Origin of the sequence: Methanosphaera sp. WGK6, from assembly GCF_001729965.1 — an archaeon.
In the GTDB taxonomy this organism is placed as follows: domain Archaea; phylum Methanobacteriota; class Methanobacteria; order Methanobacteriales; family Methanobacteriaceae; genus Methanosphaera.
Genome location: NZ_JRWK01000001.1, coordinates 1 through 57,671, shown reverse-complemented (window position 1 = coordinate 57,671; position 57,671 = coordinate 1). Strand labels below are relative to the sequence as shown.

59 protein-coding genes and 3 tRNA genes (1 of these 62 running past the window's edge) are annotated in these 57,671 nt (G+C 27.4%); 41 read left to right on the top strand and 21 right to left on the bottom strand.

What is annotated here, in order from left to right; genetic code table 11:
* Window positions 1-134: the 3' portion of a UPF0147 family protein gene (locus NL43_RS00315; protein ID WP_084790298.1), read on the top strand. It extends 133 nt beyond the left edge of the window; only the last 134 of its 267 coding nucleotides appear in the window; the start codon falls outside the window, past its left edge; the stop codon is at window positions 132-134.
* On the opposite strand, the gene NL43_RS00310 is transcribed toward NL43_RS00315, so the two are convergent.
* Together NL43_RS00310 and NL43_RS00305 are read right to left on the bottom strand one after the other, a co-directional pair.
* Entirely contained in the window at window positions 124-702 is a 579-nt protein-coding gene (locus tag NL43_RS00310) for a class II aldolase/adducin family protein (RefSeq protein WP_069591981.1), read from the bottom strand. The genes NL43_RS00315 and NL43_RS00310 overlap by 11 nt on opposite strands.
* 12 nt (window positions 703-714) lie before the next feature.
* Entirely contained in the window at window positions 715-2,181 is a 1,467-nt protein-coding gene (locus NL43_RS00305; protein WP_069591980.1) for a DNA-directed DNA polymerase II small subunit, read from the bottom strand.
* Window positions 2,182-2,355: 174 nt separating this feature from the next.
* On the opposite strand from NL43_RS00305, the gene NL43_RS00300 reads away from it, so the two are divergent.
* Complete coding sequence (locus tag NL43_RS00300) at window positions 2,356-2,970, top strand: hypothetical protein (RefSeq protein ID WP_069591979.1); 615 nt, start codon at window positions 2,356-2,358, stop codon at window positions 2,968-2,970.
* Between the two features lie 218 nt (window positions 2,971-3,188).
* Entirely contained in the window at window positions 3,189-4,292 is a 1,104-nt protein-coding gene (gene cobJ, locus NL43_RS00295; RefSeq protein WP_069591978.1) for a precorrin-3B C(17)-methyltransferase, read from the top strand.
* A 62-nt stretch (window positions 4,293-4,354) separates the two neighbouring features.
* Here cobJ and NL43_RS00290 read toward each other — a convergent pair whose 3' ends face one another.
* From NL43_RS00290 to NL43_RS00275, 4 genes are all read right to left on the bottom strand, one after another.
* Window positions 4,355-5,200 carry a 4Fe-4S binding protein gene (locus NL43_RS00290; protein ID WP_069591977.1) on the bottom strand — a complete coding sequence of 282 codons (846 nt, stop codon included), beginning with the start codon at window positions 5,198-5,200 and terminating at the stop codon, window positions 4,355-4,357.
* Between the two features lie 57 nt (window positions 5,201-5,257).
* A complete protein-coding gene (gene dapF / locus NL43_RS00285) occupies window positions 5,258-6,136 on the bottom strand; it encodes a diaminopimelate epimerase (RefSeq protein WP_069591976.1) in 879 nt (292 codons plus the stop codon).
* Entirely contained in the window at window positions 6,133-7,422 is a 1,290-nt protein-coding gene (gene lysA / locus NL43_RS00280; RefSeq protein WP_069591975.1) for a diaminopimelate decarboxylase, read from the bottom strand. Before lysA ends, dapF begins: the two co-directional genes overlap by 4 nt.
* Window positions 7,423-7,607: 185 nt before the next feature.
* A tRNA-Arg gene (locus tag NL43_RS00275) sits at window positions 7,608-7,683 on the bottom strand.
* A gap of 235 nt (window positions 7,684-7,918) precedes the next feature.
* Here NL43_RS00275 and ilvD point away from each other — a divergent pair.
* From ilvD to NL43_RS00220, 10 genes are all read left to right on the top strand, one after another.
* On the top strand, window positions 7,919-9,568 hold the full coding sequence (ilvD, locus tag NL43_RS00270; protein ID WP_069591974.1) for a dihydroxy-acid dehydratase: 1,650 nt from the start codon (window positions 7,919-7,921) through the stop codon (window positions 9,566-9,568).
* A gap of 123 nt (window positions 9,569-9,691) precedes the next feature.
* Window positions 9,692-10,111 carry a signal peptidase I gene (locus NL43_RS00265; RefSeq protein ID WP_069592119.1) on the top strand — a complete coding sequence of 140 codons (420 nt, stop codon included), beginning with the start codon at window positions 9,692-9,694 and terminating at the stop codon, window positions 10,109-10,111.
* Window positions 10,112-10,145: 34 nt separating this feature from the next.
* Window positions 10,146-11,828 carry an arginine--tRNA ligase gene (gene argS, locus NL43_RS00260; RefSeq protein ID WP_069591973.1) on the top strand — a complete coding sequence of 561 codons (1,683 nt, stop codon included), beginning with the start codon at window positions 10,146-10,148 and terminating at the stop codon, window positions 11,826-11,828.
* A gap of 19 nt (window positions 11,829-11,847) precedes the next feature.
* A complete protein-coding gene (locus NL43_RS00255; protein WP_069591972.1) occupies window positions 11,848-12,168 on the top strand; it encodes a multidrug efflux SMR transporter in 321 nt (106 codons plus the stop codon).
* A 294-nt stretch (window positions 12,169-12,462) separates the two neighbouring features.
* A complete protein-coding gene (locus NL43_RS00250; protein WP_069591971.1) occupies window positions 12,463-12,642 on the top strand; it encodes a hypothetical protein in 180 nt (59 codons plus the stop codon).
* Window positions 12,639-13,226: a hypothetical protein gene (locus NL43_RS00245; protein ID WP_069591970.1), complete on the top strand. Its 588-nt coding sequence runs from the start codon at window positions 12,639-12,641 to the stop codon at window positions 13,224-13,226. Before NL43_RS00250 ends, NL43_RS00245 begins: the two co-directional genes overlap by 4 nt.
* A 319-nt stretch (window positions 13,227-13,545) precedes the next feature.
* Window positions 13,546-13,965 (top strand): hypothetical protein, encoded by a 420-nt coding sequence (locus NL43_RS00235; RefSeq protein WP_143741298.1) that lies wholly within the window; start codon window positions 13,546-13,548, stop codon window positions 13,963-13,965.
* Between the two features lie 189 nt (window positions 13,966-14,154).
* Window positions 14,155-15,996 (top strand): threonine--tRNA ligase, encoded by a 1,842-nt coding sequence (locus NL43_RS00230; protein WP_069591967.1) that lies wholly within the window; start codon window positions 14,155-14,157, stop codon window positions 15,994-15,996.
* A 201-nt stretch (window positions 15,997-16,197) separates the two neighbouring features.
* A complete protein-coding gene (locus NL43_RS00225) occupies window positions 16,198-16,971 on the top strand; it encodes a ParA family protein (protein WP_069591966.1) in 774 nt (257 codons plus the stop codon).
* Window positions 16,972-16,973: 2 nt separating this feature from the next.
* The gene (locus NL43_RS00220; RefSeq protein WP_069591965.1) at window positions 16,974-17,312 is read left to right on the top strand and encodes a hypothetical protein; all 339 of its coding nucleotides are present in this window, start codon (window positions 16,974-16,976) and stop codon (window positions 17,310-17,312) included.
* A gap of 90 nt (window positions 17,313-17,402) precedes the next feature.
* Here NL43_RS00220 and NL43_RS00215 read toward each other — a convergent pair whose 3' ends face one another.
* Entirely contained in the window at window positions 17,403-18,530 is a 1,128-nt protein-coding gene (locus NL43_RS00215; protein WP_069591964.1) for a radical SAM protein, read from the bottom strand.
* A gap of 111 nt (window positions 18,531-18,641) precedes the next feature.
* On the opposite strand from NL43_RS00215, the gene NL43_RS00210 reads away from it, so the two are divergent.
* From NL43_RS00210 to NL43_RS00200, 3 genes are all read left to right on the top strand, one after another.
* Window positions 18,642-19,196 carry a LemA family protein gene (locus tag NL43_RS00210; protein ID WP_069591963.1) on the top strand — a complete coding sequence of 185 codons (555 nt, stop codon included), beginning with the start codon at window positions 18,642-18,644 and terminating at the stop codon, window positions 19,194-19,196.
* 137 nt (window positions 19,197-19,333) lie between these two features.
* Entirely contained in the window at window positions 19,334-21,154 is a 1,821-nt protein-coding gene (locus tag NL43_RS00205; protein WP_069591962.1) for a DUF2207 domain-containing protein, read from the top strand.
* A 161-nt stretch (window positions 21,155-21,315) separates the two neighbouring features.
* Window positions 21,316-23,040, top strand: coding sequence for a DUF2207 domain-containing protein (locus NL43_RS00200; RefSeq protein ID WP_069591961.1), 1,725 nt, complete (start codon window positions 21,316-21,318; stop codon window positions 23,038-23,040).
* A 32-nt stretch (window positions 23,041-23,072) separates the two neighbouring features.
* On the opposite strand, the gene amrS is transcribed toward NL43_RS00200, so the two are convergent.
* The 5 genes from amrS to cfbA (NL43_RS08400) form a co-directional block, all read right to left on the bottom strand.
* Window positions 23,073-24,023, bottom strand: a complete 951-nt coding sequence (gene amrS / locus NL43_RS00195; RefSeq protein WP_069591960.1) for an AmmeMemoRadiSam system radical SAM enzyme — start codon at window positions 24,021-24,023, stop codon at window positions 23,073-23,075.
* Between the two features lies 1 nt (window position 24,024).
* A complete protein-coding gene (gene thiL / locus NL43_RS00190; RefSeq protein WP_084790296.1) occupies window positions 24,025-25,023 on the bottom strand; it encodes a thiamine-phosphate kinase in 999 nt (332 codons plus the stop codon).
* Between the two features lie 69 nt (window positions 25,024-25,092).
* On the bottom strand, window positions 25,093-25,599 hold the full coding sequence (gene cfbA / locus NL43_RS00185) for a sirohydrochlorin nickelochelatase (RefSeq protein WP_069591958.1): 507 nt from the start codon (window positions 25,597-25,599) through the stop codon (window positions 25,093-25,095).
* Window positions 25,571-25,969: a Zn-ribbon domain-containing OB-fold protein gene (locus NL43_RS00180; RefSeq protein ID WP_069591957.1), complete on the bottom strand. Its 399-nt coding sequence runs from the start codon at window positions 25,967-25,969 to the stop codon at window positions 25,571-25,573. The genes cfbA (NL43_RS00185) and NL43_RS00180 overlap by 29 nt, the downstream gene beginning before the upstream one ends.
* A 128-nt stretch (window positions 25,970-26,097) precedes the next feature.
* The gene (cfbA, locus tag NL43_RS08400; protein ID WP_069591956.1) at window positions 26,098-26,994 is read right to left on the bottom strand and encodes a sirohydrochlorin nickelochelatase; all 897 of its coding nucleotides are present in this window, start codon (window positions 26,992-26,994) and stop codon (window positions 26,098-26,100) included.
* 322 nt (window positions 26,995-27,316) lie between these two features.
* Here cfbA (NL43_RS08400) and NL43_RS00170 point away from each other — a divergent pair, with 322 nt between their 5' ends.
* From NL43_RS00170 to NL43_RS00135, 8 genes are all read left to right on the top strand, one after another.
* On the top strand, window positions 27,317-27,637 hold the full coding sequence (locus NL43_RS00170) for a hypothetical protein (RefSeq protein ID WP_069591955.1): 321 nt from the start codon (window positions 27,317-27,319) through the stop codon (window positions 27,635-27,637).
* Window positions 27,638-27,771: 134 nt separating this feature from the next.
* Window positions 27,772-28,710 (top strand): hypothetical protein, encoded by a 939-nt coding sequence (locus tag NL43_RS00165; RefSeq protein WP_069591954.1) that lies wholly within the window; start codon window positions 27,772-27,774, stop codon window positions 28,708-28,710.
* Window positions 28,707-29,558 carry a hypothetical protein gene (locus tag NL43_RS00160; RefSeq protein ID WP_069591953.1) on the top strand — a complete coding sequence of 284 codons (852 nt, stop codon included), beginning with the start codon at window positions 28,707-28,709 and terminating at the stop codon, window positions 29,556-29,558. Before NL43_RS00165 ends, NL43_RS00160 begins: the two co-directional genes overlap by 4 nt.
* A 29-nt stretch (window positions 29,559-29,587) precedes the next feature.
* Window positions 29,588-30,262 (top strand): trans-aconitate 2-methyltransferase, encoded by a 675-nt coding sequence (locus tag NL43_RS00155; RefSeq protein WP_069591952.1) that lies wholly within the window; start codon window positions 29,588-29,590, stop codon window positions 30,260-30,262.
* A 76-nt stretch (window positions 30,263-30,338) separates the two neighbouring features.
* Window positions 30,339-31,031: a YitT family protein gene (locus NL43_RS00150; RefSeq protein ID WP_256365386.1), complete on the top strand. Its 693-nt coding sequence runs from the start codon at window positions 30,339-30,341 to the stop codon at window positions 31,029-31,031.
* Between the two features lie 282 nt (window positions 31,032-31,313).
* On the top strand, window positions 31,314-31,763 hold the full coding sequence (locus tag NL43_RS00145) for an Lrp/AsnC family transcriptional regulator (RefSeq protein ID WP_069591950.1): 450 nt from the start codon (window positions 31,314-31,316) through the stop codon (window positions 31,761-31,763).
* Window positions 31,764-31,816: 53 nt separating this feature from the next.
* Window positions 31,817-33,043: a magnesium transporter MgtE N-terminal domain-containing protein gene (locus NL43_RS00140; RefSeq protein WP_069591949.1), complete on the top strand. Its 1,227-nt coding sequence runs from the start codon at window positions 31,817-31,819 to the stop codon at window positions 33,041-33,043.
* A gap of 10 nt (window positions 33,044-33,053) precedes the next feature.
* Entirely contained in the window at window positions 33,054-34,313 is a 1,260-nt protein-coding gene (locus NL43_RS00135; protein WP_084790295.1) for an Nramp family divalent metal transporter, read from the top strand.
* Window positions 34,314-34,334: 21 nt separating this feature from the next.
* Here the strand turns inward: NL43_RS00135 and NL43_RS00130 are convergent, their stop codons facing one another.
* The 5 genes from NL43_RS00130 to NL43_RS00110 all read right to left on the bottom strand — a co-directional run bounded on the left by NL43_RS00130 (window position 34,335) and on the right by NL43_RS00110 (window position 38,148).
* Complete coding sequence (locus NL43_RS00130; RefSeq protein ID WP_069591948.1) at window positions 34,335-34,925, bottom strand: HemK2/MTQ2 family protein methyltransferase; 591 nt, start codon at window positions 34,923-34,925, stop codon at window positions 34,335-34,337.
* The gene (gene rsmA / locus NL43_RS00125; protein WP_069591947.1) at window positions 34,922-35,737 is read right to left on the bottom strand and encodes a 16S rRNA (adenine(1518)-N(6)/adenine(1519)-N(6))-dimethyltransferase RsmA; all 816 of its coding nucleotides are present in this window, start codon (window positions 35,735-35,737) and stop codon (window positions 34,922-34,924) included. The genes NL43_RS00130 and rsmA overlap by 4 nt, the downstream gene beginning before the upstream one ends.
* Before the next feature lie 91 nt (window positions 35,738-35,828).
* Entirely contained in the window at window positions 35,829-36,191 is a 363-nt protein-coding gene (locus NL43_RS00120; RefSeq protein ID WP_241776189.1) for an RNA polymerase Rpb4 family protein, read from the bottom strand.
* 2 nt (window positions 36,192-36,193) lie between these two features.
* A complete protein-coding gene (locus tag NL43_RS00115) occupies window positions 36,194-36,484 on the bottom strand; it encodes a 50S ribosomal protein L21e (RefSeq protein WP_069591946.1) in 291 nt (96 codons plus the stop codon).
* 437 nt (window positions 36,485-36,921) lie between these two features.
* Window positions 36,922-38,148, bottom strand: coding sequence for a tRNA pseudouridine(54/55) synthase Pus10 (locus NL43_RS00110; RefSeq protein WP_069591945.1), 1,227 nt, complete (start codon window positions 38,146-38,148; stop codon window positions 36,922-36,924).
* A gap of 133 nt (window positions 38,149-38,281) precedes the next feature.
* On the opposite strand from NL43_RS00110, the gene NL43_RS00105 reads away from it, so the two are divergent.
* Complete coding sequence (locus tag NL43_RS00105) at window positions 38,282-42,676, top strand: glycosyltransferase (protein ID WP_069591944.1); 4,395 nt, start codon at window positions 38,282-38,284, stop codon at window positions 42,674-42,676.
* Window positions 42,677-42,703: 27 nt separating this feature from the next.
* Here the strand turns inward: NL43_RS00105 and NL43_RS00100 are convergent, their stop codons facing one another.
* Window positions 42,704-44,038 carry a signal recognition particle protein Srp54 gene (locus NL43_RS00100; protein ID WP_069591943.1) on the bottom strand — a complete coding sequence of 445 codons (1,335 nt, stop codon included), beginning with the start codon at window positions 44,036-44,038 and terminating at the stop codon, window positions 42,704-42,706.
* Window positions 44,039-44,283: 245 nt separating this feature from the next.
* On the opposite strand from NL43_RS00100, the gene hpt reads away from it, so the two are divergent.
* From hpt to NL43_RS00020, 16 genes are all read left to right on the top strand, one after another.
* Entirely contained in the window at window positions 44,284-44,847 is a 564-nt protein-coding gene (hpt, locus tag NL43_RS00095) for a hypoxanthine/guanine phosphoribosyltransferase (protein WP_069591942.1), read from the top strand.
* Between the two features lie 14 nt (window positions 44,848-44,861).
* Complete coding sequence (dph2, locus tag NL43_RS00090) at window positions 44,862-45,875, top strand: diphthamide biosynthesis enzyme Dph2 (RefSeq protein ID WP_069591941.1); 1,014 nt, start codon at window positions 44,862-44,864, stop codon at window positions 45,873-45,875.
* 100 nt (window positions 45,876-45,975) lie between these two features.
* Entirely contained in the window at window positions 45,976-46,542 is a 567-nt protein-coding gene (locus NL43_RS00085; RefSeq protein WP_069591940.1) for an exosome complex RNA-binding protein Csl4, read from the top strand.
* Window positions 46,543-46,809: a DNA-directed RNA polymerase subunit L gene (locus NL43_RS00080; protein WP_069591939.1), complete on the top strand. Its 267-nt coding sequence runs from the start codon at window positions 46,543-46,545 to the stop codon at window positions 46,807-46,809.
* Between the two features lie 221 nt (window positions 46,810-47,030).
* The gene (locus NL43_RS00075; RefSeq protein WP_069591938.1) at window positions 47,031-47,435 is read left to right on the top strand and encodes an NUDIX hydrolase; all 405 of its coding nucleotides are present in this window, start codon (window positions 47,031-47,033) and stop codon (window positions 47,433-47,435) included.
* Window positions 47,436-47,525: 90 nt separating this feature from the next.
* Window positions 47,526-47,843 (top strand): transcription factor S, encoded by a 318-nt coding sequence (locus NL43_RS00070; protein WP_069591937.1) that lies wholly within the window; start codon window positions 47,526-47,528, stop codon window positions 47,841-47,843.
* 336 nt (window positions 47,844-48,179) lie between these two features.
* Window positions 48,180-49,049 (top strand): hypothetical protein, encoded by an 870-nt coding sequence (locus NL43_RS00065; protein WP_143741297.1) that lies wholly within the window; start codon window positions 48,180-48,182, stop codon window positions 49,047-49,049.
* A 192-nt stretch (window positions 49,050-49,241) separates the two neighbouring features.
* Window positions 49,242-49,973, top strand: a complete 732-nt coding sequence (pcn, locus tag NL43_RS00060) for a proliferating cell nuclear antigen (pcna) (RefSeq protein ID WP_069591935.1) — start codon at window positions 49,242-49,244, stop codon at window positions 49,971-49,973.
* 85 nt (window positions 49,974-50,058) lie between these two features.
* Window positions 50,059-51,042, top strand: a complete 984-nt coding sequence (locus NL43_RS00055; RefSeq protein ID WP_069591934.1) for a hypothetical protein — start codon at window positions 50,059-50,061, stop codon at window positions 51,040-51,042.
* 468 nt (window positions 51,043-51,510) lie between these two features.
* Window positions 51,511-51,795 carry a 50S ribosomal protein L44e gene (locus NL43_RS00050; protein WP_069591933.1) on the top strand — a complete coding sequence of 95 codons (285 nt, stop codon included), beginning with the start codon at window positions 51,511-51,513 and terminating at the stop codon, window positions 51,793-51,795.
* 111 nt (window positions 51,796-51,906) lie between these two features.
* Window positions 51,907-52,086 (top strand): 30S ribosomal protein S27e, encoded by a 180-nt coding sequence (locus tag NL43_RS00045; RefSeq protein ID WP_069591932.1) that lies wholly within the window; start codon window positions 51,907-51,909, stop codon window positions 52,084-52,086.
* Between the two features lie 36 nt (window positions 52,087-52,122).
* On the top strand, window positions 52,123-52,905 hold the full coding sequence (locus NL43_RS00040) for a translation initiation factor IF-2 subunit alpha (protein ID WP_069591931.1): 783 nt from the start codon (window positions 52,123-52,125) through the stop codon (window positions 52,903-52,905).
* A gap of 140 nt (window positions 52,906-53,045) precedes the next feature.
* Window positions 53,046-54,026, top strand: coding sequence for an alpha/beta fold hydrolase (locus NL43_RS00035; RefSeq protein ID WP_069591930.1), 981 nt, complete (start codon window positions 53,046-53,048; stop codon window positions 54,024-54,026).
* Window positions 54,027-54,132: 106 nt separating this feature from the next.
* Window positions 54,133-54,300 (top strand): RNA-protein complex protein Nop10, encoded by a 168-nt coding sequence (locus tag NL43_RS00030; RefSeq protein WP_069591929.1) that lies wholly within the window; start codon window positions 54,133-54,135, stop codon window positions 54,298-54,300.
* Between the two features lie 28 nt (window positions 54,301-54,328).
* On the top strand, window positions 54,329-55,105 hold the full coding sequence (locus NL43_RS00025; protein WP_069591928.1) for a proteasome assembly chaperone family protein: 777 nt from the start codon (window positions 54,329-54,331) through the stop codon (window positions 55,103-55,105).
* Between the two features lie 42 nt (window positions 55,106-55,147).
* Window positions 55,148-56,305 carry a TIGR00375 family protein gene (locus NL43_RS00020; RefSeq protein WP_069592116.1) on the top strand — a complete coding sequence of 386 codons (1,158 nt, stop codon included), beginning with the start codon at window positions 55,148-55,150 and terminating at the stop codon, window positions 56,303-56,305.
* 351 nt (window positions 56,306-56,656) lie between these two features.
* Here NL43_RS00020 and NL43_RS00015 read toward each other — a convergent pair.
* The 3 genes from NL43_RS00015 to NL43_RS08245 all read right to left on the bottom strand — a co-directional run.
* A tRNA-Arg gene (locus NL43_RS00015) sits at window positions 56,657-56,731 on the bottom strand.
* 86 nt (window positions 56,732-56,817) lie between these two features.
* Window positions 56,818-56,892, bottom strand: a tRNA-Arg gene (locus NL43_RS00010).
* A 219-nt stretch (window positions 56,893-57,111) separates the two neighbouring features.
* The coding region (locus tag NL43_RS08245; RefSeq protein WP_198923170.1) for a hypothetical protein at window positions 57,112-57,671 on the bottom strand (560 nt) is incomplete at its 5' end.

Below are 57,671 nucleotides of genomic sequence, written 5' to 3'. Positions count from 1 at the left end.
ATGAAGAACCAACCATAAAAGCAAGTACTGTTATATCTATTTTAGATGATATAAGTAATGATCCAAACATACCAATTCATGCTAGAATTCTTGTTTGGAACATTTTAAGTGAACTTGAATCAGTTAAAGATTAAGTACATGGGTAATATATTGAGTTTTAGCTATACCTTCTACATATTCACATAGAAGAGTAGCTTCATCAATATCTTTTCCAACTCCAATTAAACCATGATTTTTTAGTAGAATACAATCATCTTCTATAAGAGCATCACTAGCATGTTCAGCTAATTTTTTACTACCTGGTGGATAATAATCAACTTCTGTAATATATTCTCCAGTAATTTCACCAAAGCCTTCTTGTTGACGTAATTTTCTTTTACTAAATGCAAATGCAGTAGCATATGGTGAATGAATATGGACTACACTTTTAACATCTAATCTTTTTTTATATACACCTGTATGTAAACTAGTTTCCATTGAAGGAACTCTATTTTCACTTGAAACATATGTTAAATCATTTATATTAACTTTAATAACATCTTCATACTTTAAACTTTTAAAATCAGTACCTGATGCTGTAATATAAATATAGTTTTTACTTTCATCAATAATACTAATGTTTCCTGCTTTACCTATAATCATATTTTTATTATAAATATGATGAGCAGTATTAACTATTTTTTCTATAATTTTATTATCCATCTTTTCACGTCCTTATTCATTGAAATTTAACATTTGGAATGTACCCTGATTTAACACTGGAACTTGTCCACATGTTGGTACAATATTATATATTTTCTGGAATTCTGTTTGTTTCTGGAATGTTCCTGAATTAAGCATATGAACACCTTTATATTTTACATGTGAATTAATATGAACGTGTCCTGTATGAAGTACATCTGGAACTTCATCAATTACAAGATAATCCTCAAATTCACTTGCAAGAGGTGTTCTTTCACCATAAATAGGTGCAAGATGTCTTTTTTCAAGTAATAATCTCATTATTTTATCTGTATCAGCATGAGTATAATTATTTAATGCCATTACAATATCATCAAAACTTCTACCATGATACACTTGAACTTTAATATTATCTAAGTTAACAACTGATGGATTACTTACCATTTCAATATTTTTCTGGTTACATAAATCTTTAGCATATTTTTCCGTTAATGCAGGTTGAGGTTCTGCAAGTCTAGTTGCATCGTGGTTACCTGGTGATAAGATTATAGGAATGTCAGTAATATCTCCTAGTAATCTTCCTGCTTCTTCATATTGTTGATATATATCTTTAATTTTCAATTCTTTTTCTTGATTTGGATATATTCCAATACCATCAACTAGATCTCCACCAATAACTAAGTATTTAACATCATTTGCTAAATCTTGTTGTTTTTCATTTCCATAATTACCATTAAGCCATTTAATGAATTTATTGAATGCTTGTTCATCAAATTGTTTACTTCCAATATGAACATCTGAAATAAATACTATTGAAAAATCCATTTCTTTATCAATAGGTCTTCTTTGAATTCCTGGATGAACAATTTCATCTGCTCTTATGAGATTTCCATTAGTACTTCCACTAACACCAATAACTTCATCTTTAACTATTGTTTGACTACTATTTATTAAATCTTCATTATCTTTTAGAACAATTACACTTCCTGTTCCTGTGGGATCCTCTATTTCAATTATTTTATGTCCATTCTTTGTATTATTTATACTGTTAACAATACCAATAGTATGAAGATTATCTATATTTGTTTTCGTTGTTTTAAGTTCATTGATTTTTTTAAATTCGGGATTTTCTTGTATGATTTTTTTTAGTTTTTCATATCTGCTGTTAAAATATTTATTCAAATCCTGAATATCTCCATCTGTATATGATTTATTAGTTACATCCATTACAATTTCATATGGTGTTTCTTGATTTGCTCTTATTTCTCTTGTTTTAGGATTTTCTATAATAGCTTCATGAATACGTGCTCTTTCTTGTTCTTGATAATTTCTTATAGTTTGAGTAGTTATGATGTACTGATCATTTTCATTTTCTTCTAAATATTCTATTAATTCATTTATTAAATAATCATAATCATCATGACCTTTTATTTCAGCATATGCATTATTATTTAATAAAATTTCTGCTTTTTGAAATTTCTTAATTATATTCTTTGACATTAGATCAGCTACTGTTTAAAAATTAATTTTTTTTCTTCAATTTATATTATTTATTTATGTTTTTCAGATTAATAATAATATATAATATATATGATAATTAACTTAAACTAATAATAGAATACTACGAAAAGGAAAAATAATATTTTAATTATATTCTATGGGAAAGGTGAATCAATGTCAAGATTTTTGAAAATAATTCTTTTCATATTAGGAATATTCATATTTTTTGAAATAGGTTTATTTGCATCATATAGTGTAATTTCTTCAAGTCCTGTTGATCCAGTAGAATTAGTATCTGTTCAAATAGATGGGGTGTCTGATTTTATTGATTCATTTACAGGTGAAGAAAATTTAAATGATCAAGATACTTTGAATATAACTAATGATGAAGATGTTGCTTTAATTTTAAATAATTTAACTAATTTGAGTGTTAATTTAAATTCAGTCACGACAAAGATTGCAAGTGATGATACTGGAAATCAAACAGTAACTATAACTGCTATTGCAACAAAAGATACTCAAATAACATCTGGTGGTGCAATACAAATAGTACCTGAACAGACATATAGTATTACAGCAACAGCTATAGGTGAAGTTTATTCAAGTGGAAAAGTTAAAATTAATATAACTTCTATTTCACTTAAAGAGCGAATTGTATTGTATAATCAAAATAATTCTTCTAGCAATTCTTCAATAGAAAATTTAATACAATATAGTCAAAATAATACAACTTCAACTAATAATACAACAGCTATAACAAGTAATGGGTCTAGTAGAGCAAGAGCTTAGAACTTTATTCCCTTTCTTTTTTATTTTTTAACTATTTTTTTCATAATTAAACTTTTTAATAACATAAATCTATATAATTGGATAAGTTAATCCTTTAATAATAAATATAATAAAATATACATAATTATTAAGATAATATAAACTAATATTTCAAATTATATTTAAACATTATAAGATATTATTAGTATAGTATTTATTTAATAAATGGGGAAAATACAATGATTAGTTTAATAGGTATAGGTTCTAAAAGAGAGCATATTACTCTTAAAGCAGTAGATAGAATAAAAGAAGCAGATGTAGTTATAGCATATAATCCATATCTTACCCATATTGAGGATTTACTTGAAGGTAAAGAAGTTCATAGACGTGGAATGGGTGATGAAATGGAACGTGTGGAACTTGCAATTGAAAAAGAAAAAGAAGGTAAAAAAGTTGCAATTATAAGTTCTGGAGATCCGGGTATTTATGGAATGGCAAATGTATACTTCCAAATTATAGATAAATATAGTGATTTAGAATTTGAAGTAATTCCTGGAGTAACTGCAGCAACATATTCTGCAAGTGCATTAGGGGCACCATTACATGATTTAGCAATAATAAGTCTCAGTGATTTATTAACTCCTCTTGAAGAAATTCAACGTAAAATAAAACATGCTGCACAAGCAGACTTGGTAATTGCATTCTACAATCCTAAAAGTATGAGAAGAACAAAACCTTTCCACACAGCATGTGATATCTTACTTGAAAATAGAAATCCTGATACACCTGTTGGTATAGTAACAACTAAAGATGGTACAGAAACATTAACTAATATTTGTAAACTTAAAGATTTAAGAAAACAATACATTGACATGTCTACAACTATTATTATAGGAAATTCTATGACTTATGTTAAAAAAGGTAAAATGATAACTCCTAGAGGATATAAAATGACTGCAGAATTACCTGAATTAACAGAACAATTCTATGAAAAATTTTTCAATGGAGATATACAATTAGGTCATAATAATACTTGTGAATATTATCCATGTCATAATGAAGAAGAAACTTGTACATTCTGTTATTGTCCATTATATCCGTGTGCTGATGGATCCACTGGTGGTAAATGGATAGCTGATAAAAATGTGTGGAATTGTACTGATTGTAATTGGATACATAAATATGCAGTTGTAGATGAACTTCTTGATTATGTAAAAGAAAATATTAAATCAATGGATGATTTTGATAAACATAAAAAAGAACTTTTAAAATTAAGACGATCTACTATTTATAAAACAAGATTCCTTGATTTTAATCGTAATTTTGATTTAGATGATAAATAAATAATCTTTTTCTTCTTTTTAATTCTTTTTTTACACTTGCAATATATGACTTTTTTTATATCTTAATTTTCAATATTAACTAAACTATCTATTTTACTAAATACACTATCTACATTAATATTTTCATAATTTAATTGTAATGCATCTACTGGACAAGTATTACTACAATGGCCACAACCAATACATGTGTCTTCTATTAGTTCTATTTTTTCATTTTTTATAGAAATTGTATGAGTAAAACATACATCAATACATTTTTTACAACCAATACATTTATAATCATCATAATAAATAGAAATTCCAGGTAATTTAAAGAAGTTTTCCTGAATACTATCACTTAAATTAGGGAGAACTCTCCATAAACAACAACATGGACAACAATTACAAACTGTTAATAATTCTTCACCAGGATGAACATTCATCCAAGTAACATCCATCTTATTTCTACCCATAATATGAATTAATCCAGCCTCATCACACTTATCAATATGATTTATTGCTTCTTCAACAGTAACTTCTCTACAATACTTTCTAGATATTTGTTTGGTTGCTTTACCCATGAAAATACAACCTAAATCAATAGGATAATCTTCACATTCGGCAGAAGTTCTACATAAACATTTATTCATAATAACAATATAATTTGCTTTTTTAATAAATTCTTTAATAATATCACTTGGAAATACCATTTCATCTGCTTGTGGTATAGTTTGATTCATATTAATAGTAGTTGTAGTTACACTATTATTACTAGGTATAAAATATGTTCCATCTTTATCAAACAGTAATTTTGTTATGATTTTATTCATGATTCTTGATTTCCTGGTTAATGAAGCTACTTTAAATCGTAAATGAAATACACGTTTTACAAGAAATGTACTTAAATCTTCAAAAACTATAGGTTTCATATAAATTTCCTTCACTAAATAATTTTATAAAAAAAATAATAAAAAAAATAAGGGTGATTATAATTCAACAGTCATTTTTCCATAATAAACGGTAACAGCTTTTCCTTTCATTTCAGCAGTCAAGTATTCTGTGTGATCAGTAATTGTTATGTTTAAATCTCCACCAGATAAATGAGCAAGTACCTTTTCATTTAATAATCCCATTTTATATCCTAATAATACACAACTAGTGGTACCAGTTCCACAAGCATATGTAAATCCAGCACCTCGTTCCCATGTTAATATATTAATTTCTTCAGGAGATACAATGTTAACAAAATGTACATTAATTTTTTCTGGGAATAATTCATGTGTTTCTATACGTGGACCATAGAAGTCTAAATCAATATCATCAATATTTATATCAGTAAAACATACTGCATGTGGATTACCTACACTTACAGCACTCATTATTATTTTTTCACCTTCAACATTAACTTCTTCTTTTATAAATTCATCAACATTTCCACTAGGTGCTATAGCAGGAATTTCTTCTGGTTTAAAGAATCCTTTTCCCATATCAATTTCAATACTTTCTACAACATCATTTTCAACTGTAAGTCTTGCTTCTTTAATATCTTCCATGGTTTCAATATTCATTATTTCTTTTTTAACAATATTCATGTCATAAACATATTTTGCTAAACAACGAATACCATTTCCACACATTTCAGCTTCACTACCGTCACTGTTAAATATACGGAATCTTACATCTGCTTTTTCAGATTTACATGCAAATATAACTCCATCTGCACCAACACTAAAGTTTCTTGTACAAATTTCATCACTTATTTTGTTTTTATATTCTTCTGGAATAATTTCAGTTTCTGTTTCATTAATAACTATATAGTCATTACCTAATGCATGCATTTTTGTGAATTCTATTTCTTTAATCATTTTAATAACCTTACTGGGATTGTTTGACCATTAAATAAGTCACTGAATTCTTCTCTTCTTCTGATAACATCTACTTGTTTTTTATTTACAAGTACTTCTGCAGGTCTTGGTCTTGAGTTGTATTGGGATGCCATACTAAAAGCATATGCTCCTGCATTTAATATTGCAAGTAAATCTCCTTCTTCTAATTTAGGCATTGGTCTATCTCTTGCAAATAAATCTCCTGATTCACAAAGGTTTCCTGCAATATCTATTTCTTCTTCGTCTTCAGCATCCATTTTATTTGCAACTACAATATGATGATATGATCCATACATTGTTGGTCTTAGTAATGTCCCAAATCCACAATCTACTCCTGCAAATTTACGGTAACTTTCTTTTATAGTATTTACTCTAGTTAATAATACTTCTGCATTACCTACAAGGAATCTTCCTGGTTCTATGTACATATCAGGATTTCCCATGTTATATTCATCTAATTTTGTTTTGAATAATTTAATAATATCTGTTGTGAATGTTTCAAGATCTAATTCTTCTTCTGTTGGTTCGTAAGGAATTCCAAATCCTCCACCAAAGTCTAAGAATTTAAAATCTACTCCAACTTCTTGGTGTACTTTTCCTGCAATATCCATCATTGTTTCTACTGCTAACATGAATGGTTCAGATTCAAGTATTTCAGAACCAATATGTGAATGCATACCTATAGGTTTAAATCCTAAATCTATTGCTTTTTGATATACGTCTACTGCTTCATCTTCTCTTATTCCAAATTTACTTTTTGGTCCACCAGTAATACAGTGTTCATGATGTCCTGCTTCAACCATAGGATTTACTCTTATGGATATTTCTTTTCCTTCTGTACCTTCAATAGAACTTAATCTTTCAAGTGCTGAGATACTATCTAAATTTATAGTAACCCCAGTTTTATGAGCATATTCTAATTCTTCTGTTGTTACATTATTTCCAGTAAATACAATTCTTTCTGGGGTAAATCCTGCAAGTAATGCTGTGTATATTTCTCCGGGGGATACTGCATCAATGTAACTTCCTTCATCTTCTAATATTTTCATTATTGCAAGACTTGTATTTGCTTTTGCAGCATAGCACATATGAAGGTTTTCATATTTACTACTGAATGCTGTGTATAATTTGTTATAATTTGATCTTACTTTTTCTTCATCAATTACATATAATGGTGTTTTAAATTCTTCTGCTAAATCGTTAGCATCAACATCTCCGATAATAAGATGATTATTTTCTGTTTTTAAATTAAAATCATATGGCATAATATTGATTCCTTTTAGTTAATTTGTATTTCATAAAAAAAATTATATATTATATATACTCAAAAAAAAGTTCTTTTTTTAAAGTATGATTTTTATTATTTATAAAGTTATCTTTCTTTTTATAAAAAGTAATTATTTAAAATAAGGATATTATAAATTTTTTAAAACTAGAAATCTATTTCAAACGAGCCCGGGGGGATTTGAACCCCCGACCTTGGGATCCGAAGTCCCACGTCATAATCCTGGCTAGACTACGAGCCCATTATTACATAGATAAAATATATTTTTATAACTTGGTTAAGTTCTATAATAGAATATTTATTTTTTTATTATTTAATACTTTACTTATGATTTTTTCAGGTCATATAAAAAAAATTATTATAGAATTATAATATATATAATATATAGTGTATAAAAATATTTTAATAATTTTTTTATTTATTTTAATCATAATTTTAGCTCAGTAAAACATATAATTAAGTTAGGTGATGATTTAATGAGAAGTGACGATATAAAAAAAGGAATTAATAGAACATCCCATCGATCTCTTTTAAGAGCTTGTGGATTAGATGATGATGATATGAAAAAACCATTCATTGGAATAGCAAACAGTTATACTGATATAGTACCTGGACATATTCATTTAAAAGATTTAGTTCAAGAAGTTAAAGATACTGTAAGAGCACAAGGTGGTGTTCCTTTTGAATTTAGTACAATGGCTGTATGTGATGGTATAGCAATGAATCATTCAGGAATGTATTATTCATTACCTTCTAGGGAAATTATAGCAAATACTGTTGAAAGTATGGCTATGGCACATAAATTTGATGCATTAATCCTAATGCCATCATGTGATAAAGTAGTTCCAGGTATGTTAATGGCAGCAGCAAGATTAAACATACCAACTATTGTAATAACAGGTGGACCTATGATGCCTGGTAAATTCCATGGTGAAACAGTAGATTTTATTAATGTAACTGAAGCTGTTGGAGCAACACAATCTGGAAAAATGTCTGAAGAAGATTTATATGAATTAGAAAAATGTGCTTGTCCTGGAGCAGGATCATGTGCTGGATTATTCACAGCAAATACAATGGCATGTTTAACAGAAACTCTTGGAATGAGTTTACCTGGTTGTGCAACAGCACATGCAATAAGTGATAAAAAAGTAGAAATCGCAAAAGAATCTGCTAAAAAAATATTCACATTAATAGAAAAAGATATTAAACCATCTGATGTATTAACCCAAGAAGCATTTGAAAATGCAATAATTGTTGATTTAGCACTAGGTGGATCAACTAACACAACATTACACATACCTGCAATAGCTAGTGAAGTAGATGGTGTAGATGTAACAATAGACTTATTTGATAAATTAAGTCATGATGTACCATATATTTGTAGTATAAGACCTGGTGGAAATAATAGAATGATTGATGTGGAAAATGCTGGGGGAATACCTGCAGTAATGAAAAATCTTGAATCATTACTCAATAATAATTGTATCACATGTACATCAAAATCTGTTAAAGAAAACCTTGAAAATATTACTGATATTGATTATAATGTAATACATACTTTAGAAAATCCAGTAAGAACAGAAGGTGGAATTGCTGTATTGTATGGTAATGTAGCACCTAATGGTTGTGTAATTAAACAAGGAGCAGTAAATGAAGACATGTTAATCCATTCTGGACCATGTAAAGTATTTAATTCAGAAGAAGAATGTGTAAAAGCAATTGAATCTGATAAAATAGTTGATGGGGACGTTGTTGTAATAAGGTATGAAGGTCCAAAAGGAGGACCAGGTATGCGTGAAATGCTTAATCCAACAGCAGCAATAATGGGTCGTGAATTGTTCCACGTGGCTTTAATTACTGATGGACGATTCTCTGGAGGAAGTAGAGGACCTTGTATTGGACACATATCTCCAGAAGCAGCTGAAGGTGGACCAATTGGAGCAATTAGGGATGGTGATATAGTATCAATCAATGTTAAAGAAAGAACCATCACATTAGAACTTACTGATGATGAAATCAAAGAAAGATTATCTAAAGTAGAACATGTTGAAAGAAATCTTAAAGGATGGTTAAAACAATATCAACAATTAGCAACATCTGCTGATAAAGGAGCTATCTTAAAATAGAATTCAAACCATCTTCTAATTTATAAGGAGATGACTTTTTTGTCTAAACGAAAAAATCATAAAAAACGGAATTCTAAAAAGAATTCAAAAAATAAAAAACAAGATACAACAAGTGGAAAATATATTATAAAGGAAATAACAAGTTATGCTATTATATTAATAGTAGCATTACTTTTATCAGCACATTTAAGTGTAGTAGTATCTGGAAGTATGGAACCTTCCTTTTATAGGGGAGATATCGTAGTAACAGAAAATATAGACACATATGGGATACAAGAATTTAATCCAGAAACAGATGTAGAAGTAGGTGATGTAGTAGTATATCATGCTACATGGTATCCAGAACCAGTAATACATAGAGTAATTGATATACAATACGAAAATGGATCTAAATATTATATTATCAAAGGTGATAATAATGAAGTACGAGACCCATATCCTGTTTCATCAGAACAAATATATGCAAAAGTGTTAACAGTAGGGGATAATCTTGTTATAATACCAAAAATAGGTTATATAACGTTATGGTTTAGAGGTTTATGATTAAATAAATTAAAATAAAGGAGATATGGAATTAATGTATTCAAAACTAAAAAAAGAGATAACAGATAGTATTGAAGAAGTTTTAACAAAATTACGAGTAACACTAGATGAAGAATTAACATTAGAAGAACCACCTAGTCCTGAAATGGGGGATATATCAAGTAATGTTGCTTTCTCTTTGGCAAGTAAATTAAAAAAATCACCTGTAGAAATAGCTGAAGAAATAAAAGAAAAAATAGTCTTACCCTTATACTTTGAAAAAGTAGAAACAAAAGGACCTTATCTTAATTTCTTTATCAACTATACACTTTTTACTAGTAAAGTAGCTAATTATATCGATAAACAATATGGGGAATTACCAGAGAAAGAAGAAAGAATTCTATTGGAACATACCTCTGCAAACCCTAATGGACCATTACATGTAGGACATTTAAGAAATGCAATACTTGGAGATTCCTTAAAAAGAGTGCTTGAACATGCAGGATACAAAGTAGAATCACAATATTATGTAAATGATATGGGAAGACAAATTGCAATTATCGTATGGGGAATGGATAAATTTGGATTTAAACTTGATGATGATAAAAAAATGGATCATGCTATAGGTGAAGTTTATTTCCAATGTAACCAAAAATTAGAAGAAAATCCAGAATATAATAAAGACATTGATGACATATTGCAAAGATATGAGGAAGGTGGGGATGCTCGCCTAGCAGATGCATTTGAAACAGTAGTGGAATATTGTATTGATGGAATTAAAGAAACACTTAAAAATTTAAATATTAAAATGAATTTATTTAAATGGGAAAGTGGATTTTTAAGAAAAGGTGATGTGGACAATGTATTAGAAAAACTACAACCATTCACCATACAAAAAGACATACTATATTTACCACTTGAAAGATATGGTGTTGATAAAGAATTAGTATTAAGAAGATCTAATGGTACAAGTTTATATGCAACAAGAGACTTAGCGTATCATCAATATAAAACAAAAAACAGTGATATATCATTAGATATACTTGGAGCAGACCATAAATTAGCAGCAAAACAATTAAGTATAGCACTAGAACTCTCAGAAAACAGAGCTCCTGAAGTAGTATTCTATGAATTTATTGATTTACCTGAAGGTTCAATGTCCACCAGGAGAGGAGTATTTGTATCAGTAGATGAACTTATCGAAGAATCAGTAAAACATGCTAAAGATGAACTTATTAATCGTGGATTAGATTTAACAGAAAAACAACTAGATGAAGTTTCTAAAATAATTGGTGTAGGTTCAATAAGATTCTATATTAACCAAATATCTCCAGAAAAACCAATTACATTCAAATGGGAAGATGCATTAAGCTTTGAAAGAGGCTGTGCTTCAATACAATATGCACATGCTAGAGCCTGTAAATTACTTGCTAAATCAGAATATGATGAATACAATGAAGTAAGATGTGACTATGAATTAGAAGACGAAGAAAAAGAACTTGTTAAAGAATTATCAAGATTCACAGAAATAATTCGTCAATCTGCAGATGAAAGAAGAGTACATCACTTAGCAGAATACACATTAAGTCTTTCAAAAGCATTTAACAAATTCTATAAATCACAACAAGTTATTGGTTCAGATCATGAAGATTTAAGATTAAAATTAGTTGATGCATCAAGAATCACACTTAAAAACTCTTTAAAATTATTAGGAATAAAAGCACCTGAATTCATGTAAATTTAATTAGAGGTTTCTTATGAATTCATGGCTATATTTAGTAATGGCAGGTATTTGTGAAGTTTTATGGGCAGTTCCCTTAAAATTTTCAGAAGGTTTTACAAAAATAATACCTTCAGTACTTACTATTTTATTTTTAATATTAAGCATGCTTCTTTTAGAACATTCTCTTAAAGGAATACCTCTTGGAACAGCATATGCTTGTTGGACTGCAATAGGTGCAGTAGGAACCGTTGTTGTGGGAATGATTTTTCTAAATGAATCAACATCACTTATTAGAATCTTTTTTATATTCTTGGTTATTGCTGGAATTCTTGGACTTAAGTTGACAACAGCTTAAGATTAGTCTTTTTTTCATAGAATAGTTGATTAAGTTTTAAAAATCAAGAACTCTATAAATAATATAAATCTATTTTTTTTTAAATCTATTTATTTAGACTTACTGTAATTTTTTTTAACTGTGTCTACACCAAAGCTATTTATTATAAAAAATAATAATTTCATAATTGTTTAATATTCTAATTTAACTCGGTCTTATTCAATGATATTTCACTATTTGAAGTTGACGCTGAACAAACAGAAGCAGAACGACTATGTGGAAATGTAATAATGATGGTTGGATCAACAGCATTCTGTGTGCCTGGACTACAACTGGGGGGGTATTGGTTTAATTACAACAGGATTTGTAATTTCAGCAGATGCAAATGGTTTATTTAGTGGAGGATGGAATATGACTCGAATGGCTAACTCTGCAATTGATGTTGTAACCTCTGCAGTCCCATATGGAAAAATATTTGGTAAAATTGAAAAATGAAATTAATAGGACCATACTTTACTAAATTAACCAATAGTATAACTTCAGCTACAAAAGGTATATTGTCGGGATATGCTGCTGTTGAAGGAGCTATATGTGCAGTTACAACATTTGTAGGTGAAACACTCACATTAAATGATAGAGAAGGTGGTTTGATTGGGGTAATGTATGATACAGTTACTTCTTTTATTCCTAATAATATGTTTACAAACACATTTATTGAATTTCCATATTTAGTGGGAAAAGGGATAAAATCTATAGCTAATGAACAAGTTAAATATAGTCAAAAAGTATTTAAAGCACTTCATGATTATGATACAGCAGAACTAATATTCAAAGATTTGTTACCTAAAAGCACAATTAAATTAGATTTCATGACATTTAATACATTTGACATTATTATAAATCAATTAGTAAAATATTTCTTTGATTCAATATTTAAACAGAATTTAATGGTTTATGAAGTTACTCTTGTAACTGAAAAAAGAGATAATACAAATATTACATTATCATGGGATATGGCTTTTGAATATCTTGCTACAAATAGAAATATGACTTGTAATGAAAGTTATGTTCACATATAACTTTCTCATTATTTTTTTTTGATTAGGATGGTGATTTTTTATGGAATGGTATTATTATAGTTTAATTGTAGTTGTTATTTATTTTTTATATAATTTTCGAGACAAGAATTTTTAGATTTGTTGGTATTCAGAAAAATATTGTGTATAATGGTGTTAAGAATGATACTTTGACTGGAACTGCCCAAGGGGTACGTTTTGTAATAGTTGGGTTGTTGTTTTTTTTAATTGGTTTGCCTATTGTTTTTGAGTATTTTAAAATGAATAATTTGGGTTATTTGTATCTTCTTTCTATTATTTGGTCGCCTGGCGGGGTTTGTTTATGGTGGGGTTTGTGATTTTATTGCGGCCTCATGTTTATGGTGAAGAATCTCGTTATGATGTTCCTTGTGAAGATTATTCTAAGGAAGCTTGTTTAAATGAAGTTATTCCTCTTAGTTATACAGAACTGGCTAATAAGTGTGTTTCACAATTTCTTTTTGGCACCGTGATTGTATTCCTATTTTTAACGGGTACTAGTGTTTTTAAGAGCATGTTTGCTTTTTGTTTAAGAATAATTGTGTTTTCTATATTTATGATTATGGTGTTATTATTTAGTTTTATGGATAAGATTAATGATAGACTTCAATCTTTGGATTTTAGAGATCCTTTTTCAGGTTATGGTGAGTTTATACTTTGTACATATCTATTTACTATAGTATCATTTATTATTAGTTTAAGTATGGGATATATATTATCTTAATTAGATTACATTTTGTATGATGTCATGAGGACACGGTAAAAATCATGTTATATACTGAACTTAATATAATAGAACAAATATAAATATAAATTACTAAAAAAATTATTGAATAATCTTTATTCAAATGATAATTATTAACTAAATTAATATTATTAATTTAATCGTAAAATAATGGAGGAATAATTAAAAATGCGAACGTTGATGATACATTCAGACTATTTACGTTATAAAACTAGAAGTAAAACCAAAATAGCTGAAGATATAGAAGATGAAAAAAGATCAGCTGGTGTGGATAATGCATTAGTTGTATTTATAGCTGTAGAACAAGAAGATGAAGAAAATCCTGAGTTAATCATTACAAAAGCAGTAAAAGAAATACTCAATGTGCAAAATAAGGTAAATGCTGAAAATATTGTAGTATATCCTTATGCACATTTAAGTTCTTCATTATCTGATGCTAATGTGGCTCAAAAGATATTAAAAGGAATTGAAGCAGAACTTGTTGATAATAATGAGGCTGTTTTAAGAGTACCATTCGGATGGTATAAATCCTTTGAATTATCATGTAAAGGACATCCTTTATCTGAATTATCAAGAACTATTACAACTGAAGTTGAAGAAGTTGAAGAAGTAGAAGAAAAAGAAGAATCTGAACCATCAAAATTACTTATCTTAGAAGAAGATGGCTCAATTTATGATGCTAATGATTATAACTACAAAGCTAAAACTTTAAAACAATTAGTTAATCATGAACAAGGAAAAACACATGATTCTGGTAAACAACCCCCTCATGTAAGATTAATGAAAGAAAAAGAATTAGCAAGTAATGAACCATCAGCTGATGTTGGACATATTAGATGGTATCCAAAAGGAAAACTTGTTAAAGATTTACTTTCTGATTATGTATATCAACTTGTAACAGAAAGAGGAGCAATGCCTGTAGAAACACCTGTAATGTATGATTTAGCAGATCCTGCAATAAGAGAACATGCAGCTAAATTTGGTGAAAGACAATACAGATTAAAAACAAAACACAGAGAATTAATGTTAAGATTCGCATGTTGTTTTGGAGCTTTTAGAATACTTGCAGATTCTTTCTTAACTTGGAAAAATATGCCTGTTGGAATTTATGAATTATCAACATTCAGTTTCAGATTTGAAAGACAAGGAGAAGTTGTAGGACTTAAAAGATTAAGAGCTTTCACAATGCCTGATTTCCACAGTGTATGTTTAAATGATGATCATGCAAGAGAAGTATTTGCAAAACAAGTAGATATGTGTGCTCAAACAGAAACAGATTTAGATGTACATTATGAAGTAGCATTCCGTGTAACTCAAGATTTCTTTGATGAAAATGAAGACTGGGTTAAAGAAGTAGTTAGAGAAAATATTAAAAAACCAGTACTTTTAGAAGTTATTCCACAAATGAAACATTACTGGAATGCAAAAGTTGACTTTGCAGCTATTGATGATTTAGGAAGACCAATTGAAAATCCTACTGTACAAATGGATATTCAAAGTGCAAAAAGATTTGGTATAACTTATCTTGATGAAAATGAAGAACAACAATATCCAACAATATTACACTGCAGTCCAACAGGAAGTATTGAAAGAGTTATTTGTAGTTTATTAGAAAAAACATCTACTGATAAAGGTAATAAACCATCACTACCATTATGGTTAACACCTACTCAAGTAAGAATTATTCCAGTAACTGACAATCATGAAGAATATGCAGAAACTGTATATCAACAACTCAAAGATGCTAACATCCGAGTAGATATTGATGAAAGTGCAGAAAGAGTAGGTAAGAAAATTAGAAATGCAGGTAAAGAATGGATACCTTACACTATTGTTGTTGGAGATAATGAAGTGGAAAGTAATACTATAACTGTTAATAGACGTGTAGATGATTCTAAAGAAGAAATTAGTATTGAAGATTTAGCTGATGAGATACACACTCTTACTAAAGGTATGCCTTTCAGACAATTACCTTTACCATATAAGGTATCTAAACGTGTAAAATTCTAATTATGAGTTTATTTAACTCTTAATTATTCCTCTCTTTTTTTTAACTCTCATTGTTTATTTGGTTATTTTTCTATGTATTTTTTTTCTTTCGAATTTATAAAACTTATAAGTTATAACTTTTACTATTATAAGTTATAAATACTATGTGTATTAATATAATAATATAAAATATTAAAAAATAATTTTCACAGGAGTTACTACATGACAGAAATTATAACAATATTAAATCAAAAAGGTGGTTGTGGTAAAACAACAACAACTATTAACTTAGGCGCAGCATTAGCCCAGTTGGGTAAAACAGTTTTAATAATAGACATGGATCCACAAGGAAATGCAACAACAAGTCTTGGAATAGCAAAAAGTGAAATGGATAAAACAATATATTCCCTACTTACAGGAAGATGCACATTAAAAGAAGCTATAATTGAAACAGAAACACCAAATTTATATGCAATTCCAAGTAATATCGCATTAAGTGGTGCTGAAATAGAATTAAGTAAAGAAATAGGATTCCAATCAATACTTGATGAAAAACTATCTAGTCAAAACATTTCTTTTGATTATGTATTTATAGATGCACCACCCTCTCTTGGTATATTAACTTTAAATGCATTAGTTGCAACAGATAGTGTTATAATACCTATTCAATCAGAATTTTATGCATTAGAAGGAATGGCTGATTTATTAGAAACAATAAAACTAGTGGAATCTAGATTAAAAAGTCCTTGTCCAATAAAAGGAATTTTAATAACATTATATGATCCAAGAACAAGACTTGCAAAAGATGTATCTAAAAATGTTAAAGATTACTTTAAAGGACGAGAATATATCTTCAAAGAAAAAATACCTCGTAATGTTAAATTAGCAGAAGCTCCAAGTTTTGGACAACCATGTATAACTTATGATCCTGAATGTACAGGAACAAAATCTTATGTAAAATTAGCAAAAGAATTAATTAAATTAGAAGGTGAATAAACATGTCTGATAATGCATTAGGAAGAGGTTTAGATGCATTAATACAACCAAAGTCAAAATCAGAATCTCAAAAAAAAGAAAAAGAGATTATAAAAGAAGTACCTACTCCTCAAGTAAGAACTACAAGTTCTACTAATTTATCCGATGATAAAATAGATGAAATTAAAAAAAAAGTGGAGAAAAATCCTAGAATAAGCTTATGGTCAGCAAAATCTGCTGCATGTTTGAGATATCTTAAAAAAACAACACCTGAATTTAGTATAAGTAAAGAAGCTTCTAAAATACTTGAAGAAGCTATTTCTGAAAAATATCCTGAAATATGGGAATTATTTGAAGAATAATCTAAAAAATTAACAAATTATATCCAAAAGTTTTTTTAGATTAAAACTTTAAAGGAAATGTAGTTATTTTATTAACTACTCTTATTTTTTTTAAATCAGTGTACTTTGATAAGTACCACCTACTTTAACAAATATCTTACATTTGTTTATATTAGCACCTATTTCTTGTAATTCTTTAAGACTTTTAATTTCATGTCCTATTTTCTGTAAATGAGTAATACGACGTGCAGATTTCAGTCCAATGCCTGGAACTCTTATTAATTCCTTATATTTTGCAGTATTAACATCAATAGAATAATCCTCTTTATGTGCTAGTGCAATAGAATATTTTGGATCATTATTCAAATCTAAAAATCCATCTTCACCTAGGATAATATCTTTTTGTGTAAAGTTATATTGATTAAATAAGTATTCTGCTTGATATAATCGTCCTGTTCTTCTTGAATCACTAACATCATGATTTTCAAGAGGTGTACCTTCAAGTGGTTTGAATGTGCTGAAGTAATTATAGAGCACATCATATTTAGTAGTTAACTTATAAACTTGTTTTAAAATATCCTCATCTGTTTCGTCATTAGCACCTACAATAATTTGAGTAGTATGGCCACTACTTGCTAAATTATGATCTCTTCTATGAAGATTATCAATCCAATCTAATCTTTTAAGAATGTCCTTATCATAATTTTTTGTACTTGAAATATCACTTAAACCATCTTTAGTAGCAGCTTCAATATTAATACTTACTCTATCTGCAAGTTGCATGGCATGTTTAATATGGTCTTTACTTGTGCCTGGAATAATCTTAAGGTGGATATATCCATTATATGAGTATTTATTTCTAAGAAGATGTGCTGCTTCAATCATTTCTTCCATTGTTGTATCTGCATCTTTAATAATACCTGAACTAAGGAATAATCCTTCCACCATTCCATTTTCATAGTATTGCATAAAAATACGAGCTAAAGCATCAGGACTAAGGCGAGCTCTTTGATAATTATGACTTCTACAATTAGTACAATAAGCACAATCATTATTACATTGATTGGTCATAAGAATTTTAAATAAGGGAATTTCACCAGTACCTGCTCTAGCATGATAAATACAATCCTTCATTTTATCAGTTTCCTTAAGTACATTATCCACATTATAATTAACATAATTACATCTATCATAATATGCAGCATCTGATAAAATCTGTAAATCCTTAAAAGTACTCATATGATAACGCCTTCTTATTTTTCTATTATAGTTATATACTTTTTTTACTTAAATAAAGTTTTTATATTATATATTAGAAATTAATATTTAAACTATATGGAGGTAAATTACATGGATTGGTTACTAATTATAATAGTACTTATAATTATAATAGTACTTGTTTTAATAGTAAAATACTACAATGGATTAGTAAATGGACGTAACAGAGTAAAAAATGCATGGAGTCAAATTGATGTACAGTTACAAAGACGAAATGATTTAATACCAAATATTGTAGAAACAGTAAAAGGATATGCTAGTCATGAAAAAGAAACATTCACGCAAATAACACAAGCAAGAGCAAACATGGCAAATGCAACATCAGTAAAAGAAGTTGCAGAAGCAGATGACATGTTAACAGGTGCATTAAAATCATTATTTGCAGTAGCAGAAGCATACCCTGAATTAAAAGCAAATACAAACTTCCTAGAACTTCAAGAAGAATTATCTGATACAGAAGATAAAATTTCATATGCAAGACAATTCTATAATGACACAGTATTAAAATACAATAATATGTGTGAACAATTCCCGAGTAATATAATAGCAAATATATTCAATTTTGAGGAATCAGAATTCTTTGAAGCAAAAGAATCAACAAAAGCAGTACCAAAAATAGAATTCTAATAATATTCAGAATTCTTTTCTTATTTTTTTATATTTTTTATAAATAACCTATTTTCCTATATTTCACTGATTACTTTAATTAAATTCATAGAATAAATAATATAATTAATTAAGAATTAATTTAGGTGGTATATGTTTTGAATAGAAAAAATTCACGAATGGTTATAACAGGATTACTTGTCATAGTACTACTTTTCACATCATTATCTGTAGTTTTCAGTGAAGAGGATAATGATAGGGATTATAATATTCCATTTGTAGAAAAAATATTAAGTATTAACAGTGATGGCTCTGTTGATATTAAAGAAGATTATAACTATACATTCTATGGAACATTTAATGGTGTAACAAGGGATATTCCATTATCTGGTGAACAAAGTATTGAAAATATATCAGTTGAAACGCCAGGATTATATAATACAGTAGAAGTAAAAAATTATTCAAACACTGTGCATATTATAGTTCACTTATTTAGTGATGCTGAGAAAACAAAGAGTGTAACAAATCAGAGTGCTAATATCATTTATAATTATACATTTAATAAAGGTGTAAAGATTTATGATGATGTTGCTGAATTCCAGTATATGTCATGGGGTCCACAATGGGAAAAAGAAGTAATTAGGATGACTACTTATGTAAAACTTCCTGGAAATAAAACAAATGTAGAAGTATGGAATAATCCACCATACCTTGTATCAAGTACCTCTTGGATAACATATAATACTCTTGAAACAAGATACAAAACCATTGATGCTTATAAGAGTGAAGAACAAAGATTACTCATACCTAAAGAACAATTTAACAGTACAGAAAATGCTGATGTTATAAAGGGTAATGCAAAAGAAGTAATAGAAAATGATCAAAGAAACTATCAGAATACAATTAACTTCAATTACAATATCACATACAGTATTTTAATAGTATCTATACTAATGTTGATACTTCCATTTGGAATTTATTATAAGTATGGTCGTGAACCTAAATTACAATATAGTTGTGATTATGAAACAGATTTACCAACAAAGGATTCACCTGTATTTATCAATGCAGTAGTTAATGGTAATGTGGAAGACATAGATTTAGATGCATTTTATGCAACAATTCTAGATTTAATAGATAGGAGTTATATGAAAGTATTCATGTCAACAAGTGATGATACAGTACTTGAAATTAATGATGTAGATACAAGTGATTTACAAGTCTTTGAAGAGGATATTTTAACATATTTCAATCAATTCACTGATAAAAATAATCGAGTTGCATTTAGTACAATAAAAAATGAAGAAGATCCCCTAGAATTCCAAGAATTCTTGGATAAATGGAATAAAAAAGCAACTAGTTCTTTAGATCATGAAAAAATTAATAGATTCTTCCATAACATAGGAAGTAAGTTATTTAAAATATATTCCAGAATTACTTTAATCTATGCAATAATAGTTCTAATATATCTATTAAGCTTAACTCCCGAAGTTCCAACAATAGACTGGGCATTCAGAGCAACAGAAATATTAATTCCATTAGCAATAATAACAGCATTATTACCAAATACTGTTGCAGGACAATGGACACTTGAAGGAAAGGAATTCCATGATCGATGGAAACACTTTGAAAGATATGTAAACAATTATAGTCTTATCAAAGAATATCCACCAGCATCTATTCAAGTATGGGGAAGATATCTTGTATATGCAACAGCACTAGGTGATGCACAAGCAGTAACAAAAAATATGAAGGAATACTTTAAACAAGAAAACATACCTCAAGAAACAATTAATCAATCAGATATTACTAGATTTACCTATTATGGTATGCATTTAGTAATGTTTTCAACATTCCATGAATTCAAAACATATCAACCACCAACAAATAACACAAGTTTTAATAGTGGAGGTTCATTTGGAAATATAGGTGGGCCAGGTTCTGGAGGATTTGGTGGGGGAGGTGGCGGTGCTTTTTAGATAATAAAAAGTTTAACAGTTACCTTTTTACTTTTTTTAAAATTTTTAGTAATAAATATTATTAATTAATTAGAAAATTAATATATAATTTTAAGAATAATGGAGGATTTTTATGAAGAATATCTTAACACCATCTCTGAAAAAAATTCATAATTCTTCTAATGATAATAACAATTCTAACAGTACCTGCAGCTTTTGCTGATGATGGACATTATAATTTTCAATCAGTAGAAAAAAATATTATCATTTCAGATGATGGAACAGCAATAATTTCAGAAGATGTAAATTACATAATAAGTGGAACAATCAATGGAGTTTACAGAGATATTCCCCTATCAGGTGAACAAAGACTAGAAAACATATCTGTTGAAACACCAGGATATTATAATACAGTAGAACTCATAAATTCATCAGATAATATTCAAATTAAAGTATGGCTTTATAAAGACGAGGCAAAAACACAAAAAGTATCTAATGAAGATGTAGAAGTAATATATCATTATAACTTCATTAAAGGTGTTAAAATATATAATGATATAGCAGAATTCCAGTACATGTCATGGGGTTCAGGATGGGATGAAGAAGTACCTCAACTAACAACATACATAGAACTACCTGGAAGTCATGAAAATACAGAAATGTGGTACAACCCATCAAATAAAGTAACTGAAAGTACATGGACTTCAGATACAACATTAAAGACAGTATACACAAATTTAAATGAAAATGAAAATGTAGAACAAAGGATTCTAATGCCAACATCCTATTTCACAAGTAGTGAAAATGCTGATGTAATAGATATGGATGCAAAAGAAAAAATAGAACAAGACCAGATAGATTACCAAAATAGTATTAATACTAAAAATACACTTGCTCAAATAATTGCAGGAATTGTAATTATTGTATTATTTGTACCTGTAGCAGTTTATTTCAAGTATGGTAGGGAACCTAAAATTACATATAGTGCTGATTATGAAAGTCAAATGCCTACTAATGATTCACCAATATTTATCAATGCTATGGTAAATGGTAATGCTGGAGAAACAGATTTGGATGGATTTCAAGCAGTATTATTGGATTTAATTGATAAAGGGTACTATAAAATAATATCTGATAATGATGAAAATACTGTTCTTAAAAGAAAAGATAAAAATACAGCTAGTCTACAACAATATGAAGTAGATATTATTAACTATCTTGAAAGATATGAAGATGATAAACATAGAATTTCCTTAGAAACAATATCTGATGGTGATTCTACAGATTTCTCTAAATTTATGGATGCATGGAAGATTGATGTTAATAAAGAGGTAACTGATTTAAGAGTATCTAAATACTTTGATGATCATGGAAATAGTGTTATGAGCTTAATTAATATTCTTTCTATAATATTTGGAGTAATTCTTATAGTTGGTATACTCTTATTTGATTTAGATGTACTATTAATGATATTAGTTATAGTTCTAATAATTGAATCAATTGCTCTTCTAGTAATATCAAATACTGTCATGGGGCAATGGACACCTGAAGGAAAAGAGTTCCATGATAAATGGAAAAATTTTGAAAAATATATAAAAGATTACAGTTTAATTAAGGAATATCCTCCTGCTTCTATTCAAGTTTGGGGAAAATACCTAGTATATGCTACAGCATTAGGGTGTGCTGATAAAGTACGTAGTAATATGAAAAAATACTTTAAAGAAGTAAATATCTCTGAAGATTCATTATATGAATCTGACACAGTATTCTTTGCATATTATGGTGGATTCTATTTAATGAATTCATCTTTCCATACATTAAGTCATCCTGACGATTCTGGATCCTATGGAAGTATAGGTGATGTTGGTTCTGGAGGATTTGGTGGTGGGGGTGGAGGAGTATTCTAAATACTCTTCTCTTTCTACTTTTTTTAAATAAATTATTCTTGATAAACATCGGCTTTATGACTACAATTTGGACATCCACCCATTTTTGTAACATGATTTTTAATTTCATAGTCATTTCTTTCAATTAAGAGATGTCTACAATTTTTACAATAAGTATTATCCTTATATGATGCTTCTATATTTCCAGGGTATGTGTATTTTATTCCCAGATATTGAGCAAGATCACATGCTTTATATATTGTTTTTTCTCTTGTAGGTTCAATGTCATTTAATTTAAATTGAGGATAAAATCGGGTGAAGTGAAGTGGTATTTTATCAGATGTATTTCCAATAAAACTAATTATTTTTCTAATATCTTGTGTAGAATCATTGTATCCTGGAATTAATAAATTAGTCACCTCTGTATGAACTCCATGTTTAACATAATAGTTTATAGAATTTAACACAGGCTTCAATGTTCCAACACATACTTCTTTATAGAATTCTTCATCCATACTTTTAATATCTACATTTACAGCATCTACATACTTTTCTAATTTATCTAATGTTTTTTGACTAGTATAACCATTTGTAACAAGTATTGTTTTAATATCATAATCTTTAGCTATTTTTGCAGTACTTATTATCCATTTAGGATGTATTGTAGGTTCATTGTAGGTCCAGGAGATACTTTCCAAATCATTATCTATTGCTTGTTGTACCAGTTCCTCTGGAGCATATGTTTTTATAGGTACGAGTATAGTATTTTCTGGTTGAGCTATAGTATGATTTTGACAATTAATACATTTTAAATTACAACCAACAGTACCAATGGATAGTGTTTTAGTACCTGGCATAAAATGATATAAGGGTTTTTTTTCAATAGGATCTATTGCTATTGCAGATGTTTCTACTATATTTTCATCATCATATATTGGACTTTGTTGACATATTGAATTATTATCATAATCACAATTATTTGGGCAAATATCACATCTATTCATCCTAATTCTCCTTTAAATGTTCATAACCTTTTATTTTCATATTTTTAATAGAATTATTCTCTAGTATGGTTATTTGATTACTATTATTTACTTCACCAATTACATGAATGTCTTTTAGTTCATGTTTATATTTATTGTATTTGTCTTTTTTTAATGTTAATAATAGTTCAAATTCTTCTCCAAAATGAAATAAATACTCATTTAAATTTTTATTGTTGGCATTTGCAATTTCTTCTAAATATTTATTGTATGGTATTTTATTCTTATGTATACAGAAGCCTAGATTATTATTTTTTTCGTGTAAATGTCCTAATTCTACTGCTAATCCATCAGTTATGTCAGTAATACTTGTAACAATTTCAGGGTGTTTTCTAAGAATTTCTGATGTTTTAAGGGGTAAATTAGGTTCTAATAAACTATTTAGTATAATTTCTTTGTCTTGTAAGGGTAGGGTCATATCATTGTTAATTAAATCAAGTGCTGCTGCTGGACCTCCAAGTTGTCCTGTTACTGCTATTAAATTGGTTGGTTCTATATTTCTTTGTAGTTTTACTTCCTTATTTATTTGGCCTGTAGCTGTTCCACATAATATTATTTCATCATGTTGATTTAAATCACCACCAATCAATGTAATCTTATATTCTTCACATTTTTTAAGAATACCGTCTATTATTTCATCAAAATCATGTACATCTAATGTTTTTGGAAGTGCCATGGAAATAAGTATTGATTCAGGTTTTGCATTCATTGCAAGTATATCACTTACATTAACAGTAACTATTTTTTCACCCATTTGATAGGGGGTCATTTGTTTTGGAAAATGGGTATGTTGAATGAGCATATCAGTAGAAATTACAGTGTATTGGTCCTTATTTTCTTGTAGTGCTGCATCATCATGATAACTGTTTAGAATTGTTTTAGGGAGATTAGTTAATGTTTCATCTCGTTTTTTGAGGAGTTTTTTAATTAATTTTTTTTCTCCTAGTTCTGATATTATCATATTATCATATGGAATTTTGCTTTATTTTAAAAGTAGTTTTTAAAAAAATAAAAGTATTAGGGGGTTAATTTATAAATGTTTGTTTACTCTGTCTGCAATAATGTTAACTATTGCATCATCTGCACCTAATGGTTCAGTGTATATGATTTCTCCATCAAATTCAATTGTTTCTGGTTCTTCATCATGATGATGATGGTGATGATGATGGTGTTCGTGTTCTTCATGGTCATGGTCGTGGCCGTGGTCATGATGATGTCCACCAGAAAGTTCAGCTTCAATATCTGCTGGTTCTAATCCAAGTATTGTTGGAATATCTCTTTTTGTGTGCATTCCATGAGCTAAAAATACTGGAGTTACTATTATTTTTTTTACTCCTGTTTCTTTTAGTTTGTTAAATGCTTGAGGGATGTTTGGTTCAGCAAGTTCCATGAATCCTACTTCTATGTTGTAGTCTGGTTTTGTTTCTGCGTATTTTTTTGCTATTTCACTTACTACTTCTTTGTTGTATGGAAGACGACTTCCATGTCCTATTAGTAATATTCCTGTATCATTCTTTGAGTTTGAATTTGTATCCATATGATATAACTCCTTCTTTTCCTTCTTCACTGATTTTTCTAAATACGACTTCTACTTCGTCGCCGATGTTTAAGTTGTTGACATCACAGTCTACTATTTGTGCTGTTACTTTTGCACCTTCATCTAATTCAATTATTCCTACAGCATATGGTGAATTTGTTTTGAAATCATCTGTTGCTGCATGAATTACGGAGTAGGTGTATATTTTACCTGTTCCTATGAATTGGAGATCTTCAATATCACCATGGCTTCTACAGTTTGGACAAACTACCCTTTTAGGGAAAAATGTGTTTCCGCACTTGTTACACTTGGTTCCTATTAAATTGTATCTTTGATCGTTATGACGCCATCCTTTTATAATCTCACTCATGCACTAATCCTCCGTTAATAATGAATGTTATATTAAGTTTGTTCTTAATTAATATATTTAATTAACATCTATTTATTATTAATCATTTAGAACATAATTTCTATATAAAGTTTTAGATTAAAACTATATTATAAATGAGGATTAATTCTTTCTGATATAATATCGATTATAGAATCATTTGCATCTATTGGTTCTGTTAATATTATTTCACCATCAAATTCAACAACATCTATGTTATCATAGTTTTTTGGATAACTTTTAATAGGTTCTGGATTAAGACCTAAAGAATGTGGTATATCTAATTTTGTATGGATACCATGAGCTAAGAATATTGGACAAGCAATAACTTTTTTAACTCCTTTTTCTTTTAATTTATCAAATGATTCTAGTATAGTTGGCTTACTAAGTTGCATAAATCCTACTTCGATTGGGTAATCCTTGTTTTGTGAAATATATTTCTTTGCAATGGATTCAATAACTTCATTATTGTAGGGTAATGTACTTCCATGTCCTATTAGTAATATTCCTGTATTTTCTGGTGGATTTGTAGGATTTTTTTCTAATTCATTGTTTATTCTATCTGTTATAATATCAACAATTTTATCATCTGCACCTAGAGGTTCTAAATATATTATTTCACCATCAAACTCCACTGGTTCTGATTTAGCATCTCTATGATGGTGATGGTGATGTTCATGGTTATGATTATGATGGTGGTGTGGATGATTTTCAAGGTCAACTAGTGGTCCAAGACCTAATATTGTAGGAATATCAATTTTTGTATGCATTCCATGAGCTAAAAACACAGGATTTACTATTATTTTATTAACACCAGTTTCTTTTAATTTGTTAAATGATTGAGGAATACTTGGTTCTACTAATTCCATAAAACCTACTTCAACATTATAATCTGGCATAGTTAAGGCATATTTTCGTGCAACTTCTGTTACTAATTCTTTATTGTATTTTAGTCTACTTCCATGTCCTACTAGTAATATTCCTGTTTTGTTATTCTCCTTGTTCATATTTTCACGCTACTAATAAAAGTATTACTTTTTACTATATTTTTTATTACTATTATGTTATTCAACATTATTAAATGTATTTAATACTTTTTTTAAGTTATCTATACAAAATGTAATACTTTTAATGAAATCTACTAATATTTTAAGGATAAATTTAAAAATAATTATATTTTCTTTAGTAATTTTATTAATAAATACTATCTTTATTTTTTTCACATGGCTCTCTTGATAATACTTAATAAAACAGATGGTAGTTATCTAAATAAATTTATTATATCATTTTTAAAGATATTAGTATATACAACTCAAAGGAGGACTATTTATGGATAAAATAGTTTATTATTCAATTGAAGATATGTTATCTCGAAGTAGGAATCTATCTCTATCAATCAGAATTACAACACAAGGTTTTCCTGTGAATGAAACAGTAGAATATCAAAATAACAATGAATGGTCTGAATATATAAATACAATTAATAAAGAAAATACAAATGAAAAATCAATTAATTTCAAATCAAGAGTAGAATCATTATTAGATGATGATAATATACGTGTTATAATGGATATTATGAAAAATTATGATGAATATTATTCTGATGAATATAAACTTAAAATAATTGTGAATTCACTCGAAATAAACTAAAACTAGTTTCTTCTTCTTTTTTATTTCTAATTTTATAAAATTAACTCTGTTAATACACATATTATTTATTAAATAAAAATCATAATAATTTATATTATTGTAATACTATTTTATAGTAGACTTAGAAAAATATTATGAAAAAACTAGATAATAATGGATATATAACAAGTATTTTACTTTTACTAATAATAATTCCAGTTATATTATTATTAATCATAACAATAGAACAGGATAATCATTATGTAAATAATACAGCAGAAAATATAGAAAATAATAAGTTAACAAGTATAACTTCTGATTTTGAAAATGAAATCACTATACTCACAAAAGAAACATTACATAATATGACAAAAGAGGTTATACTTACAAATAATCCCTATGATAACAGTACAAAAATATTTAAAAGTAGATTGCAAGAGAATATAAATCAAAATCAGGAAAAATACTATAATAATTCTGGATGTATCTTGAATTGTACAATTATAAATATTAAAGCAGCAGATAATCCATTCCAAATAGAAATAATTTATTCTCTAAAAACAACATTCAATTCAAAAAATAAAATAGAAAAAAATAATAAAATCTATGTAAATTTAACTGAGGGGAATTATGAAATATATGATCCTTTACCTACACTAAGAACAGGTGTAAAACCAACAAATAATTTCATAGAATATAATGATAAACTTTCAAATATAATTCAAATAGAAAATAGCACAGTTTATAATAATACAAGGGAGGCTTATGTTATAAAGAAATGTCCATATGATGAATATACAAAACACGGTCATAATAATACAATAATAGCTAATTGTGTTAATAATCATTATTATCATGAAAGTCATGATGGATTATGTATATTATGTAGATTAGAAAATAAATCAACATGTTCTCATAGAGGGCTAGAGACATTTATTATATCTACACAAGAAAGAGACAGAGCTCCAGTATCAATTGACCACGTATTATTCAACATGACAGAAAATGGACAATATGCTGGAAATAAAATAATATTAAATAATACAACAGTAATTTATTTGGATAATGGACATAAATTGAAATATGGGTTATGAATTCTAAAGGACAATTAATAATAACTGATTTAATAGTTTATATTATAATTTTAACAATAATTTTCTCCATGCTTGTTTATACAATAAATAATATTAATAATAATCAGGTAATGACATTAAATAACTATGAATCAAATCAATTAGTAGAAACTATCTTGGATACTCTTGTAAAAACAGAAGGTACTCCTGCTAATTGGGATACTATAACTGAAAATAATATTAAAACAATAGGACTTAGAGAAAATAGTACTAGTTCTATGATAAGTTATGATAAATTAATTAAATTAAAAAATAATAATTATCTACTAACTAACATGTTTCCAGAAGGTACTTGTTATTCTTTAATAATGTATCCTAAAAATAATCCTACAAATATAACTTATATTGCAGGAAACCATACATTAGATAATAATAAAAGTATTTATTCCAAGGAAGCAGACATAATACTTGATTTTGGGTATAATATATTTAGAATAAGTGATAATGATGTTAATAATAAATGTCCATATAATCATGAAAATAAGAATGGCTCATGGTCGTGTAAACCTCTTGAAATAAATAATGCTCAACTAGGTAATGGAATTTTTTATATAGTAACTAGGAATAATGTGAGGTATATTTTAACAAATTCATATAATCAAGAAGTAATGGATGAAGTAGAAAATACAAAGAATATAAATAATAACTTAAAAACATTATTGTCCAATGATAATGACACAATTTATATTCATATAAACACTAATAAAAATAATACTTACATAATTTATGATACAAAAAATAGGCATAATTATTTAAATTATATATTGGATCCTGAAATATACAAGTTAAGATTAACAATAGCTACATAGAAACTAAAAAATAGGGGAGAAAACTAATCATGGAAACTCAAAAAGTAAAAGATGCATTTAATCAAGGATCAAATAAGTATGATAACTACAGAAAACAAGCAATACCTTTAATGGATGAATTTTATCAAACCGCAATAGATCTTACAAAAAAATATAATAATCCAAAAATACTTGATTTAGGTGCAGGAACTGGAATATTAACAGAATTATTACATAAACAACATCCAAAAAGTGAAATAACATTAATAGATATGTCTCATAAAATGTTAGAAAAAGCAAGAAAAAAATTTGAAAATGAAATCTTATTTAATTATATAGAAGCAAATTATTTAACTCATAACTTTCCAGAACAATATGATATAATAATTTCATCATTATCCATACATCACTTAACGGATGATGAAAAACAAGAATTATACGAAAAAATTTACAATCACTTACTTGATGGTGGTGTATTTATAAATGCTGACCAGGTAAGTGGAGCAACAGATAAAACAGAACAACTATATAAGGAAAAAGATGAATCACACCTTCAAACACAAAACATGCCAGAATATGAAAAAGAAATTCTACGTAAAAGAAGAACATTAGATAAGCCTGCAACACTAAGGGATACAATTAAATGGTATAAACAAATAGGGTATGTTAATGTAGATGTTTTTTTCAAATATTATCGTTATTTCGTGATTTCAGGACAAAAATAGATTTTATTTTGTTATTTTCTCTTTTTATATCAAGTTATCTTTTAATATAATAATTTACATATATATTATTGATAAGATGAAAAAAAGCATAATTAAACAGTATATTAATTTAGATTTATATGATATAAATTTTAAACAATTACTCAGGAATTATTTTATTTTAATCATAGGATTATTTATAATGTCCTTTGGTGTAGCATTATCTGTTAAATCCGATTTAGGAACAACACCTATATCATGCATACCAAATGTTTTAAGTTTTGCTGTTCCATTATCTCTTGGAACAATAACGGTTATTTTTAATATGTTACTTATTTTAATTCAAATAATTGTTTTAAAATCAAACTTTGAAAAAATACAATTGATGCAAATTGTAGTAACAAGTATCTTTGGATATTTTATTGACTTCGCGTTAGGTGTTTTATCATTCGTAGAACCTATAACACTCATAGATCAATGGATTGTTTGTATTATTAGTTGTTTTGTTATAGCATTAGGTGTACTTTTAGAAGTAAATTCTAATGCAGTGGTATTGCCTGGTGAAGGTGTATCTTTAGCTATTAAATCTGTTACTGATATTGAATTTGGTAAATTAAAAACAGCATTTGATACAAGTAATGTTATAATAGGTGTAATTTTATCATTAGTATTGTATGGAACATTTAAAGGGATTGGTTTGGGTACAGTATTTGCTGGAATTGTTGTTGGATATATTGTACGATTTTATAGGAATATTTCAGTGATTATTTTAAATAAAATTAAATTTTAATGGTTTTAAATTGGTTTTTCTTTTAAAAATTATATCTTATAAGTTTTTTTTATTCTATTTTTATTATTTTTTTTGAGTTTTAAACATAATTTATTTATTGGTTTTAGTATTTTTATCATTATTTTTTGGTATTTCCACAATTTTTTATTATTAAGTTGTGATTTCACCCATTTTTTTTATTATTTTTGCTATTTCTCCCAAATTATATATAGTTTAAATAACACATATAAATCCAAGCATAATTTTCAATAAAAAAATTTACACATAATGGGAAGCATTGCAATGGATGAAAATGATAAAAAAATTTTAAATGAATTAGTAGAAAATTCGAGAATGCCCGTATCTAAATTATCATTAAAAACAGGGATACCTGATTCAACCATATCAAACAGAATTAAAAAATTAGAAAAAAACAATGTAATCGAACAATACACAACAATAGTAAATCCAGAAGCAGTAGGAATAAAAGTAACTGCAATGATTATAATACAAACTGAAACAGAAAAACATGAAAACGTTGAAAAAGAATTACCTAAGCTAAAAAAAGTTTCAGAAGTTTACAGTATCTCTGGAGAATATGATATTTTAATCAAAGTATGGTCACACACATTAGAAGAATTAAATGAAATAATAAATGCAGAAATAAGAACAATTGACGGAATTGAAGAATTGCGTGAATTAATTGTAATGGAAAGACTTAAAGAAGAACCATTAAAATTAGATTTAGACTAAACTTTTAATATATTTCTTCAAATTCATTACAATAATATGAGGGTGGTGAGAGGATGTATCTTACAGAATTACTAAGTAAAAAGGTTTTTGATAAAAATAATGACCAATGGGGTAAAATTAAGGATATAATAATATCTGCAGATAAAACATACCCCAGAATAGAAGCAATAAAAATAAAAGCAAATGGTGAAAACTATTTCATACCCTCATCATACATAAATCAAATCACAGCAAACAAAGTTATCCTAACAAAAGCATTAGAAGATATTATACAATATCCCAGACAAGACTCCTCAATAAAACTTTCAAGAGATATTCTAGATAGACAAGTAGTGGATATGGAAGGAAGTAAAATAAGACGTGTTAACGATGTTGAAATCACCTATAAAAAGGGAGAATATTATATTATAGGTGTGGATATTGGAATTAATGGATTATTCAGACGATTAGGCTTAGGTGGTCTATCCAAAAAGCTTCATCCTGAAGATAATATAATTTCATGGAAAGATATAGATTCATTAGATTTTTCTAATCTAAAACTCAAAGTATCTAAAGAAAAATTAACTCGTCTACATCCAGCAGATATTGCAGACATAGTTGATGGATTAGGAATATCTGATTCAATGAGTATTTTAAGTTCATTAGATGATGAATCAGCAGCAGATGCATTTGAAGAAATATCTCCCGAAAAACAGAAAACCATACTTACTGAAATGGAGAAAAAAGAAGCAGCAGAGTTAGTTGATGAAATGTCACCTGATGATGCAGCAGACCTTCTTGCAACAATTTCCGATGAGAAAAAAGAAGAAATTCTTCGTTTAATGGATCCTGAAGAATCACAAGAACTTAGGGAATTACTGGAATATCCCGAAAATACAGCTGGAGGAATAATGACCACAGAATATGCTCATGTAACTGGAAACATGACTACACTAGATGTAATGACTACTCTTAGAAAAATAGCAGATGAAGTAGAAACACTCTATTACATATATGTTCTATCAGAAGAAGATGACTTAGAAGGAGTTGTAACAATAAGAGAATTACTTCTAAATAATAATGATACAAAAATTTATGATTATATGAATAAGGACATAATTTCTGTTGATGTTAATGAAGAGGAAAATGAAGTTGCTAAAATAATTGCAAAATATAATTTAGTGGCACTTCCTATTGTGGATGAAAATAATAAAATGAAAGGAATAGTAACAGTAGATGATGCAATAGATATAGTTCTACCAACAGCATGGAAAAAACGTATTCCTACAATGTTTAGATAAGGTGTAATACATGGCTATAATGGATAATGTTAAACAAAAATTAAAAAATTACCCTACATTAATGTCAATATTCATATTTTTATCAGTACTAGGACCAGGATTAATCACAGCAATGGTTGATAATGATTGTGGAGGTATATTAACCTACAGTTTAGCTGGAGCACAATATGGATATAATCTAATATGGACATTTATACCAATGATTTTCTCGTTAATCGTAGCCCAAGAAATGGGTGTAAGAATGGGTATAATATCAGGAAAAGGTCTTGCAAGTCTCATACGAGAAAAAGTAGGCGTTAAAATAACAATGTTCATAATGATAGGATTACTCATAGCAAATTTTGGAAATACTCTTGCTGAATTCTCGGGAATAGTTGTTTCATCAGAAATTTTTGGAGTACCTCCCGTTATATCAGTAATTCTAACAGCAATAATAATATGGTTACTTGTAATTAAAGGAAATTATAAAAATGTTGAAAAAATATTCATAATATTATCTTTAGTTTATATTTCCTATATTTTAGCAGGACTCATGGCAAATCCTGATTGGGGTCAAGTAGCAACAGCAGTAGTACCTGACTTACAATTAGATACTCCATATATTACAATGGTAGTAGGTCTTATTGGTACAACAATAGCTCCATGGATGCAATTTTATTTACAATCATCTGTAGTAGAAAAAGGAGTAAGTAAAGATGAATTAAAATATTCAAAGGCAGAATCAATTATTGGGCCAATATTTACTGGTGTTGTAGCATTATTTATATTAATAGCTTGTGCTGCAACAATACATGTTACAGGAACACCGGTTAGTGATGTTAAAGATGTAGCAACAGCATTAATTCCAGTTGCCGGTGAATATGCAGGATTTTTATTTGGGCTTGGTTTTCTTAACGCGTCATTATTTAGTGCAATCATATTGCCTTTATCCACAGCATATTATGTATGTGAAAGTCTTGGATTTGAAACAGGAATTTCTAAAGATTTTAAAGAAGCTCCTGTATTTCATGGATTATATGCTGGAATGATATTTGTCTGTGCTATAATTATATTAATTCCAAATATACCTTTAATGGAAATATTATTATTTTCACAAGTAATTAATGGTATTCTGCTTCCATTTGTATTGGTTTTAATGTTATTAATAATCAATGATAAAAATATAATGGGAGATTATGTAAATTCAAGATGGTATAATATAGTTTCATGGCTTATAACTATTATAATTACAGTATTAGTTATAATTTATGTTATAACAAGCTTTTTATAGATAAAAAACTATATTCTTTTTCTATTCTATTTTTTTCGCAGTTATTAATGTAATATCTTCAAAAAATTGATGTTCACTAGCGCTTATTTTAGCTTCAAATCCATTAGTGTTAAGATAATTTAATGTTTTTTCATTATCACTTAGGGATGATTGTACTATTTGAATTCTACCATTACTTTTAATGTAGTTATGAGCTTGTTCTAGGAATTTATCAATTATTTGTCTACCATCAATTCCACCATCCCATGCTTTACTATAATCATCATCGTCATGTTCTTCTTCAGTTACAGGTAGGTATGGTGTGTTAAATATTATTAAATCATATTTTTCTGTTATATTTTCGAACAAATCACTATGAATAACAGTAATATTTTCCCTATTATTTAATTTAACATTAGCTTCTGTACATTTAATGGCATGTTGATTTATATCAACACAAGTCACATTTTCTGCAATAAAAGATGCAGCAATACTTACAATTCCCGTACCTGCACCTATTTCTAGGACATCTTCATTTTCATATACTTCTAAATTATCAATTAATAGAAAAGTATCTTCTGCTGGTGGATATACTTCTTCGCATTCATTATATTCTATATTTTCATATTTCATAATATTTCTCCTATTATTTCTGATATTTCTTTTATATTCTCAGGAGTTAATTTAAATACTTTTTCGTCTAGTAATGGATTATTTATATTATCTAATTTAGGTTTTAATTCCTTTTTATTACTCTTTAATTCATGTGCTGATTGAATTAATGCTTTTTTTGCTTTTTTATTTCGATGCTGGAATAATGCACGTGTTGTGTTATCAAATAATTGAGTTACATTATTTTCTTTTGGTACTAATTCAATTACTGCACTGTTTACTTTAGGTTTTGGAATGAATGCCTCTGGAGGTAGTGTGTCTATAATTTGAATATCTGCTCTGAAATATAATGCCACTGATAACCTGGAGTACTCATGGGTATTTGGGTTTGCTTGCATTCTTTTTGCAAATTCTAGTTGATACATAAGTATAGCTTTTTTGAAAGGATATTTTAATAATTTAAATGTTACAGGAGAAGATATCTGATAAGGTAAATTTGAAACCATTTTATCAAATTCAGGAAAATCAATTTTAAGTGCATCTTCACGAATTACTTCAATATTAGATAATTTTTCTTTGATTATACGTTGTTTTAAAATATCTGCAATGATTGGATCTTTTTCTATCGCAATTACTTTTTTTGCTTTTTTGGCCATTGGTATGGTTAATGTTCCAATACCTGCACCTATTTCTAGAATTGTTTCATTGTTGTGGATGTCTGCATTTTCTAGTATTTTATTAAGTTTGTTTTTATCTATTAAATAGTTTTGACTTTTATTTTTATCAAGTCTAATATTATATTTATCTAATATTTTTTTTGTATTATTTAACATAGTAATTGTCCTTTAAAATAATTTTTAGATAATAATTTTGAAAAAAAGCTCTTCATTTAGGTGGTTATTGAAAGAATTAAAGTAGGGGAGTTTATCGATATTGATCTACAAGATCTAATACTTCTTGTAAAGTCTCTGTTTCGAAATTTCCTCTTTCTTTTGAAAAGATTAATCTTAAGTCATCAAGATCTTCAGGCATTAAATCCACTACTTTTACTGCTTGTATAGGACTAAGGTGTTTTTCTAATTTACCTCTTAGTTCTTGAGCATCTTCTGCATCAAGTAATGCAAACTTATTGACATAGTCAATAGTTAAATTCTGTTCATATGTGAATTGGTGGCCATCGACTTCATTATTTTCATCAGCTTTTTCTTCTACTTTTTTCATTAGAATTTCACGTGCTTCAGATATTGTGATAGGTTTAGTATCAATGACTTTTTTTCCAATCATCATAATCACTCTTGTAATTTAAGATGTTCTGGTCTTATAATTAATTCTTTAGGTTTGTTTCCATCTTTAATAGCTACAAGGTATGCTTTTCCTTTTTGACCAACTACTTCTCCAGTTTTTCCGTGGAATCTTGGATGTGGTTGTCCTCTGTGGATACTTGAATCAACTATTATATGTACTTTTTGTCCTGCTTCAAATACTTGTATTTTTCTGGATATTGGGTTAGCTCGTTTAGGTCTGATACTTCTTTTAAGTTTATATCTTGATCGACTTTTAAATCCTTTTGATTTTCTCATCTATATCATCTCAGTTTCTTTAATAGAATTTAAGTTTTTTTTTAGGTTTTATTTTTTTTTGGATTGTGAATTTAGGTTTTTCACAAATCTATAGGTTTATTAGTCTTATATTGACTAAGTTATATTGTATTTAACTAAATGTTAAGAATACTAAATTCTAATTATCTGTTAATGAGTTATTTCTTCTAAATTAATTTCTTTAGAGCTAAAAAAGAAATTTTTTTCAATTATAAACATAGTTCTTTTTTTATATAATTCTTGTTATAGGTTATTAAATAGTATGTTCTATAATTTATAGGTTTTTTTATAGATTATCATATTACTGTAATATTTCAAGATTACACTCTATGTTTTAATATTGTATAATATATATTAATTTTATAGTTTATAAGTATAACCATTATACAAGTTCTTAAAAAATTAGAAAAAAGTGGTATTTAGATTGGAATATGTACTTTTAAAACGTCTAATTGGGAACATATTGCCTTATTATTAGTAATTTGTGATATACTTGGTTTTGTACGATTATCGTCCCCTGATATTAATTCTTTAATATAAAGACCACCTTGACAATTAATAATGATACGTAATTGTTTACTATTTATACGTTCTACTTCAATATTATTGATTTTTCTTGTCCTGATTAAGTCAGCTCTTCTGTGTTCTACTCGTATAGGTGTTCTTTGTTCGATTATTTTTAATTTTTCTATTGCTGCAATATCCTTACTTGTAACTCCTTTTTCAAAATCTGCAATGGCAGAATATATTTTATAACTTTCAACTGAACTATTTTTTATTGTAGCTTTTCTTGTTCTATCAACATACTTAAGATCATTAATTTCAATTTTACCATCACTATGACTATTAACTAATCTTCTTAGTAATTTAAGATCTATTTTTCGTTTAAATGGATGTTTTACTTCAATTACAAATGGTCTTCCTTCACCTAACATTAAAACATCAATATCTTCACGACCTGATCCATGGAATTTAGTACTATTTCCTCTAGTCATTTTTAAAATTTGTTTAGAAATTAAATCTTCAACAGTATCTTCATATTGCCGTCCTGTGTAATTACAAGCTTCACAACCCTTTCCTTTACATTCAGTACAAGGCCATTTTGTCTGTGGAATACCTCTAACTAATTTACGATATTTTCCTTCAATAAATATTGGATTAGAATCAAGGAATATATTAACATTCTTTATTTCATAATAAGGATTATGTTTGTAAGCTTTTTTTCTTACCTTTATCATGATAACTACTTCTGGATTTTTGTAGTCAACAGTTTTACCTAGTTTTTCTACAAGCATTTGTGTCATATCACGTCTTATAGCATGTTTAAGGTCATTATTTCCATTGTAATTTGTTATCTTATTGATTTTTTGCTGATTTTTAATAAGTGTTTGATTATTTATTTGACAAGCAATTAAAAAAGTGTCAAACTCAATATTAAGTAAGTTTATCTTTTTTAAAATGATATTGTATAATTTATCCTTATTTAACATTAAATTATTACATATGCTACACTTTTTGGAATCAGTTATTAGGGGTATTTTAGAGTTTTTTTTATCTTCAGGCTTTCTATATATTCTAGATAAACATTCGGGACAAAGAGCATAATTATTTTTTTCAGTATTTTTATTTTTTTCTATATTTGTCATTTAATACTCCTTAATTCAGGTTATTTTATTTTTTAAATTATTTTTATTTATATTTTTAATATATACTATTAAATTATTATATATTTAAATTTAAATAAATATAAAATAATAAAATTTTGAAAGGGTCAGGATTATGTCATCAATTAATAGCAAAAAAATCAGTGAAGAAGAATTGAGCAATGCAAAAAAGATAATACTTGCAAATAACTTTTTTGATAAGGAATATTATAATACTCAATATCCCGAAGTATCTGAAGAAACAGATGATTTATTCGAACATTATTTAAACATAGGTTACAAAGAAGGTAAAAATCCTTCAGAATTATTTGACAATGAGTTATATATAGAAAAACATTCTTTTTTAAAAGAATATGATATAAATCCATTAGTATTCTATGTTTTATATGATGATTTTGAAAATAATTCTTTTGAGGACGAAATTAAAAATGAATTATTAACGGAAAACAGCATAAGTATTGATGAAAAAACAAAAATTATTGCTGAAAAAAGTTTAAATCTAACTAATAATAGTTTATCTATTCAAGAAAATATAAAAAACATCAATAATCAACTTCTGGAATTAAATGAAAAGAATATTAATCTTAATGATAAATTAAGAAGTAGTGTTGATGAATTAAACATGTTTAAAGATGATGATTCATATGAAGTTATTACTCCTGAAGATTATATAGAAGCAATAACCATCATTAGAGAAAATCATTTGTTTGATGAAGAATATTATAATAATCAATACCCTTGGATAGCTGATGGAACAAGTAATCTTTTTAATCATTATTTAACAGTAGGATATAAAGAAGGAAGAAATCCTTCTAGTTCTTTTAACACAAAATATTATATAAGTCAAAGTAATTTTTTACAAAACAATGATGTAAATCCTCTAATTCACTATGCAATCTATGGTATCAAGGAAAACAAATTAACAAACTATGATTTTACTCCAGAAGAAATTGAAAAAGCTATAAGTGAAATTAAAAATAATGATCTTTTTGATGAAGAGTATTATTATAAACAACATCCCAATTTAAAGAAATCAAATTTAGATCCATTTAAACATTACTTAATTGAGGGATACAAGTCTAATTTAAATCCAAATGAGGAATTTGATACATTATACTACAAAGAAGCATATCTTAATGGTAATGATATAAATCCATTAATACATTACATACTCAGAGGTTTAAAAAGTAACTCTATAACTACACATAAAGAATTAACTGGAGTAGAATTAAATGAATGTATTGATGTAATTTATGATTCAAATACATTTGACGTAGAATATTATATGAGTCAAAATCCAGGACTTAAAGGGGATACTCGTGATTTAATCAAACATTATGTAGAATATGGTGCAGTTCATCATAAAAATCCAAACAAGGTATTTGATACAAAATTCTACCGAGAACAGAATAAAGAAGTGCTACCATTAACTCTAAATCCATACTATCATTATTTAACAGAAGGAAGCAGTGAAGGAAGAAAACCTTCTTTAACTAAAACTGAAGAAGATGAAAAATTAAATCATGAAAAACTGTTAAATGAATATGCAAGGATTGTTGAAGCATCAGAACTATTCGATGAAGAATTCTATTTAGAAACATATGATGATGTAAAATATACACTTGAAAAACCGGCTTATCATTATGTTTCAAGAGGATACATTGAAGGTAAAAATCCATCCCGCTACTTTGATAACAATTATTATCTATATAAGTACCCTGAAGTAAAAGAAGCAGAAATATGTCCATTATATCATTATATTACAGAAGGAAGAGATCAAGGACATCGATGTAAGCAATTTTTAACTGAAGCTGATAAAAAAGACTATGAAATGGCTATAAAACAAGATGTAATGTCATATGAATACAGTACTTATGATGAAGATGCTCCTTTAATTTCAATAATTTTACTAAATAGGAATGGTTCAGATTTTTTAGAAAAAATACTTGGAGGATTTGATGAAAAAACAAATTATCCGAATTATGAGCTTATCATAATAGATAATGATTCATCGGATGATTCTGTAGATATAATCAAGAAGTTTAAAACAGAATTGCCTATAATTCTCATAGAAAATAAGATAAATAAAAGTTATGCTGATGCTAATAATGATGGTGTAGCATTAGCTAAAGGACAATATTTACTGTTCTTAAATAATGATATTGAATTATTAGATGGATGGCTTAATCATTTAATTGACACAGCTTTAACACATGAAGATGCAGGAGCAATAGGGGCACGATTAGTATATCCGGATTCTACTGAATTTTTAAGTAAAAGTCATAAATCATATAAATTACAACACACAGGCAAACACTTTAAGGGACGAGATGGATATATCCAACCATATGACAGGGATAATGCTAAATCATACCTATTCAATGATACAGAAACTGAAAAAATAGCAGCAGTATCCTCTGCAGTATTATTAATTGAAAAAACAAAATATGAAGAAGTAGGTGGATTTGATGCAGAATATATTTATGGATTTGAAGATGTTGATTTATGTTTAAAATTAAATAAACAAGGATATACAAACTACTATAATCCAAAAGCAGTGGTTTATCATCATGAACATGGAATTCTATCTAAAAATAAAGAACAACTACTTAAACATAGACAAAAGCATAATACAAAAGTATTTACAAGAAAATGGCATACTTATCTAAAACAAAATGTTTTCTTTGATAAACTCAATAAAAAAAATCTATACAGTGATGATAACTTAAAAATAGCATGTGTTATTAAAAAAGATGCATATAATACAGGAAATTACATTTCTATTCAAGGATTATTCCATCAATTAGAACTAAAAGGTTATGAAACTCAATTAATCCCTTTTGATGGTGAAGATTGTTATAATATTGATGAAAATACTGATGTTTTAATTTCTTTAGTAAGTGATTATAATTTAGATAAAATAAAAACTGAAAATATTTTACTAATGAAATTAGCCGTTGCAACAAATGATTATAAACAATGGATAGATAATGAATATTTTGAAAACTATGACGTGTTCCTATCTACTACACAAGAAGGATTAGACTATATTAGAGATTATTCTGGATATGAACCATTATTTTATCCTATTATATCTAAACATGAATCATATGATTTCAAAGCATCAGAAGAATTCATGTGTGATTATTGTTTAATAAAAGATCATGATGAACTTGAAAAAATTGGTGAATTATTAAATCCAGATAATCTAAAGTACACATTTAATATCTATGGTGATTCATTAGAATCTAGTGAAAAATTCAGTAAGTATAATCATGGATTAATTGAATCTGAAAATTTAACAAAAGCTTACACATCAACAAAAATAGTCCTAGATTATGAAGAAAACATGGATTCATTCTTATTGAAGGATTCCGTAATATTCAATGCTTTAATAAATAATTCTCTTGTAATAACAAATAATAAACAAGTTTCGGAAGAAATATTTGGAGGGAAATTACCAGTATATGATTCAAAAGAATCACTTGAAGCTTTATTAAATGAATATTTGTCGAATTCAGGAAAATTACAATATAAAATCAAAGAATTACAAAAAATATTATTAGAAAATGAAATTTACCAAGCACTAACAGATGCACTAGTAGATCTTCTTAAAAGATATATTGAATCTATAAAAGTAATGGTTAAGTTACCAATTAAAAAAGAGGGTGATAGACATAGTTGGGGTGATTATCACTTTGCAATACTACTAGTAAAAGCATTCAATAAAAAAGAGAATTGTTTTGCAAAAATACAATTATATGATGATTGGGATACTTATGATGATACCTTATATGATGTAATATTAGTATTAAGAGGTTTAAATAAATATACTCCAAAATCTATTCATTATAATATAATGTGGAATATATCACATCCTGATTTAATAAGTATAGGTGAATATGACTCTTATAATCAAGTATATATTGCATCATTATTCTGGGCTAAACAATTAAAACCATTACTTAGTACAGAAGTTGAAGGATTATTACAATGTACAGATTTGTCTAGATTCCATAGGGATGTTTGTGAAGAATATGAAACTGAGTTATTATTTGTAGGACAATTCAAGTCAGAATTTAGAAAAATATTAAGAGATTTATTACCAACAAATCATCAATTAAGTGTATATGGTGGATTTTGGGAAGGAATTATTGATGAAAAATATATAAAAGGGGATTATTTCCCTAATGAAGAGGTAAACAAAGCATATTCTTCAACAAAAGTATTATTAAATGATCATTGGGATGATATGCGTAAAAAAGGTTTTATTTCAAACAGAATTTTTGATGGTCTTGCATGTGGTGCAGTAATAGTAAGTGATCATGCAGTAGGTCTGGAAGATGTCTTTGGAGATGAAGTTATAATCTATGATGAAAAAGAGGAATTACCTGATAAAATAAATGAAGCTTTAAAAATAGGCTCTATTGATTCAAAAATAATAAAAAATCATACATTTGATTTACGTGCTGAAAAAATTATAGATGATTATAAGAGAAAAATAAATTAATTTTTTTTAAAAAAAGAATATGGGGTGTTATCTTTGCATATGTCTCATGAGTTTACCCATTGGTCCACCCATATTTCTTTTACCCATTCCTTTTAATGCTTTTTTAGTTACACTATAGTATTTAAGTAAATCTTTAACATCTTCGTTTGAAAGTCCTGCTCCTCTACTTATTCTACTTATTCTTGATTTTTTAATGACTTCTGGATTTTCTAATTCGTATTCAGTCATGGAGTTCATTAATATTTTATACATATTTAGTTTATCTTCAGTTACTTTAGAAGCATTTGATGGTAACTGATTACCTAATCCAGGTATTAATTTCATTATTTGTTGGATAGGTCCCATTTGATTCATCATATTTAACTGGTTTTCCATATCTTTTAATGTGAATTTACCACTAATTATAGAATCAACCATTTCTTTATCGGATTGTTTTGATGTAACTTCTGCTGCTTTTTCGATTAATGTATCTAAATCACCCATTCCAAGAAGTCTGGATATGAATCTTTCAGGATCAAATGCTTCGAAGTCATCATCTCTTTCACCAGTTCCAATAAATTTAATTGGAGCATGTATTTCTGCTACAGCAGAAAGTGCACCTCCTCCTTTTGCAGAACCATCTAATTTACTTACAATAATAGAACCAATATTTGTTGTTTGTTTAAATGCTTCTGCTTGGTTACGTGCTTGTTGTCCGATTGTTCCATCTATTACTAGGATTACTTCATCGGGTTCAACTATTTTACTTAATTTGGTCATTTCATCAAGTAAATCTTGTTCTTCTTTGTGACGTCCTGCGGTATCTACTAGTATAACATCATATTTGGATCCACATTTTTCAAGCCCTTTTTCAGCAAGATCTAAAGCATCTTTATTTTCTGGATCTCCAAATACAGGTACATCTAAAGGTTCTGTTAATTGTTTTAATTGTTCATAAGCTGCAGGTCTCCATGTGTCTGTACATACAATTGCAGATGTATGTCCTTTCTTTTTAAGATGTTTTGCTAATTTTGCAGTTGTAGTTGTTTTTCCACTACCTTGTAAACCAAGCATCATTATTTTATATGGTTTTTTGGTGATTTTTAATTCTTCTGGTTTTTCACCAATTAAATTAACTAATTCTTGGTATACGATACGCATTACATGTTCTTTAGGGCTTAATCCTTTAGGTAATTCTTCTTCTAATGCTCTTTTTTCTATTTTTTTGGTAAGGGAGAATACTACTTTTACATTTACATCTGATTGTATGAGTGCACGTTGAATGTCTTTGGTAACTTCTTTCAGTGTTTTTTTATCAATAATGGACATTCCTGCTAATTTTTTCATTGTTTGTGTTAGACTTTCACTTAGGCCTTCAAGCATCACTGAACCTCCTTATATTTTTATCTTTTTATAATATTCTTTTATTGTTTCTTATATTGATGTTATAATTTAATAAAATTATCTAATTTTTAATGATTTCATGATTATTCTCTATAAATCTTAAAAAATAATAATTTAGATAAGTTAATATATTATATAGAAAGTTTATATTTAATTATTTATGATGATTAATTAATAACAAAAATCTAATTATTTTCAAATAATATTAAAGAAGGAGTTTAGTCATGTTAGATGAATTAAAAAAATCATTAGTGGAATGTCCCGTAGTTAAAAAAGGAGAATATTTTTACTTTGTACATCCAATAAGTGATGGTGTACCTCTTGTAGAACCTGAATTATTAGATGATATTATGAATTATATTATTAATAATTATAATCTTGACTTAATTGATAAAATTGTAGGGGTGGAATCCATGGGAATACCTCTTGCAACAGCATTATCACTTAAAACGGGAATACCTTTTGTAGTTGTACGTAAAAGGTCTTATGGTCTTGAAGGTGAACAAAAAGTACATCAAAGAACGGGTTACAGTGAAAATGAATTATATATTAATGGAATTAAAGAAAATGATAATATATTATTAATAGACGATGTAGTAAGCACGGGAGGAACATTAATAAGTGTTATAAAAGCTTTTGATGAAATAGGTGCAAATTTAGTTAATATAATTGTACCAATAGAAAAGGATAAGGGTCGTGAAATAGTAGAAAAAGAAACAAATCATAAATTAGATACTTTAGTTAAAATTAAAATGGTCAATGGAAAAGTAACTCTTATTGAAGATTAAATAGGAAGTTTAATATGGCAACAATAGACTATGACTATAAAATTGATGTTATTAAAGATAAAATAATACAATTAGATGCAAAAAATATTATCTTACAATTTCCAGAAGGTTTGAAAGTTGATGCAATAAATGTTTCAAATGAACTTCAAGAAGTACTTCCTGATGTAAATGTATTAATAGATGCAGATCCTTGTTTTGGAGCTTGTGATTTGGCTGATAATAAGGTAAATAAACATATTGATTTAGTAGTTCATTTTGCACATACTCCTCTTCCTATTAAAACAGATTGTCCTGTATTATTTATTGAAGCTCATTCTAGTGCAGATATTGTAGCTCCAATTAATGATGCATTGTCAAGTCTTGATGAGACTGTAAAAACAATTGGGCTTGTAACAACAACACAACATATACATAAACTAGATGATATGATTTCATTAATAGAAGAGCAAGGGTTTAGTGTAAAACTAGATAATGGAAAAGGTACTTCTACAGGTCAAGTACTTGGATGTAATTTCACATCTATTAAAAATTTAGATGTGGATGTTATATTATATGTGGGAAGTGGTGATTTCCATGCTCTTGGAGTAAAATTATTTACAAAAAAACCAGTAATACTTGCAGATCCATTCAAGGGTGAATCAAGAGATATTGAAGAATTTTATGATAAAATAATAAGAGTACGTTTTGCAAGAATAACTAAAGCAAAATCTGCAAAATCATATGGTATTATAATTTCATCTAAAAAAGGTCAATTAAGATTTGATTTAGCATTAGAACTTAAAAAATTAATAGAAGAACATGGTTTTGAAGCTCAGATATTAAATATGGATTATATTGCACCTGATAGGTTATTACCATTTGATTTAGATGCTTTTGTAATGACTGCTTGTCCAAGAATTGCAATTGATGATAGTGCAATGTATAAAAAACCAGTTTTAACTCCTGATGAATTGGAAATTGTATTAGGTATGAGGGATTGGGATGATTATCAAATGGATGAAATTATTATTCATGATGAACAAACATAATTAGTTAGCTTTATTATTAATAAACATAATATATTAATATAATATAATTGATTAATTCAAGTTTAATAGGAAACTATGTTAATATCTATAGGTAGTTAATATGAATCATAAAGAAAATGAACTAGTATTACCTGGTGAAATATTATGTACTTATGAAGAATATATCCCTTCAGATTGGACATATGTTGAGGATGGGCATGTTAAAGCTAGTATTTATGGACGTGTAAAACGGGATGATATTAATAAAACAATATCAATTGATTCACAGGATGCTCCTGAACATATTAAAGTTGAAGATATTGTAATTGGTCATATAACAGATGTAAAAGCTCATAAAGCACTTGTAACTATTAAAAAAGTACTAAATAGTAAACGTGAGCTAGTGGCAGGTTACAAGGGTTATGTTCATATATCCAAGGCAACTGATGGTTATGTATCATCCATGCATGATTTATTTAAAATTGGGGATATTGTTGAAGCAAAAGTAATTACTATACTAGGACATGAATATATAGAATTAACAACAGCTGAAGATGAATTAGGAATAATAAAGGCAATGTGTGTAAATTGTCGTAAATTTATGAGATTAAGTGCTAATCATAAATTATTGTGTGAATGTGGTATGATTGATTCACGTAAATTATCAAGTAAATATGGAGCGTATTAGATGAAAGTTATTGAAGAACAACCTGAAAAATTAGTATTAGAAATTACTGGTGAAACACATACAATTTGTAATATTTTAAGGAAAAGATTAATGGACCAGGAGGATATACATGCTGCTGCATATGATATAACTCATCCTCTTATAGGACAACCTGAATTTGAAGTACATAGTCCTAATCCAAGAGATTCTATTAATAGGGCTGCAAATAATGTTAAACAAGAAGCAGCTGATTTTAAAGAAGCTTTAATAAATGGATTTAAAGAATAAATTATATTCTTTGAATATTACTTTTTTTAATTTATTATAATCATTTTTATATTATTATCGTTATTTTAAATAAATCATAGATATTAATGTGAGTTTACACTTACTTATATGAAACTATCTTCTTTGAATGTATTTTTTCTTTTAAAAATAACACTATTAATTGACAGAGTCTAATTTTTATTTCGAAATTTACATTACTTATAGAAAATATATACTTTTTCATGTCAGAATATAGAAATCCTGCTTTAACTGTAGATGTAATAATAATAAAAAATAATGAAACAGTGCTTATTAAACGATTAAATAATCCTTATAAAGATTATTGGGCATTACCGGGAGGTTTTGTAGAATATGGTGAAAAAGTAGAAGATGCTGCTATAAGAGAGACAAAAGAGGAAACAGGGTTAGATGTGGAATTAGATGAATTGGTTGGAGTATACTCTGATCCAGAAAGAGATCCAAGAGGACACACTGTTACAGTTGCATTTAAAGCTTATATTATTGGAAATCAACTTAAATCAAGTTCTGATGCAAAAGATGCGAAATATTTTAAAATTAATAACTTAAAAGAAATGGATTTTGCATTTGACCATAGAGATATACTTTCAGATGCAGGTTTAATATAGGTTCTTTGATAATAAAATTTATTGTATATAACATATAGAATAATAATATATAGTTGAATAGATAAATTTTTTAGGAGATTATGATTACAAATGGAATTTTGTCCAGAATGTGGAAAAGTATTATTTCCAAAAGATGGTAAGTTCACATGTGATGCTTGTGGTTATGTAAAAAATGTAACTGAAGAATCAAAAAAACAATACCAAGTTGCTGAAAAAGTAGATAAAGAAGATACTATAATTGTAACAGATGGTAATGTAAAAACATTACCAACAATAAAAGTAATTTGTCCAAAATGTGATAATAAAGTAGCATTTTGGTGGTTACAACAAACAAGAAGTGCTGATGAATCAGAAACTCGTTTCTTCAGATGCACAGAATGTGATTACACATGGAGAGAATATGATTAAATCTGATTTTATTCTCTAATTCTTTTTTTTTAGATATGAGTGTCCGCCAAAATAAATTTTTTTTCATGTGAACTTTTCTTTATTTTACAATTGAAGCCAGAATAGGCATTATTAAAAATCAATTTTTGAATTTTGATGAAGACCCATATATTTTTTGTATTAAAGTAAACTTAATTTTTTCATAGTAAGTTATTTATTAATTTAGAAATAAAATCTATAACATACAGTGGAGCAAAATAAATTTTATAATAAATAGTTTATTATTACACTAACAATATTGGAGTTAGCTATGATTGAATATATTGAATTCTACATATGTTGGGATTAGTGATAATTGTGTCAAGTCAAGATAATAATTTAAATGATAAAGAATCAGAAGAAGTTCCTTTGAAAAATGAGGACTTGGATGTGGATCCTTTAGATGAATTAAATACAATAGTTGATATTGAAGAAGAAGGAACAAATACTATTGAAATCATTGAATCTGAAAAAGATCCTCTAGATATATTAGAACAACATAATATTGAAAATATTCCTGAATATGATAGTGAGTTAGGTTCAATTATAGAAACACCTGACATAGATGAATCTGAAATAGAATCTGTTGAGGATTCAGAAAACAACTATTTAATAGAACCAACAACAAAAATTGAGAAAATAATTGAAGAGGTTGATATTAATAACAAAGATAACCTCAAAGAAAATAAATCAAAAGAAGTTTCACAAAAAAATTCATCACAAGACATAAAACAAGAAACTAAAAAAATAGTCGAAGTAGAAAATAAAACATTATCTAAAGAAAAGGATTCTACAAAAATTATAGATAATGTTAAAGTAGATGAAGATGGTGTTCCTTTATTAAATCAATTTAATGGTGATAAATTAAAGAATCTAACTTTTTTATCTAGATTTAACTTTGACATGAAAAAAGTCATCATGATGATTATAGGTACAATTATAGTAATAATTGGAGTTATACAAATATTAGATGATGTAATTAAACTATCAGATAATGTTGTGTATGGTGAACAAAAATCTATGGCTATAGGTTTAATTTTATTTGGAATTGTGGTTATATTATTAGCATTCTATAAAGAATTACTAAAATTACTTGGAATGGATAATATAGATTCATTAAATGATATTGATTCTCAAAGTAGTATGCCAAAACCTAAAACATCACGTAATAAAAATAATAAGAAATAATATTTAACCACCTATTAGTTAAGAGAAGTGAATAGATATTTTATTTTTTTTTAATCATTTTAGTCTTTTTCTATTTTATATAATTCAGGGGAACTGATAAATTTAATATTCATAACTATCAAAAACTTAATTATAATGAAATTTTTTTTTCAAAATAAAAAAATTTAAAGTAATAAAGGAGAGTATTTCACAGTGTTTAAACTAGTATTAAGTGATCCAAGTATTTTCAAAACAAGTTTCGATGCAATATCATCAATAGTTGATGAAGTACAAATAGAAGTAGATTCTGATGGACTTCGGTTAAATGCAATTGACAGAAGTCATATTACATATGTGCATTTAGAATTAAAAGAAAGTTTATTTGATATATTTGAATGTGATAAACCTATTAAATTGAACTTAGATACTGAAGAATTAATGAAAGTACTCAAAAGGTCAAAAAATGATGATGTAATGGAATTAACAGTAGATGCAGGAAATCTAATCTTAACTTTTGAAGGGGCAGTTAAAAAAACATTCAAAGTTAAACTTATAGATTTAGAATATGATACACCAACACCACCTCAAATAGATTATCCTGTAACTATGGGTATTCCAATAAGTACTCTTAAAGAAACAGTAACTGATATTGAAATAGCAGCAGATCGTGTAGCATTCACTATTAATGAAGATAATTTAATTCTTGAATCTGTAGGAGATTTTGCAGATGCAAAAGTAGAATATCTTCACGGTGAAAAAGTATCCGATACTGTAAGAGCAGTGTTTGCAATAGAAAATATTAAAGAAATGTTTAAAGCAGAAAAATTTGCAGATAATACGTATATATCATTAGGAAATGATATGCCATTAACATTAACTTTAGAGCTTTTAAATGAAGAAGGAAAATTAACATTTTTATTAGCTCCTAGAATAGAAGAAGAATAAGCTTTGATTTTTTATTTTATTTTCTAATTAAAATATTATTTTAAATCAAATAAACATATAAATAGTATAAAAGGGGATAGTATAGTTGGATACTTTTTTTCAAAGATTAAGGGATATACAAAAGAAAGAAAGAACTACAGGAACATTATCTGAAATAGAAGATACATTTTACGATGATGCTTCTAATTATCTTCAAGATTTATTAAAGATCGTTGATGATAATCCCCTATCATTAGAAGCATATCAATTACGTGATGCTCAGAGAATAACTGTTGAAATCTGTGAACGCAGAGAATTTAAAATTATAACGACAGCATTAACTAATGTTCAAAAATCACATGATATATTTAAAGGTCATAAGAAAGATTCTCAATTATTTGATGAAGTACCATATAATGTAACTCCTGAAGAAGAGAGATTTTACAAAGAAATAATTGATAAACTTGTAACTCATCGTGAAGGATTAATGGAAGATATTGTACCTCATAAACGAAAACGAGATACAAAAATAGGATTTAAACCAAAACCTATTAAATCAGATGAGGATGTGGAAGGGATACCTGACCCTTCAAAGACAGTTAAAAAACCATCTAAACCAACACCACTACATCTAGATGAAAATCAGATAACTATGATGTTTGGTAAAGCTCCAGATGATGTTATTTTAGATGAAACTAATAAAACTGTTAAAACAAAACCAAAAACAGATATATCAACACCATTTATACCACCAACACCACCTATGGAAGATACAATAGCTTTACAAGAAAAATCAATATATAAACAAAACACTGAAGAATCTCAAGAAAATATAGAAGTTAATCAAAAACAAATAACAACTAATGAATCCATAAATGTGGATAAAATAGAACAAGTATCTGAAGAGTTAGAATCTGAAACAATATATAATTCAGAAGAATTGGTTGAATTTAAAAAAGAAATTTCAACGGATATTTTAGATGAAGATGAAAAAACGTATGGTCCTTTTGAAATTAATGATATTGTATTATTACCTGAATCTCTAGTAAAAATACTAAAACATAATGATGTAATTAATGTAATAAAGTAGTTACATGATTACATGAACTTATTTTTTTTATATTCTACTACTTATTTTAAAATGATATTTTTTTATATATACTATACATAATTATAAATATAGAAGTTTATCATAATAATATATAGATAAATTATTGATTGTTCTAAGATTGCAGAACAATTAGGATTTAATTAATTTAAATTGTTTATACATAAATCTAAAGTTAATTATTAATGTATAATTGTTGAATAATTTTTTTATACAGTTTAATGACATATAGATGGGGATTATGTATATTTTAAGAAATACAATGATAAATTTGTATTTGTATTGAAAATTTTCAATGAATATTATTCCATGGAAAATACGGAATTATTCAATATCTTAAAAAAGATATTTAATGAAGTAAGACTGATTGTTATTACTTTAATATTTTAATAAAAATTATTTCCTTTAAGGGATAATTTATTTTTTCATATAAAAAACGAGGTGAATAGGATGAAAATACCACGAGAAAGAAGGACTTACTGTCCAAAATGTAAAAAACACACTGTACACGAAGTACACACATCTAAAAAAAGAAAAGCAAGCGAATTAAAATGGGGGCAACGTCAATTTAGGCGTGTAACTGCTGGTTACAGAGGTTACCCAAGACCTTTACCATCTGGAAGTAAACCTATTAAAAAATTAGATTTAAGATACAAATGTAAAGAATGTGGAAAAGCTCACATTAAAAGATCAACAAACATCCGTGCAGGAAAAGTTGAATTCGTATCACAATAGGTTGAGGATTTATAATTAATAAAATTATATTTTTTTATCTTTTTTTCAATGAGTAGATTGTTGAACTATTTTAGATAATGTAGTTATTACTTACAAGGAGGATCTATTAACATGCCTAAACAAGAAAGTAATTTTTTAAAAGTTAAATGTGGAGATTGTGAAAACCACCAAATTATATTTGACCACGCAGCATCAACAGTAAAATGTGTTGTATGTGGTAAAACATTAGTAGAACCAAAAGGTGGACGTTCCAAAATCTATGCACAAATTGTAGAAGTTCTAGATCACTAAATATTTAGATGATAGATTACTTATCCAGGTGATTATATGGTTAGAATGAACAAAGAATGGCCTGAAGAAGGTGATCTAATTGTTGGAACCGTACATAAAGTATTAGGTTACGGTGCATTCGCAAAACTAGAAGAATATGAAGGAAAAGAAGCATTTATACATATTTCTGAAGTATCTTCTGGATGGGTTAAAAATATAAGAGACTATGTAAGAGAAAATCAGAAAATAGTAGCTCGTGTATTAAGAGTAAACCCAAAAAAAGGTCATGTAGACGCTTCACTTAAACGTATACGTGAAGATCAAAGAACACGTAGAATGCAACAATGGAAAATAGAACAAAAAGCTGAGAAATTATTAGAAATATCTGCTAAATCTATAAACAAAACACTTGATGATGCTTATGATGAAGTAGGATATCTCATAATGGAAGAATTTGGAGATTTATACGAAGGATTCGAATTAGCATCTGATGAAGGAGAAGACGTTCTTCTTAATATAGATGTTACTCCAGAATGGGCTGAAATAATTACAGCAGTTGCTAAAAAGAATATTTCAACACCTGAAGTACAAATTACAGGATATGTGGATTTAGTTTCCTATAAATCAAATGGTGTGGAAATAATCAGAGATGCATTAATGTCTATTGAAGCAGAAGGCGTTGAAGTTCAGTGTGTAGGAGCACCAAAATACCGTATAATGGTAACAGCAGAGGATTACCCAACAGCTGAAAAAATACTCAGCGAATCAGCTGATAAATGTATAGGAATTATTGAAGAAAATGATGGAGAAGGTAGTTTCCATCGTGAATTAGAAGATTAAATTTTTTAATCCATTTTAATAATTCTAATTTATTTTTATTTTTATTTCAAAACTATTTTTACTTACTATTTTTATAAATTTACTAATTATTAATATAGATTATAATACAACTATACAACTTAAATATAGGAGATTAAATTATGGATATGGAATCAATATTACCAAAATATTATACTTTAGATGAATTTGAATTTATCAATGGCAAAATACTAAAAAATCAACCTGTCGAATATATGACTATGGGTACACCTATCTATGATGAGGAAGGTCATATTACTAATGCAATAATATATTTTCATGGAACAACAGGAAATTATGGTTCAATAAAGAGAATAAGTAGTGTTTTGGGTGAAAATCTTCCATTTGATACTAATAAATTCTTTTTTGTATCATTATCTACACTAGGGACTCCTGGAAGTAGTAGTCCTAGTACTTCTAAACTAGCTGATGAGTATCCAATGTATGGTATACTGGACATGGTGAATTTTAATAAGCAATTTTTAAACGAATGTTTAAATATAATTCATCCAAAAGGACTTATTGGAAATTCAATGGGTGGATTTGAGGCTGTAACATGGGCAGCAGTATATCCTGATGATATTGATTTTTTAATCTCACTTGTAAGTAGTTATAAGGTGGGAGGACAAAACTATATTATTTCTAAGGTAATGAATGATATAATTGTATCTGATCCTGACTTTAATAATGGAAAATTAACTGGAAATCTTAAACGTTCTTTAAAAATAGCGAGTAAGTCCATGTATTCATTTGGTTTATCAAGACAATTTTATATGAATCAATCCATATCTGATATTAATAAGTACATGGATGAATTTGCTGAAGAAGATTCAATGGAAGATGTATTAGATGCTTATTACCGTAATGTAGCATCAATGAATTATGACTTAACATCAATTGTATCAAATATAAAAGTACCCACACTAATTATTGGTATATATGAAGATCAATATTTCCCACCAGAACTTGATGCTATACCTATGAGTAGTTTAATTGAAAATTCAACACTAGTATGTTTTAATTCTTATATGGGACATGTTGGTTCATCAGAGTTAAATAAAATATTACCTGAATTAGAAAATTTCTTAGTACAATTTAAATAAGTACCTCTTAATTCTAGACGTATATTGCAAGTGTAAAATAGGACTATAATCTGGAAAATTCCATTATAATTAAAAGATTAAGTACGTAAAAATATAATATATTAATATGAAATTTAAAATGAAACGATGTAAAACCTGTGGAGAATATACTCTTCAAGAAGTATGTCCAGAATGTAATGAAAAAACAGGTGTAATATTTCCTGCAAGATACTCACCACAAGATAAATATGGGAAATACAGACGTCAACTTAAACGAGAACAATTAGGGCTTTAACAATATAATAAAAAAAGGGGAGAAAAACATGGATAAAGAAAATATAATAAAAGAGATAGAGGAAGTACAACTAGATAATCCAATAGTACTTGAAGGGCTACCAGGTATAGGATTTGTAGGAAAAATAGTAATCGATCAGATAGTAAAACAATTAAATGCAGTTAAATTTGCTGAACTACAATCTGATTTTTTCCCACCACAAGTAACTATGAAGAAAGATGGGCTAGTAGAACATATGAAAAATGAATTTTTCTACATAAAAGACTTCGGAGAAGATAATCAAGATGTTATTTTATTAACAGGAAATTCTCAAGGCTCAGACTTCGAAGGACAAATTTCAATTTCAAAATTATTAATCAACTACTTTGAAGATTTAAATGTTAAAAGAATATATACACTAGGTGGATTAGGCACTGGTGAAATGATTGAAAAAAGTAAGATATTCATAGCTGGAAATAATAAAGAATTAATAGATGAAATAGCTGAAATTGAAAATACTGAAATAAGAAAAGATGAAGGTGGAGCAATAATAGGTGCATCTGGACTATTATTATATTATGGAGAAGAAAAAGGAATAGATGCAGCATGTTTAATGGGAGAAACACCAGGTTTCTATGTAGATCCTAATGCAGCAAAAGAAATGTTACTAGTATTATTTAAATTACTTAAATTTGAAATAGATCTTCAAGAATTAAATGAACAAGTAGCAGATACTCTTGAAAGATTATCTCATAATCCACAATTTGGACAAATCGCAGAACCTCACGTACAAAAATCAAATGAAGATTTAAGATATATAGGTTAATTCCCTAATCTCCCCCTTTTTATAACCTATTTAATGATTAATATGATAATTAATGCAGATTTACATGTACATAGTAAGTATTCAATGGCCACATCTAAGAATATGGATCCTAGAACTATGGCAACAGAATCAGTAAAAAAAGGATTAAATTTAGTTGCAACAGGAGATGCACTTCACTCTGGATGGCTAAATGAATTAGAAGAATCTTTAGTACAAATTGATGATTCAGGAATATATGAAACAAATAATACAATACCTGAAAATAATACTAAATTTATCACAACAACAGAAGTAGAAGATAATCAGAGAATACATCATTTAATAATAATTCCATCCATTGAAACAGCATGGCAAATGAGAGATGAATTCACAGTAAAAAATATGGATGCTGATGGAAGACCAAGAATTAGAATGAATGGTGCTGAAATAATGGATATTGCACGGGATTATAATTGTATTATAGGACCTGCCCATATATTTACCCCTTGGACTGGATTATACAAGTCTTATGACCATATATGTGATTGTTATGGTCAAAAACCTGATTTTGTTGAATTAGGATTATCAAGTGATTCCGATTTAGCAGATACTATTGATGAATTAAAAGAGTACACTTTCTTAACAAATTCTGATTCACATTCTCCATGGCCTCATAGAATTGGTCGTGAATTTAATAAAATTGATTTAAAAGAACTATCCTTTAGAGGACTAGAAGATGCAATAAAAAATAATAATGTTGTTGAAAACTATGGTTTTGATCCACGAATGGGTAAATATCATGAAACTGGTTGTATTCAATGTTATGAAATATATAATATACATGAAGCTATAGAACGTGATATGAAATGTTCTTGTGGTGGAAGAATTAAGAAAGGTGTGAAGGGGAGAATACAAGAATTAGCTTCTTATGATGAGCCACATCACCCAGAAGATAGACCTCATTACCAGTACTTATTACCTTTAGCCGAATTACTAAGTGTTGTTCATGATAAAGGAGTTACTACAAAGTATGTTCAAACAAGATATGATAAACTATTAACATTATTTGGTAATGAAATAGATGTACTACTAAATACTCCCCTCGAAAAAATTGAAGAGGTAGACATGTTACTTGCAAGAGTTATAAAATCTTATAGAAATAATAGTTTAGATGTAAGTCCTGGTCGTGGTGGACAATATGGTCAGGTAGAATATAACTAAATATAAATAGTAATTAGGTCATATATTAATACAATAACTATAAGTACGATAGGGTACTTTTTAAGGAATTTCTAAATTAAATTAAAAGGAGTAATCAACATGGATTATGTAACAATCGTATCATTCATTGTAGTTGGAATGGTTGTAATGACATTAATTGGACAAGCAATGGGACGTTCCATAGAATAAATTAATTATTTATTAATTAATTTTTTAACTACTTTTTCTGATTTTATTTAATTGATTTTTTTTCTATTTTTTTATTATTTTTTATAAAAGTATAACTTATAACTTATGATAATCTTTTTTATAATTATTTTGTAATATTATCTATTAAAATAGTTTTCAATACGGATTTGGGGGGATTCGAACCCCCGGTCTCCAGATTAGGAGTCTGGTGCCCTATCCAGGCTAGGCTACAAACCCAAACATATCTAAAATTCACATATAAAAAATTTAATCATTGTAATTAAAATATAATAAAATTAGTTTATTTAGAAGTTTAAATTAAACGGACCTGGGGGGATTTGAACCCCCGGCCTTTGGATTAGAAGTCCAACGCCCTATCCAGGCTAGGCTACAGGCCCATATTATATGTATAATACTATTATTAGTATCTATTTCTTATCCTTTTTATACTTTTCTATTCATAGAATATCAAATATTTTTTAATCAAAATAAATTGATTTTAAAAAAGGTTTTTATGAGAAAAAATCTCAATATTTTTATTTATCTTTTATCTTAATACTTAGCTTATTAGGAATTATATCATATCTACTCTCAAATAAAGTAAAAAAGGGAGTATCTTAAGTTTCATTTATATCTGATGGGTAAAGAGTAGGGTTGGGTTGTACCACATCCAGTCCTGAACCTTCTTCTTTAATGTAAGGTACTCCATTTGGATTATTGCTAGTTGGAATATATATATGCACAGTTTCTCCATTAGAATTTATTGCTTCAAATACACCCCATTCTGCATCATTTTCAGTTGTAATATATCCACTATTTTGATCAATAGTTAAGTTTTTGTATACTTTCTTAGCTTGTTGATATAGTGTAGCTAGTTCTTTGTAATCAGGATTTGAATCATTATGGTCGTCGTCAGATGGTGTAGGAGTTGGTGTAGGTGTAGGGGTTGGTGTAGGATTCTTTGAGTCATCATCATTATCATTATCATTATTATTATTATTATTATTATTATTATTATTATTATTATTATTATTATTATTATTATTATTATTATTATTATTATTATTATTATTATTATTATTATTATTATTATTATTATTATTATTATTATTATTATTATTATTATTATTATTATTATTATTATTATTATTATTATTATTATTATTATTATTATTAT

Excerpts from the sequence above, each read along its gene's own strand:
- NL43_RS00290 (WP_069591977.1), bottom strand. The coding sequence starts at position 5,200 with ATGAAACCTATAGTTTTTGAAGATTTAAGTACATTTCTTGTAAAACGT.
- cobJ (WP_069591978.1), top strand. The coding sequence starts at position 3,189 with ATGATTAGTTTAATAGGTATAGGTTCTAAAAGAGAGCATATTACTCTT.
- NL43_RS00100 (WP_069591943.1), bottom strand. The coding sequence starts at position 44,038 with ATGCTTGAAGGCCTAAGTGAAAGTCTAACACAAACAATGAAAAAATTA.
- NL43_RS00220 (WP_069591965.1), top strand. The coding sequence starts at position 16,974 with ATGTCTGATAATGCATTAGGAAGAGGTTTAGATGCATTAATACAACCA.
- NL43_RS00135 (WP_084790295.1), top strand. The coding sequence starts at position 33,054 with ATGGCTATAATGGATAATGTTAAACAAAAATTAAAAAATTACCCTACA.
- NL43_RS00180 (WP_069591957.1), bottom strand. The coding sequence starts at position 25,969 with ATGAGTGAGATTATAAAAGGATGGCGTCATAACGATCAAAGATACAAT.
- thiL (WP_084790296.1), bottom strand. The coding sequence starts at position 25,023 with ATGATAATATCAGAACTAGGAGAAAAAAAATTAATTAAAAAACTCCTC.
- NL43_RS00235 (WP_143741298.1), top strand. The coding sequence starts at position 13,546 with ATGGTGGGGTTTGTGATTTTATTGCGGCCTCATGTTTATGGTGAAGAA.
- NL43_RS00300 (WP_069591979.1), top strand. The coding sequence starts at position 2,356 with ATGTCAAGATTTTTGAAAATAATTCTTTTCATATTAGGAATATTCATA.
- NL43_RS00255 (WP_069591972.1), top strand. The coding sequence starts at position 11,848 with ATGAATTCATGGCTATATTTAGTAATGGCAGGTATTTGTGAAGTTTTA.
- NL43_RS00245 (WP_069591970.1), top strand. The coding sequence starts at position 12,639 with ATGAAATTAATAGGACCATACTTTACTAAATTAACCAATAGTATAACT.
- lysA (WP_069591975.1), bottom strand. The coding sequence starts at position 7,422 with ATGCCATATGATTTTAATTTAAAAACAGAAAATAATCATCTTATTATC.
- NL43_RS00210 (WP_069591963.1), top strand. The coding sequence starts at position 18,642 with ATGGATTGGTTACTAATTATAATAGTACTTATAATTATAATAGTACTT.
- NL43_RS00130 (WP_069591948.1), bottom strand. The coding sequence starts at position 34,925 with ATGAAATATGAAAATATAGAATATAATGAATGCGAAGAAGTATATCCA.
- NL43_RS00040 (WP_069591931.1), top strand. The coding sequence starts at position 52,123 with ATGGTTAGAATGAACAAAGAATGGCCTGAAGAAGGTGATCTAATTGTT.
- NL43_RS00110 (WP_069591945.1), bottom strand. The coding sequence starts at position 38,148 with ATGACAAATATAGAAAAAAATAAAAATACTGAAAAAAATAATTATGCT.
- NL43_RS00150 (WP_256365386.1), top strand. The coding sequence starts at position 30,339 with ATGAAAAAAAGCATAATTAAACAGTATATTAATTTAGATTTATATGAT.
- NL43_RS00050 (WP_069591933.1), top strand. The coding sequence starts at position 51,511 with ATGAAAATACCACGAGAAAGAAGGACTTACTGTCCAAAATGTAAAAAA.
- amrS (WP_069591960.1), bottom strand. The coding sequence starts at position 24,023 with ATGAATAGATGTGATATTTGCCCAAATAATTGTGATTATGATAATAAT.
- hpt (WP_069591942.1), top strand. The coding sequence starts at position 44,284 with ATGTTAGATGAATTAAAAAAATCATTAGTGGAATGTCCCGTAGTTAAA.
- NL43_RS00165 (WP_069591954.1), top strand. The coding sequence starts at position 27,772 with ATGAAAAAACTAGATAATAATGGATATATAACAAGTATTTTACTTTTA.
- NL43_RS00305 (WP_069591980.1), bottom strand. The coding sequence starts at position 2,181 with ATGTCAAAGAATATAATTAAGAAATTTCAAAAAGCAGAAATTTTATTA.
- NL43_RS00225 (WP_069591966.1), top strand. The coding sequence starts at position 16,198 with ATGACAGAAATTATAACAATATTAAATCAAAAAGGTGGTTGTGGTAAA.
- NL43_RS00120 (WP_241776189.1), bottom strand. The coding sequence starts at position 36,191 with ATGATGATTGGAAAAAAAGTCATTGATACTAAACCTATCACAATATCT.
- NL43_RS00145 (WP_069591950.1), top strand. The coding sequence starts at position 31,314 with ATGGATGAAAATGATAAAAAAATTTTAAATGAATTAGTAGAAAATTCG.
- NL43_RS00200 (WP_069591961.1), top strand. The coding sequence starts at position 21,316 with ATGATAATAACAATTCTAACAGTACCTGCAGCTTTTGCTGATGATGGA.
- dph2 (WP_069591941.1), top strand. The coding sequence starts at position 44,862 with ATGGCAACAATAGACTATGACTATAAAATTGATGTTATTAAAGATAAA.
- NL43_RS00045 (WP_069591932.1), top strand. The coding sequence starts at position 51,907 with ATGCCTAAACAAGAAAGTAATTTTTTAAAAGTTAAATGTGGAGATTGT.
- ilvD (WP_069591974.1), top strand. The coding sequence starts at position 7,919 with ATGAGAAGTGACGATATAAAAAAAGGAATTAATAGAACATCCCATCGA.
- argS (WP_069591973.1), top strand. The coding sequence starts at position 10,146 with ATGTATTCAAAACTAAAAAAAGAGATAACAGATAGTATTGAAGAAGTT.
- NL43_RS00070 (WP_069591937.1), top strand. The coding sequence starts at position 47,526 with ATGGAATTTTGTCCAGAATGTGGAAAAGTATTATTTCCAAAAGATGGT.
- NL43_RS00230 (WP_069591967.1), top strand. The coding sequence starts at position 14,155 with ATGCGAACGTTGATGATACATTCAGACTATTTACGTTATAAAACTAGA.
- cfbA (WP_069591958.1), bottom strand. The coding sequence starts at position 25,599 with ATGGATACAAATTCAAACTCAAAGAATGATACAGGAATATTACTAATA.
- NL43_RS00020 (WP_069592116.1), top strand. The coding sequence starts at position 55,148 with ATGATAATTAATGCAGATTTACATGTACATAGTAAGTATTCAATGGCC.
- cfbA (WP_069591956.1), bottom strand. The coding sequence starts at position 26,994 with ATGAACAAGGAGAATAACAAAACAGGAATATTACTAGTAGGACATGGA.
- NL43_RS00030 (WP_069591929.1), top strand. The coding sequence starts at position 54,133 with ATGAAATTTAAAATGAAACGATGTAAAACCTGTGGAGAATATACTCTT.
- NL43_RS00080 (WP_069591939.1), top strand. The coding sequence starts at position 46,543 with ATGAAAGTTATTGAAGAACAACCTGAAAAATTAGTATTAGAAATTACT.
- NL43_RS00170 (WP_069591955.1), top strand. The coding sequence starts at position 27,317 with ATGGATAAAATAGTTTATTATTCAATTGAAGATATGTTATCTCGAAGT.
- NL43_RS00085 (WP_069591940.1), top strand. The coding sequence starts at position 45,976 with ATGAATCATAAAGAAAATGAACTAGTATTACCTGGTGAAATATTATGT.
- dapF (WP_069591976.1), bottom strand. The coding sequence starts at position 6,136 with ATGATTAAAGAAATAGAATTCACAAAAATGCATGCATTAGGTAATGAC.
- NL43_RS00105 (WP_069591944.1), top strand. The coding sequence starts at position 38,282 with ATGTCATCAATTAATAGCAAAAAAATCAGTGAAGAAGAATTGAGCAAT.
- NL43_RS00155 (WP_069591952.1), top strand. The coding sequence starts at position 29,588 with ATGGAAACTCAAAAAGTAAAAGATGCATTTAATCAAGGATCAAATAAG.
- NL43_RS00075 (WP_069591938.1), top strand. The coding sequence starts at position 47,031 with ATGTCAGAATATAGAAATCCTGCTTTAACTGTAGATGTAATAATAATA.
- NL43_RS00310 (WP_069591981.1), bottom strand. The coding sequence starts at position 702 with ATGGATAATAAAATTATAGAAAAAATAGTTAATACTGCTCATCATATT.
- NL43_RS00160 (WP_069591953.1), top strand. The coding sequence starts at position 28,707 with ATGAATTCTAAAGGACAATTAATAATAACTGATTTAATAGTTTATATT.
- NL43_RS00035 (WP_069591930.1), top strand. The coding sequence starts at position 53,046 with ATGGATATGGAATCAATATTACCAAAATATTATACTTTAGATGAATTT.
- rsmA (WP_069591947.1), bottom strand. The coding sequence starts at position 35,737 with ATGTTAAATAATACAAAAAAAATATTAGATAAATATAATATTAGACTT.
- NL43_RS00025 (WP_069591928.1), top strand. The coding sequence starts at position 54,329 with ATGGATAAAGAAAATATAATAAAAGAGATAGAGGAAGTACAACTAGAT.
- NL43_RS00215 (WP_069591964.1), bottom strand. The coding sequence starts at position 18,530 with ATGAGTACTTTTAAGGATTTACAGATTTTATCAGATGCTGCATATTAT.
- NL43_RS00115 (WP_069591946.1), bottom strand. The coding sequence starts at position 36,484 with ATGAGAAAATCAAAAGGATTTAAAAGTCGATCAAGATATAAACTTAAA.
- NL43_RS00140 (WP_069591949.1), top strand. The coding sequence starts at position 31,817 with ATGTATCTTACAGAATTACTAAGTAAAAAGGTTTTTGATAAAAATAAT.